The organism is Bradyrhizobium sp. IC4060 (assembly GCF_020193715.1).
GTDB classification, from domain to species: domain Bacteria; phylum Pseudomonadota; class Alphaproteobacteria; order Rhizobiales; family Xanthobacteraceae; genus Bradyrhizobium; species Bradyrhizobium yuanmingense.
Genome location: NZ_JADYVJ010000009.1, coordinates 112,345 through 168,643, shown reverse-complemented (window position 1 = coordinate 168,643; position 56,299 = coordinate 112,345). Strand labels below are relative to the sequence as shown.

General features: G+C 64.3%; 52 protein-coding genes (1 of these 52 cut by a window edge). 38 read left to right on the top strand and 14 right to left on the bottom strand.

Annotated elements, in window-relative coordinates; translation table 11 throughout:
* Together I6F16_RS26310 and I6F16_RS26305 are read left to right on the top strand one after the other, a co-directional pair.
* Positions 1 to 438, top strand: partial view of an aldo/keto reductase gene (locus tag I6F16_RS26310; RefSeq protein ID WP_225174134.1) — the 3' portion only. 678 nt of this gene lie to the left of the window's left edge; only the last 438 of its 1,116 coding nucleotides appear in the window; its start codon lies beyond the left edge, outside the window; its stop codon occupies positions 436 to 438.
* A 72-nt stretch (positions 439 to 510) separates the two neighbouring features.
* On the top strand, positions 511 to 1,212 hold the full coding sequence (locus I6F16_RS26305; protein WP_225114308.1) for a formylglycine-generating enzyme family protein: 702 nt from the start codon (positions 511 to 513) through the stop codon (positions 1,210 to 1,212).
* Positions 1,213 to 1,311: 99 nt separating this feature from the next.
* Here the strand turns inward: I6F16_RS26305 and I6F16_RS26300 are convergent, their stop codons facing one another.
* The 3 genes from I6F16_RS26300 to I6F16_RS26290 form a co-directional block, all read right to left on the bottom strand.
* Positions 1,312 to 2,358, bottom strand: a complete 1,047-nt coding sequence (locus tag I6F16_RS26300; protein ID WP_225114307.1) for a transglycosylase — start codon at positions 2,356 to 2,358, stop codon at positions 1,312 to 1,314.
* A 391-nt stretch (positions 2,359 to 2,749) separates the two neighbouring features.
* Positions 2,750 to 3,709, bottom strand: a complete 960-nt coding sequence (locus I6F16_RS26295) for a glycosyltransferase (RefSeq protein WP_225114306.1) — start codon at positions 3,707 to 3,709, stop codon at positions 2,750 to 2,752.
* A 322-nt stretch (positions 3,710 to 4,031) separates the two neighbouring features.
* Positions 4,032 to 5,027 carry a methyltransferase gene (locus I6F16_RS26290; protein ID WP_057028272.1) on the bottom strand — a complete coding sequence of 332 codons (996 nt, stop codon included), beginning with the start codon at positions 5,025 to 5,027 and terminating at the stop codon, positions 4,032 to 4,034.
* A 1,085-nt stretch (positions 5,028 to 6,112) separates the two neighbouring features.
* Here I6F16_RS26290 and I6F16_RS26285 point away from each other — a divergent pair.
* Positions 6,113 to 6,892, top strand: coding sequence for a hypothetical protein (locus I6F16_RS26285; RefSeq protein ID WP_225115180.1), 780 nt, complete (start codon positions 6,113 to 6,115; stop codon positions 6,890 to 6,892).
* Between the two features lie 481 nt (positions 6,893 to 7,373).
* The gene (locus I6F16_RS26280) at positions 7,374 to 7,703 is read left to right on the top strand and encodes a hypothetical protein (RefSeq protein WP_225174133.1); all 330 of its coding nucleotides are present in this window, start codon (positions 7,374 to 7,376) and stop codon (positions 7,701 to 7,703) included.
* 892 nt (positions 7,704 to 8,595) lie between these two features.
* On the opposite strand, the gene I6F16_RS26275 is transcribed toward I6F16_RS26280, so the two are convergent.
* Positions 8,596 to 8,889, bottom strand: coding sequence for a hypothetical protein (locus tag I6F16_RS26275; protein ID WP_225113414.1), 294 nt, complete (start codon positions 8,887 to 8,889; stop codon positions 8,596 to 8,598).
* Positions 8,890 to 9,634: 745 nt separating this feature from the next.
* Positions 9,635 to 9,967 (bottom strand): DUF3325 family protein, encoded by a 333-nt coding sequence (locus I6F16_RS26270; RefSeq protein WP_225113413.1) that lies wholly within the window; start codon positions 9,965 to 9,967, stop codon positions 9,635 to 9,637.
* Positions 9,968 to 9,981: 14 nt separating this feature from the next.
* Between I6F16_RS26270 and I6F16_RS26265 the strand changes: the two genes are divergently transcribed.
* Complete coding sequence (locus tag I6F16_RS26265) at positions 9,982 to 10,413, top strand: hypothetical protein (RefSeq protein ID WP_225174132.1); 432 nt, start codon at positions 9,982 to 9,984, stop codon at positions 10,411 to 10,413.
* Between the two features lie 101 nt (positions 10,414 to 10,514).
* On the opposite strand, the gene I6F16_RS26260 is transcribed toward I6F16_RS26265, so the two are convergent.
* From I6F16_RS26260 to I6F16_RS26250, 3 genes are all read right to left on the bottom strand, one after another.
* Positions 10,515 to 12,536 carry a YgiQ family radical SAM protein gene (locus I6F16_RS26260; RefSeq protein ID WP_225113411.1) on the bottom strand — a complete coding sequence of 674 codons (2,022 nt, stop codon included), beginning with the start codon at positions 12,534 to 12,536 and terminating at the stop codon, positions 10,515 to 10,517.
* An 84-nt stretch (positions 12,537 to 12,620) separates the two neighbouring features.
* Positions 12,621 to 14,033, bottom strand: a complete 1,413-nt coding sequence (locus I6F16_RS26255) for an amidase (protein ID WP_225113410.1) — start codon at positions 14,031 to 14,033, stop codon at positions 12,621 to 12,623.
* Between the two features lie 2 nt (positions 14,034 to 14,035).
* Positions 14,036 to 15,070 carry a LacI family DNA-binding transcriptional regulator gene (locus I6F16_RS26250; RefSeq protein ID WP_225113409.1) on the bottom strand — a complete coding sequence of 345 codons (1,035 nt, stop codon included), beginning with the start codon at positions 15,068 to 15,070 and terminating at the stop codon, positions 14,036 to 14,038.
* Positions 15,071 to 15,271: 201 nt separating this feature from the next.
* Between I6F16_RS26250 and I6F16_RS26245 the strand changes: the two genes are divergently transcribed.
* From I6F16_RS26245 to I6F16_RS26220, 6 genes are all read left to right on the top strand, one after another.
* Positions 15,272 to 16,213, top strand: coding sequence for an ABC transporter permease (locus I6F16_RS26245; RefSeq protein ID WP_036014490.1), 942 nt, complete (start codon positions 15,272 to 15,274; stop codon positions 16,211 to 16,213).
* A complete protein-coding gene (locus I6F16_RS26240; protein WP_225113408.1) occupies positions 16,213 to 17,121 on the top strand; it encodes an ABC transporter permease in 909 nt (302 codons plus the stop codon). Before I6F16_RS26245 ends, I6F16_RS26240 begins: the two co-directional genes overlap by 1 nt.
* Positions 17,118 to 18,107, top strand: coding sequence for an ABC transporter ATP-binding protein (locus I6F16_RS26235; RefSeq protein WP_225113407.1), 990 nt, complete (start codon positions 17,118 to 17,120; stop codon positions 18,105 to 18,107). The genes I6F16_RS26240 and I6F16_RS26235 overlap by 4 nt, the downstream gene beginning before the upstream one ends.
* Positions 18,104 to 19,132 carry an oligopeptide/dipeptide ABC transporter ATP-binding protein gene (locus tag I6F16_RS26230; protein WP_225113406.1) on the top strand — a complete coding sequence of 343 codons (1,029 nt, stop codon included), beginning with the start codon at positions 18,104 to 18,106 and terminating at the stop codon, positions 19,130 to 19,132. The genes I6F16_RS26235 and I6F16_RS26230 overlap by 4 nt, the downstream gene beginning before the upstream one ends.
* A 25-nt stretch (positions 19,133 to 19,157) precedes the next feature.
* Positions 19,158 to 20,723 carry an ABC transporter substrate-binding protein gene (locus I6F16_RS26225; protein ID WP_225113405.1) on the top strand — a complete coding sequence of 522 codons (1,566 nt, stop codon included), beginning with the start codon at positions 19,158 to 19,160 and terminating at the stop codon, positions 20,721 to 20,723.
* 160 nt (positions 20,724 to 20,883) lie between these two features.
* Positions 20,884 to 21,021, top strand: a complete 138-nt coding sequence (locus I6F16_RS26220; protein ID WP_225174131.1) for a hypothetical protein — start codon at positions 20,884 to 20,886, stop codon at positions 21,019 to 21,021.
* A 6-nt stretch (positions 21,022 to 21,027) separates the two neighbouring features.
* Here I6F16_RS26220 and I6F16_RS26215 read toward each other — a convergent pair whose 3' ends face one another.
* Complete coding sequence (locus I6F16_RS26215) at positions 21,028 to 21,693, bottom strand: GntR family transcriptional regulator (RefSeq protein WP_225113404.1); 666 nt, start codon at positions 21,691 to 21,693, stop codon at positions 21,028 to 21,030.
* 7 nt (positions 21,694 to 21,700) lie between these two features.
* Positions 21,701 to 23,113, bottom strand: coding sequence for an FAD-binding oxidoreductase (locus I6F16_RS26210; RefSeq protein ID WP_225113403.1), 1,413 nt, complete (start codon positions 23,111 to 23,113; stop codon positions 21,701 to 21,703).
* A 165-nt stretch (positions 23,114 to 23,278) separates the two neighbouring features.
* On the opposite strand from I6F16_RS26210, the gene I6F16_RS26205 reads away from it, so the two are divergent.
* The 14 genes from I6F16_RS26205 (at position 23,279) to I6F16_RS26140 (ending at position 41,880) form a co-directional block, all read left to right on the top strand.
* Positions 23,279 to 24,163, top strand: coding sequence for a dihydrodipicolinate synthase family protein (locus tag I6F16_RS26205; protein ID WP_225113402.1), 885 nt, complete (start codon positions 23,279 to 23,281; stop codon positions 24,161 to 24,163).
* Positions 24,164 to 24,356: 193 nt separating this feature from the next.
* On the top strand, positions 24,357 to 26,690 hold the full coding sequence (locus I6F16_RS26200) for a TonB-dependent siderophore receptor (protein ID WP_225113401.1): 2,334 nt from the start codon (positions 24,357 to 24,359) through the stop codon (positions 26,688 to 26,690).
* A gap of 23 nt (positions 26,691 to 26,713) precedes the next feature.
* Complete coding sequence (locus I6F16_RS26195; protein WP_225113400.1) at positions 26,714 to 27,889, top strand: PepSY-associated TM helix domain-containing protein; 1,176 nt, start codon at positions 26,714 to 26,716, stop codon at positions 27,887 to 27,889.
* 76 nt (positions 27,890 to 27,965) lie between these two features.
* A complete protein-coding gene (locus tag I6F16_RS26190; RefSeq protein WP_225113399.1) occupies positions 27,966 to 29,198 on the top strand; it encodes a rhodanese-like domain-containing protein in 1,233 nt (410 codons plus the stop codon).
* 125 nt (positions 29,199 to 29,323) lie between these two features.
* Positions 29,324 to 30,568 carry a phosphoglycerate dehydrogenase gene (serA, locus tag I6F16_RS26185; RefSeq protein WP_036026910.1) on the top strand — a complete coding sequence of 415 codons (1,245 nt, stop codon included), beginning with the start codon at positions 29,324 to 29,326 and terminating at the stop codon, positions 30,566 to 30,568.
* Positions 30,569 to 30,676: 108 nt separating this feature from the next.
* A complete protein-coding gene (locus I6F16_RS26180; protein ID WP_036026863.1) occupies positions 30,677 to 31,696 on the top strand; it encodes a patatin-like phospholipase family protein in 1,020 nt (339 codons plus the stop codon).
* 3 nt (positions 31,697 to 31,699) lie between these two features.
* Positions 31,700 to 33,154 (top strand): SLC13 family permease, encoded by a 1,455-nt coding sequence (locus tag I6F16_RS26175; RefSeq protein ID WP_225113398.1) that lies wholly within the window; start codon positions 31,700 to 31,702, stop codon positions 33,152 to 33,154.
* 92 nt (positions 33,155 to 33,246) lie between these two features.
* A complete protein-coding gene (locus I6F16_RS26170; protein ID WP_225174130.1) occupies positions 33,247 to 34,908 on the top strand; it encodes a tannase/feruloyl esterase family alpha/beta hydrolase in 1,662 nt (553 codons plus the stop codon).
* A gap of 49 nt (positions 34,909 to 34,957) precedes the next feature.
* Entirely contained in the window at positions 34,958 to 35,407 is a 450-nt protein-coding gene (locus tag I6F16_RS26165; protein WP_036026867.1) for a MarR family winged helix-turn-helix transcriptional regulator, read from the top strand.
* Between the two features lie 14 nt (positions 35,408 to 35,421).
* Positions 35,422 to 36,192 carry an enoyl-CoA hydratase gene (locus I6F16_RS26160; RefSeq protein ID WP_225174129.1) on the top strand — a complete coding sequence of 257 codons (771 nt, stop codon included), beginning with the start codon at positions 35,422 to 35,424 and terminating at the stop codon, positions 36,190 to 36,192.
* 110 nt (positions 36,193 to 36,302) lie between these two features.
* Positions 36,303 to 38,384, top strand: coding sequence for a methyl-accepting chemotaxis protein (locus tag I6F16_RS26155; RefSeq protein WP_225174128.1), 2,082 nt, complete (start codon positions 36,303 to 36,305; stop codon positions 38,382 to 38,384).
* Between the two features lie 125 nt (positions 38,385 to 38,509).
* Positions 38,510 to 39,448: a dihydrodipicolinate synthase family protein gene (locus I6F16_RS26150; protein ID WP_225151955.1), complete on the top strand. Its 939-nt coding sequence runs from the start codon at positions 38,510 to 38,512 to the stop codon at positions 39,446 to 39,448.
* A 354-nt stretch (positions 39,449 to 39,802) separates the two neighbouring features.
* Complete coding sequence (locus I6F16_RS26145) at positions 39,803 to 41,203, top strand: selenium-binding family protein (RefSeq protein ID WP_225147304.1); 1,401 nt, start codon at positions 39,803 to 39,805, stop codon at positions 41,201 to 41,203.
* 83 nt (positions 41,204 to 41,286) lie between these two features.
* Positions 41,287 to 41,880, top strand: coding sequence for a hypothetical protein (locus I6F16_RS26140; RefSeq protein ID WP_109145408.1), 594 nt, complete (start codon positions 41,287 to 41,289; stop codon positions 41,878 to 41,880).
* A gap of 3 nt (positions 41,881 to 41,883) precedes the next feature.
* Here the strand turns inward: I6F16_RS26140 and I6F16_RS26135 are convergent, their stop codons facing one another.
* From I6F16_RS26135 to I6F16_RS26125, 3 genes are read right to left on the bottom strand one after another with little or no spacing between them, the layout of a single operon-like run.
* Positions 41,884 to 42,582, bottom strand: coding sequence for a DUF1045 domain-containing protein (locus I6F16_RS26135; RefSeq protein ID WP_109145407.1), 699 nt, complete (start codon positions 42,580 to 42,582; stop codon positions 41,884 to 41,886).
* 18 nt (positions 42,583 to 42,600) lie between these two features.
* Complete coding sequence (locus I6F16_RS26130) at positions 42,601 to 43,794, bottom strand: alpha-D-ribose 1-methylphosphonate 5-triphosphate diphosphatase (protein ID WP_225147305.1); 1,194 nt, start codon at positions 43,792 to 43,794, stop codon at positions 42,601 to 42,603.
* Positions 43,791 to 44,462: a chloramphenicol acetyltransferase gene (locus I6F16_RS26125; RefSeq protein ID WP_225147306.1), complete on the bottom strand. Its 672-nt coding sequence runs from the start codon at positions 44,460 to 44,462 to the stop codon at positions 43,791 to 43,793. Before I6F16_RS26125 ends, I6F16_RS26130 begins: the two co-directional genes overlap by 4 nt.
* 174 nt (positions 44,463 to 44,636) lie before the next feature.
* On the opposite strand from I6F16_RS26125, the gene phnC reads away from it, so the two are divergent.
* From phnC to phnE (I6F16_RS26105), 4 genes are all read left to right on the top strand, one after another.
* Positions 44,637 to 45,452 carry a phosphonate ABC transporter ATP-binding protein gene (gene phnC, locus I6F16_RS26120; protein WP_225144940.1) on the top strand — a complete coding sequence of 272 codons (816 nt, stop codon included), beginning with the start codon at positions 44,637 to 44,639 and terminating at the stop codon, positions 45,450 to 45,452.
* A gap of 75 nt (positions 45,453 to 45,527) precedes the next feature.
* Positions 45,528 to 46,436, top strand: a complete 909-nt coding sequence (gene phnD, locus I6F16_RS26115) for a phosphonate ABC transporter substrate-binding protein (RefSeq protein WP_225147307.1) — start codon at positions 45,528 to 45,530, stop codon at positions 46,434 to 46,436.
* Between the two features lie 67 nt (positions 46,437 to 46,503).
* Positions 46,504 to 47,391 carry a phosphonate ABC transporter, permease protein PhnE gene (gene phnE, locus I6F16_RS26110; protein ID WP_225147383.1) on the top strand — a complete coding sequence of 296 codons (888 nt, stop codon included), beginning with the start codon at positions 46,504 to 46,506 and terminating at the stop codon, positions 47,389 to 47,391.
* On the top strand, positions 47,388 to 48,242 hold the full coding sequence (phnE, locus tag I6F16_RS26105; RefSeq protein WP_225147308.1) for a phosphonate ABC transporter, permease protein PhnE: 855 nt from the start codon (positions 47,388 to 47,390) through the stop codon (positions 48,240 to 48,242). The genes phnE (I6F16_RS26110) and phnE (I6F16_RS26105) overlap by 4 nt, the downstream gene beginning before the upstream one ends.
* Positions 48,243 to 48,377: 135 nt before the next feature.
* Here the strand turns inward: phnE (I6F16_RS26105) and phnF are convergent, their stop codons facing one another.
* Positions 48,378 to 49,109, bottom strand: coding sequence for a phosphonate metabolism transcriptional regulator PhnF (gene phnF / locus I6F16_RS26100; RefSeq protein WP_109145402.1), 732 nt, complete (start codon positions 49,107 to 49,109; stop codon positions 48,378 to 48,380).
* Between the two features lie 118 nt (positions 49,110 to 49,227).
* Here phnF and phnG point away from each other — a divergent pair, with 118 nt between their 5' ends.
* The 9 genes from phnG to I6F16_RS26055 are packed head-to-tail and all read left to right on the top strand — an operon-like array spanning position 49,228 to position 56,211.
* Positions 49,228 to 49,692, top strand: a complete 465-nt coding sequence (phnG, locus tag I6F16_RS26095) for a phosphonate C-P lyase system protein PhnG (protein WP_225113388.1) — start codon at positions 49,228 to 49,230, stop codon at positions 49,690 to 49,692.
* A 4-nt stretch (positions 49,693 to 49,696) separates the two neighbouring features.
* Positions 49,697 to 50,305 carry a phosphonate C-P lyase system protein PhnH gene (phnH, locus tag I6F16_RS26090; protein WP_225151941.1) on the top strand — a complete coding sequence of 203 codons (609 nt, stop codon included), beginning with the start codon at positions 49,697 to 49,699 and terminating at the stop codon, positions 50,303 to 50,305.
* A 4-nt stretch (positions 50,306 to 50,309) separates the two neighbouring features.
* The gene (locus tag I6F16_RS26085) at positions 50,310 to 51,413 is read left to right on the top strand and encodes a carbon-phosphorus lyase complex subunit PhnI (RefSeq protein WP_225113386.1); all 1,104 of its coding nucleotides are present in this window, start codon (positions 50,310 to 50,312) and stop codon (positions 51,411 to 51,413) included.
* The gene (locus tag I6F16_RS26080; RefSeq protein ID WP_225113385.1) at positions 51,410 to 52,306 is read left to right on the top strand and encodes an alpha-D-ribose 1-methylphosphonate 5-phosphate C-P-lyase PhnJ; all 897 of its coding nucleotides are present in this window, start codon (positions 51,410 to 51,412) and stop codon (positions 52,304 to 52,306) included. The genes I6F16_RS26085 and I6F16_RS26080 overlap by 4 nt, the downstream gene beginning before the upstream one ends.
* Positions 52,299 to 53,096, top strand: coding sequence for a phosphonate C-P lyase system protein PhnK (gene phnK, locus I6F16_RS26075; RefSeq protein ID WP_036014398.1), 798 nt, complete (start codon positions 52,299 to 52,301; stop codon positions 53,094 to 53,096). The genes I6F16_RS26080 and phnK overlap by 8 nt, the downstream gene beginning before the upstream one ends.
* Positions 53,097 to 53,118: 22 nt before the next feature.
* Positions 53,119 to 53,817 (top strand): phosphonate C-P lyase system protein PhnL, encoded by a 699-nt coding sequence (gene phnL, locus I6F16_RS26070; RefSeq protein ID WP_225113384.1) that lies wholly within the window; start codon positions 53,119 to 53,121, stop codon positions 53,815 to 53,817.
* 12 nt (positions 53,818 to 53,829) lie between these two features.
* Positions 53,830 to 54,978: an alpha-D-ribose 1-methylphosphonate 5-triphosphate diphosphatase gene (locus I6F16_RS26065; RefSeq protein WP_128264913.1), complete on the top strand. Its 1,149-nt coding sequence runs from the start codon at positions 53,830 to 53,832 to the stop codon at positions 54,976 to 54,978.
* Positions 54,975 to 55,571, top strand: coding sequence for a phosphonate metabolism protein/1,5-bisphosphokinase (PRPP-forming) PhnN (phnN, locus tag I6F16_RS26060; RefSeq protein WP_225113383.1), 597 nt, complete (start codon positions 54,975 to 54,977; stop codon positions 55,569 to 55,571). The genes I6F16_RS26065 and phnN overlap by 4 nt, the downstream gene beginning before the upstream one ends.
* Before the next feature lie 28 nt (positions 55,572 to 55,599).
* Positions 55,600 to 56,211 (top strand): pyridoxamine 5'-phosphate oxidase family protein, encoded by a 612-nt coding sequence (locus I6F16_RS26055; protein WP_036014393.1) that lies wholly within the window; start codon positions 55,600 to 55,602, stop codon positions 56,209 to 56,211.
* The last annotated feature ends 88 nt before the right edge of the window (positions 56,212 to 56,299 follow it).

The following is a 56,299-nucleotide window of genomic DNA, read 5'->3' as shown; positions in this document are numbered from 1 at the left end:
AACTATTCGATCTTCAATCGTCACGCCGAGGAGCGCGTCCTTCGCGCGGCGAGCGACAAGGGCGTCGGCGTGCTCACAAATATGCCGCTGGAAAAAGGCCGCTTGCACAAGATCGTCGAGGGCCGGCCGCTGCCCGATTTTGCCCGCGATATCGCTGCGGAGAACTGGTCGCAGTTCTTCATCAAATGGGTCATGGGCCATCCGGCGGTGACGACCGTTCTTGCCGCGACATCGAACCCGGATCACGCGGCCGAGAATGTCGGCGCGCTGCGCGGTCCTCAGCCGGATCAATCCATGCGGCAGCGGATGGCACGGCATATGGAAAGCATTCCCGGCTTCGCCAATCTCTCGTCGATGCAATGGTATCCTGACAAGCAGAGCATGTACCAGGGCGTCATCCGCCGTTCGCAGGCGGCATTGCGTCAGCGCATGAGTTGATCGATGAATGGCAGGCGCGCAGGGTCGACGCCTGCCCTTCTCACCTAGAAGCAATACAGGAGAAGTTCATACATGAAATGGCGCTCGATTGCTTTGCGATGTGGCTTGATGGCCGTTACCGGCGTTGCATTCGCCGAGCCTGCCCAACGCGAGAATCTGGGCAAGTTTGCCATCGACCGGACCGAGGTCACGATCGGCCAGTTTCGCAATTTCGCTGCTGACAAAGCTCTGAAGACCGCGGCCGAACAGGAAGGAGGCGGACACGAATTCGCGGACGGCTGGATCCGTCGCAGCGGCTGGACATGGGCGACGCCGTTCGGAGAACCAGGCGGCGAAGATGAGCCGGCGGTGCATGTGTCGTGGAACGAAGCTCGTGACTACTGCTTAGCCGTGGGCGGACGCTTGCCGACCCTGGAAGAATGGGAAAGAGCCGCCTATACCGAAACGCGTGCGAATCCTACCGACGATTTCGTAAATGGACGCACCTATCCTTATCCTGTCGGCGACAAACCTGATGGCATGAACACATCCGATAGAGATCGCTGGCCGCGGCATGCAGCCGTGGGTACCACCAAGCGGGGTGTCAACGGTCTGTACGACATGGGTGGCAATGTCTGGGAATGGCTCGCGGATCGGCGGGGCGATGAGGCACTGACGGCCGGCGGGTCGTGGTGGTACGGTGCGGACAAGACAAAAGCGTCAGCCGTACAGTGGAAATCGGCCGACTTTCACGCGGTCTATATCGGGTTTCGTTGCGTTTACACGGCTCAATAGCCCGTTCAGGTGAGGGCCCAACACACCCTGGGTAAAGGCCGACGGCCGGCGAGTTGCGCTAAAGACAAGCAAGCATGCGCGGCGCTGCCGACGACCGACTTATTGGTTTGCCGCCGCCGCAGCAGTCGCCACATATTTCGTGTAGAATTCGGCGACCCGGCCGCGCCACATGCCGACGAACGCTTCTGACGTCACGTTGTCGACCGATTTCCAGGTGCGCTTGAAGGCCGGAAGTGCATTGCCCCAAATCGCGCGTTTGCACCACCGCTCACCCTTCTCCTTGCCTTCGCTGGTGGCGCACATCGATTTCCACGCGGCGCGAGCGGGCCGGCTGATGTGCTCGGCGGCGCCTTCCCAGCCCTGCTGATGAATCAGGTAGAGATCGCTCATGTCCGGCTTACGGTGGGTGATCCACTCGAACAGGACGCCCTCGGTAATGATCTTGTAGGCGGCGGCGACGGCGTTATCCCGCGGACTGCGAATCTGCCCGAAGCCGAACTTCCCGAACTCATAATAGCTGAGCTGAAACAGCCCGATATAGGACCCGGTGCGTTGATTGGGGTTGAAACCGGATTCGATCTTGGCAACCGCCATCATGAAATTGAAATCGAGACCAAACGCGTCGGCAGCGCGCTTGATTTCTTCGGTCGGCGTTCCCAGCGGAATATCCCTAAACGCACGCAAGACGATCTCCGCCGGTTTCTCGGCGGGCGGCAGTTCGGACCAGACGTAGTAGGCCAGATGACGGAAATCCTGCGTCGACGCCGCTTTCGGCGCACCGTTGGACGCATCGCGTTCCGGCGGCAGCGATTGGACGACATCCTGTCCCAACGACGCCAATTTCGGCGCGACGGGTTGATCGACGATCTCGGCTTCGGTGCGTAGCGGCGCCGAACCTGCCGACGTCACCGAGCCCGGCTCTGCTCTTTCTTCCCGAAGCGCTGCCGAAAGTCTGGCGGCTGCCTCTGCGTACATGGCAGGCGTCACCACGCTCGCAGGAGCCGCCATGCTCGCCCCAGCCGGTATGCTCGCTGCCGCTTCCGGCAGAACATCGGGCAACGTCGCGGCCGGTCTGTTACCCGCGGCCAGATAAAGTCCCGCGGATGCGAGAACAGCCACGATGCAGCTGGTCTGCCAGGCCTTCATTGCCCGAAGTCCAATGACGGCTTCTGTAGGAAGGCTGTTCGCATGTTCCTGCGACCTGTGGGTGAGCACTCTTCGTACAATCTTAAGGTTTAAATGTGGTGAACGAGAGCAGGCATTCTGCTTCGCAACCCGATATGTCCCTCTTGGGCCACAAGCGGCTCCTGGCGGAGGACGCTCGTGGGTCGGCCATGAGCGCATATGCTGCCAATGGGATCCGATCTCAGCGGCTTCCGCGCTACACCCCGCAACCGATGCGCCGACAGCCACCGGAACCGTCGGCTACGGGCCAGAAGCGGAAATGATGCGCCAGTGGTTTTTAGCGGGCAGCCTATGCGTCGCAGCGAGCTCGGCTACTCAGCGCCGCTCGTTCCGGAAGATGGATCTGAACAACTCAACTGAAGGCCGCACCAGCTGCCATCCTCGCAATCCGAATCTTCTTGCAGGCAAGAAACCACCAACGACGTGAATGTTGAACGCTTGGGTCAATACTCAACGCAAGTTCGGCAAGGCGTGCTGAGGTGTCTATCGCTCCTTCGTTGAAGGCAATGCTTGCGCGGACGATCGCGTCAAGTGCCAATTGGCGGGTCAACCAGTTCCTGAGATCGTTTGTCAGCAGCGCGGCGCCGCCATTCAGGAAATGTTCGATAGCCGCCTTGCGTTGGAGCAGGTTTAGCTCCGGTGAAGGCTCACTCGACATGTTGACTGAGTGGTATCGATACACGGCCTGGTCCGCACCAATGAATCCGACGTCGCCATGTGCGGCGAGCCGCATCCACATTTCCATGTCGGAGGCGTAGGGCAAGTCTGCTAGATACCCGCCCAGTTTTTTCTGCAGGCTCGTGCGAACCACGCCGGTCGGTGACACCACAATACATTGTGCACGACTAAGAGTGATGAACTCGAGTCCGGACAAGATGCGCGTTCGGAGATCCACTTCCGTTCCATAATAGCTTCTGTAGAATGGATGATCCCCGCGCTGGTCTAGAACAACCGCGCCTCCGAAGGTGAAAGCGACAGAAGGGTGATTGTCCATCAGATCGACCGATCTCGACAGGGCACCGGGCAGCAGGTAGTCGTCCGCCGACAGCAGAAGCATATAGTCGGCGCTCGCCCAGGCAATGCCCTCGTTGGCGGTCGCGATGAGACCTTGATTCCAGATGTGCCTGCGGTAATCGACGCGGGGATCGGAGCACCGTAACTCTTGCGCAACTTCCGCGGTATTGTCAGGTGACGCATCATCGATGATGAGCACGCGCAACTCGGGACCGGATTGCGTCAAAACGCTCTCGACGCACTCTCGCAGGAAGTGCCCATACCTGAAGCAGGGAACAACGACGTCTACGGAGCTCATTTTTTGTCGGATTCCACCGACGATCGAGCCTCGATCCATCTGTTCAAGAAAATACTATTGAAAGCGTTCCGGGCCGGCTGGCACCGGCCAGCTCATCCGCTCCAACGCTGCCGATGGCACATCCCCTCCTTGGCAACACGGAGGCCGCAATGGGTCAATCGCGGCGATCCGGCCCGGCTTAGGTTAGGCCCGGTCTACCTCTGACAGCCGACATATCCTCGGTCGTGGGATGCCGCAGCGATGGGCCAAAGGCTGACATGCAGAGGTTTCGACGATCTAAAGGTTCGTTGCGCATGTATGACCCGATGCTTTTTCGAAGACTTCAGGCTCGGCTTGCCTCAAGAACTGAGATCGCCCGGGCGGTCGAAATGACCCGCTCAAGCCGCAGACCTGCGGCGGCAAGCAAAGCGGCAAATTCGCTCTCGGTTCGCTCGACGCCCCCCGTAACGACAAGCATGTTCGCATCGATTAGCTTGATCGTATTTCGTTCGTTTCCCGGGGGAATAATAGTCTCCGCAATTAACACTCGTCCGTGGGGTTTCATTACCTCTCGGCAATTGCGCAGGATGCGTACCGCTTGCTCGTCATTCCAATCGTGAATGACCTTTTTCATGATATAGACGTCCGCACCGGCTGGAACGGCGTTGAAGAAATTGCCGGCCACGAACGAGGTCTGTGGCGGGAAACTTGCCGCATCAGCCCGCGCTGCCTCAACCCCCGCCGGTAGGTCAAACAATATGCCGGAAAGGTGAGGGTGTCTCTTTAGGATCTCCGAAAGCAGCTGTCCATGGCCGCCGCCGACATCGACAATCTGAGAAAACGCACCAAAATCACACGCCTCTGCTACAGCTTCATTGGCGCCTTGGCTAAGCGCGATCATCGCCTGCTGGAATAGCGAAGCCGCGTCCGGATGGTCCGCCAGCCAATCGAACCTGGGCTTTCCAAATACGGTTTCGAACGTCGGCAAACCCGTTTGCACTGAATGAGTGAGCTGAGCGAAGGCGAGATAGGGCTCCCTGTTCATCATTCGGATCAGGTCGCGGGGACTTGAGGGCGCGTCGGAAAGCAAGGCTGCGCCCAATTCGGTGAGTTGGAAACGGCGGGCCGAGGTTTCGCTAAAGACCCCCTCGGCGGCGAGAAGCCGCATAATCCTATAGAGCGCATCGCAGTGACAATGCGTTTCCTCCGCCAGATCGTCGACGCTCCGCTCTCCGGCGACCAAGCGATCCGCAACGTTGAGATCTGTCGCAACGCGCAAGGCTTGGGAGACCATGAAGCCAAGGCCCAGGTGAATGAGTTGTTGAGAAGGACTATACATAGCTTTCCTTTCAAACAGCCGCCGCCTCACGGCGCCCGTGGTCTCAATATCACGACCTGAAGTGCCGGTAAGGGATGATAATTTAGCCGAGGGTGCAGTGTTTGTCGTTCGATGTAGACATCCCGCTCAGGTCGATGTCCGGTTCGGGTCAATAATCGACTCGGGTAATCCTCTATCGGGCAGAGATCACCTAGGCTGGATCGTCGTCCTGAGTGCGCGGCGGCTTCTTTTTCGCTACGGGCAATGGGCGCCTGATATGTCCAAATCTGGCGTTAGGGTCAGTAAATGTCCCCGGAATCGCTTCTGGTCGCATTCGCCCAATTTGAACCTGATGCAATTCAGTTGCTGACGAAAAGCGCAGGTGCATGTGCATGGTCAGAACTTCTTCTTACCTTTCGGCATCTGGTCTCGCGCTGCGGATGTGTGACTTATGTGGTTGCGTAAGGTGGTTATCCACCTCTCGACCGAGAGCGCTTTGGGTCAAAGCCTAACGAAGTCGACCACCGTGGCGGACGTTCGGTCCGCCTTTGGGAGACCAGGTGGCTCACGACCTCAGGGTCTCGGACCATCGCCTTTCAGCCTACAATGCCATCCCGACAATCCAGGCACGGGCACATGCCCGTCGCCGCAATCGGGCTGGGCTGCGAAAAGAAGAATTTCTGCGACAATCAGTGCCATCAAAGCCAAAGACCATAAGGCACGCACATCCGAATCCCGCTAAATGTTGGATTTGCACAACCTATACGCGATGCCAGATCTCGTAAAGGCTAACCCGCTTCCATTCAAAATGTATCGATCGAATGACGCAGGCATTTCCAAGCGAACTGGAGGCGATGATCACGAAGAGTCGGCTTCGGGGCAATCGCACCATTTTCGGCCCGGACTTGAGATGTCCGCTTGTATCCCGACAGCGGCGGACTAGCAGACATCTTTCAACCGCCGCTTAGGGCCAGTTCCGGACGTCCGCCGCCAATAGGTCCCAAGCAACATTCTATTAATCGTGAGGGTGCGCCTCACGTGCGGTGTGAGCGGTTAGCGCTTAAGTTGTGATCGACATAATCGAGGCGCGATGACTGGGTTCCTCAATGTTGACAATAGAAAACGTAACTACCAAGAGACGGATCGAACGCGGCATCCTAGCGGCTGCAATCGTGTTGGCGAGCTACGGCCTCGATTTCGCCCGCGCGGACGACGTGCCCAATCAGGTCCCGGCAGATTACATGCACTTCTCGCTTGACATGACTCCGATGCGGATCAGCCTTGTCAATGATGTTGTCGGAAAGGCCAATTTTCCGGATCTTATCGTGCCCCGGGCATTTGTGGTTTTCGTCAACAGGGCGCCGCCGAGCAGTAAGGGGCCGCTGCCCTCGCAACTCAGTTCGAATGAAGTCGAACTCGTGTTCGTCGATGGCAGCGGTGAGCCGTGGAGCGTGGCGGTGGCGGAGCGATCACGGCGCGACGGCCTTGACCGCGCGACCGCTGGCCAGCGCATGCGTGCCGAAGAGACTATAGTTCAGATCCATCCGAGCCAGATGCCTACAGCAGCCTATGCGGATGCAACCCGCGCCAACGTGTTGCGATCCGCCCCGAAGCGTCAGAACGATGATTTCGAGGGATTAGCTCATTACAAGGGCGTCGCAAGCTATTCCAACTATATGGGGGAGCCTGCAGACGAATTCTTTTCGGTGCAGTGTGAAGGGAGGCTCCATCCCGTATCTCTATGCAAGTATATGATGTCAATCACCGAGGGCGTGGTCGCACGCGTTAGCTTCGTCGACTTCCGCCTGAACGGGGGCCGCGCCTATGCCAATCGCCGCCTGCGGTTCGTTCGTGAAGTGGTGTGCCGTTATCTGACGCGCTGTTAGCGCGGTCAACGCTACGTCCGCTTTGGGTCAAAGGCTGCCTTGACCGGTCATAACTTTGGCGGGTCAACGCCCGACAGCTGACCTCGCGGCGCCCGAGCTGTGGTCTAACACGGGCCATAAAGCGGAGCTTACGAAACCGCGCGTAAGCCACCGAACGCTTCCCCACAAGCGACGAGATGAATTGCGAACTCGATAGCCTCGCGACTGCGCGCTGATTCCGCAATCGCAAAATTCTCAGAATGCTCTTTTCGTCCCGTTAACCTACTTGGAGCCGGTTGAGGAACGGACCGACAAATCATCGCTTCCTCCTGGACAAGAATCTTGTTGCAGGCGTCCCTTTGCGGGCGCCGGGAATTCATGGAGGCGTGTATGCGAATGAAGCTTTTCTATGCGGCCACGCTCTGCGTTGCATTGTCCGCAGCAGCACCACTCGTGCAAGCTCAGGTGGGCGCGGGTGTTGGCGCCGGTGTTGGAGGTGTCGGTGCAGGTGCTGGTGCGGGAGTGGGTAGCGGTGGCGTCGGCGCCGGTGTTGGTGCCGGGGTTGGCGGCGTTGGCGCGGGTGCCGGCGCCGGAGTGGGCGATGGTGGCGTGGGTGCCGGCGTTGGCGCCGGAGTTGGTGGTGTCGGCGCGGGTGCTGGCGTCGGAGTGGGCAGTGCTGGCGTCGGTGCTGGAGCGGGCGCCGGAGTTGGCGGAATTGGCGCTACGGGGGGCGTGGGTGTCGGCGGAGGCGCGGCGGGAGCTGGCGCAGGTGCGAGTGTTGCAGGAGTTGGTGGGGCAGGTGCGGGAGTTGGTGTCGGTTCTGGCAGCGTAGGTACTGGGGGGATCGGCACCGGCGGGCTTGGCACTGTTGGCATTGGTCCTGGTGCCGCGGGAGCCGTGGGCATTTCAAATAATGGCGTTGCCAATGCAAACAACAGCTCTGGATTGGCAGGCCTCAATCCTGCCAACGTCGGCACAGCCTTCGCGACATTGGAGGTCGCAGAGCAGCAGCGGGTGTTGCGGCGCTGTGCAGCTGTCCTGAAACAGCCGGGTCACTACGACCGAGAAACACGGGCCGTTTGCCGTGTGATAGCCGCTAAATAAGTAAAGATCGTCTTGTCTTTTTCGAGAGCGGAATCGACGGATAGACAAATAGGAAGAAGGCTCGGCAGGAGAACGCCGAGCCTTATCTTCAGGCCGAGCTATCGGTCTCACTGCAAGCTGACTTCGCTCCCAACTCCTTGGAGAACAAGACCCAGTCTCCGCGAGCACGCCAAAGCTTGGTGATAATAAGTCATGCGTCCGCCGGCTCTCGCGCGTCCCCACGCGCGGGGATTTACCAGCGATCCGAAATCGCTCGAGGGCGAGGATCATATGTCCTACCTCAATCAAGGACTGCAGACGGCGGAAAACAGGATCCTGGCCGAGAGTTTCTTTCCGCTCAAGGCCCGGATAGAAGATTCCAGGCCGGGACCTGATGGACAGTAAGGACGACAAGTTCGGGGAATGCCACGCCATTGGCGACCGCTCGCTACCTTCCGCTTCGGGCCGAAACACGAAGAACTGAAGTTCAGCAAATCTCGTCCGCTCTGCCGCAACGAGCGGACCTCCGTGGGCCGACGCGCATCTTCGCCGATGGGCCAAATCCAGACATCGTCAGGACGACGCCAAAGACATGACAGCTAGTCGGGCGCGTTTTTGCCTTGCGTTTGATCCTCGCTACCTCAATCCATCCCGCCAATGACGCCAAGAAAGGAACCGCCGAACATAGACGCAACAAGCATCATCAAATCTGTCGTCGCGGTGGGACCAAGTTCTGGCTCGTGTTGAAAATGATGAAATCCCAGCAACGCCAGCAGACAAAAGCCCGCGCAGATGGTCGGCATAAGCGCCCGCCGCCGTGCTGCGCGCCGCTGGGCCTCAGTAGCCCACTGAGGCTGTGTTAGAGTTCTGGATCGACGAAGCGATAGCGCGGCACTCACGACTACCACGATCAGACAGGCAGTGAGGAAGTACATCAGACACTATCCTTAACCCCAATCGGGACCACCTCGAAGGCCATATGCCGCCAATAGCGTGAATTGATTGCCACAACCCTAAAGCGATAAGGAAAACGTCAGGCGCATCGCAAAGGCTGCTTTAGTAGGCAGCATGACCTTGGTCGGGTCATCTTTTGGGAGCGGAATTCGTCTTAGACAGCCAGCAACACACTGCGGTTGGAATTGCTCCAACCATCCCGATGAGCACCGGATCATTTCTGACTTCGGCCTTCAGGCCCAACAGATAAGCCCATACCAATGAAAGTATAAACCCTGATGTCGCTGTGACTGTGATGCTTACAAAGGCCGGCTTTTGCGACAAATACCAGTCAATGAAAGCCAAAAGCCACGGGGGCACTATTGCAACGAAGTAGGCGATCCCAAGCATTCCATACAGTGTGCGGAACGTCGGAAGTTCGGGTCTCGCAACTATGCTAGGTACCAAGAAAACAAGCAGAGCCAATGGAGGGAAAAGACCCGGAAAGATGAGAAATCGCTTCATGGCGATAACCATAACCCGAAAATCGGTATGTCTTTGTGCAAATACTTAGGAGATTTTCCTGCGTCGCCAAAGCGAGCGGCTAGTTCTGCAATGGGTCAAAAGCTGACGCTAGGCGGGCAGCGCGGCAAGGTCAGCTTTGGACCAGAAGCAGACAAAGTCACGACCATCTATTTGCCGCATCCACGACCGTTTCTGGCCAGCTTGATCACGAAACGAATACCTTCAACGTCGAGTGATGGAGCGGGCGCGAGCATCATTCTGTCGACGTCGCGCCGTGCGGGCAGCCAGTCTTCCCCACCCGATCAGCGCACAAAACACGATGGCGGCAGCCATCGTGGTGTGACCGCTGAACATCACGAGGCCCATGCTCCAGCTCTTTGCGGCCACGAGGATGCCGAGCGACAGCAGCAGCACCCCTGCACCGGCAGCCCGAAGTCCATAGGTCGTCACCCGCGGCAGCGCCTTGCCGAAAATATCGCGCTGCTGGCGGTGCGTGGCGAAGGCCAGCGCAGCAAAGCCCGCCAGACACAGCCCAAGGGCAAGCAGATGGATCATTCTGCCGCACAGCAATGGCGACCGGCACCTGCGGCATGCGCTTCGATTGCACAATGGATCGGTTCCGGGCGGTGCGAACAGCCAGAACAACATGGAGCAGTGCGAGTGCCCAGCACGTCACGTCGATGCCGGCGAACACCCAGTCGCCTTGCGTCAGGCTGTGCCACAGCGGCCGCTGCGTCGTCAGCGCGTTGAGGACGGGCAACAGGGCGCTCGTCGCGAAGCCGGAGAAATTCGGGCGCGGCGCGGTGAGCTCAAGCTATCGATACGGAGCAGCAGGACGGGTTCGTCTCATCCACGTTCCGCGATGGTGGCATCATACGCCTGTTTTGCCCGACGATCAAGCGAATTTCGCAAAAACGGAAATTGACCGTTTCCCCGGGCCGATCATGCCTCGATTTGCGGTCGATGTTCGCGCCGATCTCATCGCGCTCGTAAGCCGTTGATCTTGCTGCCCCCGGCTACTGTGCATGGGGTTGTTTTCGAGCTTTCGTCTTGCCGACGCGAAGACGCCACACCAAACCGTGCCAGATCCGGCTCACGCCCGCTACTTCATCACCCGCAGGCCCTTGGTCGTGAACCGCTGCGTCTTGCCGCCGGGCCGCATTGGCCGCTTGGTGCCGGCGGCCTTGCCGGTGCCGGGCGGCTGATGTGCTGGCACGAGCTGATGCGGCTGCGAGCCGATCAGGTCGCGGCGGCCCATCTCGATCAAGGCTTCGCGCAGCAGCGGCCAATTGTCGGGGTCGTGGTAGCGCAGGAATGCCTTGTGCAGGCGGCGCTGGCGCAGGCCCTTGATCGCCTCGACCTTGTCGCTGCCGCCGTGGCGCACGCCGCGCAAGGGGTTGACGCCCGTGTGGTACATCGCGGTCGCGGTCGCCATCGGCGAGGGCAGGAAGGTCTGCACCTGGTCGGCGCGATAGCGGTTCTTCTTCAGCCACAGCGCGAGGTTCATCATGTCCTCGTCGGTCGTGCCCGGGTGCGCCGCGATGAAATAGGGGATCAGATAATATTTCTTGCCGGCCCGTTCGGCCGCCTCGTCGAACATGCGCTTGAACTTGTTGTAGGCGCCGATGCCCGGCTTCATCATCTTGTCGAGCGGGCCGCGCTCGGTATGTTCGGGGGCGATCTTCAAATAACCGCCGACGTGATGGGTGACGAGCTCCTTGATGTATTCGGGACTCTCGACGGCGAGGTCGTAGCGCACGCCGGAGGCGACCATCACCTTCTTGATGCCCTTGGTCTCGCGCACTTTGCGATAGAGCCGGATCAGGTCGTCATGCGAGGTGTTGAGGTTCGGGCAGATCTCGGGGAAGACGCAGGACGGCCGGCGGCATGCCGCCTCGACCTTCGGGTCCTTGCACGCCATGCGGTACATGTTGGCGGTGGGGCCGCCGATGTCGGAGATGACGCCGGTGAAGCCCGGCGTCTTGTCGCGGATGCGCTCGATCTCGCGCAGGATCGATCCCTCCGAGCGGTTCTGGATGATGCGGCCCTCATGCTCGGTGATCGAGCAGAAGGTGCAGCCGCCGAAGCAGCCGCGCATGATCGTCACGGAGAACTTGATCATCTCCCAGGCGGGAATTCTGGCATCGCCATAGGACGGATGCGGCGCGCGTGCGTAAGGCAGATCGTAGACCGCGTCCATCTCTTCCGTCGTGAGCGGGATCGGCGGCGGGTTGAGCCAGAGATCGCGGTCGCCATGGCGCTGCACCAGCGGCCTTGCATTGCCGGGATTGCTCTCCCGGTGCAGCACGCGCGAGGCGCGCGCATAGGCTTCCTTGTCCTGCTCGACCTGCTCCAGCGCCGGCAGGCGGATCACGGTTGAGCCCTTCTGGCGCGATGCGCCCTCGTCGGCGGACTCGAGATCGTCGGCGTGCAGCTCGGTGTAATCGTCCGGGACCTTGCGGAACAGCGCCACGCCCCTGATGTCGTCGAGCTCGCGCGGCGCTTCGCCGGCCGCGAGCCGGTGCGCCACTTCGACCACGGCACGCTCGGCGTTGCCGTAGAGCAGCAAGTCCGCCTTGGCGTCCGCCAGCACCGAGCGGCGCACCTTGTCGGACCAGTAATCGTAATGCGCGATCCGGCGCAGCGAAGCCTCGATGCCGCCGAGCACGATCGGGGTGTCCTTGAACGCCTCGCGGCAGCGCTGGGCGTAGACGATGGTGCAGCGGTCCGGCCGCTTGCCGCCTTCGCCGCCCGCCGTATAGGCGTCATCGCTGCGGATGCGCCGGTCGGCGGTATAGCGGTTCACCATGGAATCCATGTTGCCGCCGGTGACGCCGAAGAACACTCTTGGCTTGCCGAGCGCCTTGAACGGCTCCGCCGAATGCCAGTCCGGCTGCGCGATGATGCCGACCCGAAACCCTTGCGCCTCCAGCAGCCGGCCGATGATCGCCATGCCGAAGCTCGGATGGTCGACATAGGCATCCCCGGTCACCAGCACGATGTCGCAGGCGTCCCAGCCGAGCGCGTTCATCTCGGCGCGGCTCATGGGGAGGAACGGCGCCGGCTTGCGCGGGCGGGCCTGGGCCATCAGCGGCTTTTCGGCGGTGATCATCTGGGTGTCCATGGCGCCTACGCATAGGGCTCCGAGGCGATGAATTCAACCGACGGGCGCGTGAAAGATCAGGTTCCGCGGGACATCGCCTTTCCCTCAGGATGGCGAGGAAAACGCCTGCTCGATCCGCGCCGCGAAGGAGATCAGGCGCTCCTCGCTGTGCGGTGGGCCGACGACCTGCAAGGAGACCGGCATGCCGGCCCCATCGCGGCCTGCGGGCACCGCCAGCGCAGGGCAGCCGAGGATCGACCAGACATAGGTGATCATGATCCAGTCGATGTAGATCTTCGATGCGGTCCCCTCGATCTCGGCCGGCCACATGATCTCGACCGGAAAGGGCGCGACCTGCACGGTCGGGCAGATCAGGATGTCGATGTCGCCGAAGAAGTCCTGCATGCGGCGATAGATGGCCGCGCGCTGCTCTATCGCGGCCGCGATGTCTGTTGCGGAGAGGCTTTCACCATGGGCGATGTCGCCTGCCACTTCGGGCGTGAAGGCCGCGCGCGATTGCGGCCAAAGTCTGCTCCAGGTGGCAAGATAGGCGAGACCACGTAGCGCGCGGATCACGCGCGGCAGCCCGGCGAGATCAGGGGCGGTCTCGCTCATCCTGCAGCCTGCGGGTTGGAGCCGGTCGATCGCGCCGCGGAAGGCGGAACGAATGTTCCGATCCACCGGCAACAGGCCGAGATCCTCGGACACCGCTATGCGCCCCGCCCATCCGGGTCGTGCGGCGGCGTTGCGGAACGATGCGGGATGCTCGCGCGACAACAGATCGGGCGGATGGAAGCCGGCCATCGCATCCAGCATCAAGGCAAGATCGGGAATCGTCCGCGCCATCGGTCCCTCGACGAAAACTGTGTCGAACGGATCGGAGAGCGGCTTTCTCGGCACGAGGCCCGGTGTGGGCCTCAGCCCCGCAACACCGCAAAATGCGGCCGGCGTGCGCAGGCTGCCGCCGACATCATTGCCATGGGCGAGATAGACCTGATGCGCGGCCAGCGCCGCTGCCGATCCGCCGGAGGAGCCGCCCGCGGTCAGCGCAGGAAAGAACGGATTGCGCGTCGCGCCGAACAGCGCGTTGGTGGTGTTGGCGCCGCCGAGCTCCGACAGATTGCTCTTGCCCACGACGATGGCGCCATTGCGCTGGAGACGATCGATCGCGGGATTCGATACCTCGGGGGCGCCGCGGGCCGTCAGCGCGCTGCCGCCGCTGGTCGGCACGCCTGCGACATCGGTGTTGTCCTTGACCGCGAGCGGAAGCCCGCAGAGCAGGGGCCAGTCCTCACCGGCCGCCTTTTTCTCCATAAGCCGCCGTGCTTCACCCCGTGCGGCCTCGAAGCAGCGAACCGGAATCGCGTTGATTCCCGCATCCGTCGCTTCGATCCTGTCGATCGCGGCATCGACCACGTCGAGCGGCGACAGATGGCCTTTGCGAATCTCGGCAATGGCGTCGACGGCGGACAGCGCAAGAATGCCGGTGGAAGGCGCAAGGCCGGGCGCATCACTCATCTCTATGTCCGGATCGCGGCGGTGGACCCGCGCACCACCAGCGCCGGCTGAAGCTGGATCGATCTCGCCTCTCCCTCGACGCCGGAACGTCCCTCCGAAACTCGCGACAGCAGGGTCGAGACCGTGGTTTGGGCAATCGCCTCGGACGGCTGCGTCACGATGGTCATGCCCGGCCGCACCAGGCCGGCCCACGGAGGCTCGTCAACCGCGATGACGGAGAGGTCGTCGGGAATGGTGAGCCCGCTCTCGGCAATGGCACGAAGCAGTCCGAGCGAAAGATGATTGTTGGTGGCGAAGATCGCGGTCGGTCGCTGCGCATGCCGCAGGAGCCGCATTGCGGCGGCATGGCCGGCGGCCTCGGAGAAATTGTCCTTCTCGATCAGCCGTTCGTCGAGGGTGGTGCCGCGCGAGGCCAGGCCGCTTCTGAGGCCATCGAGGCGGTGGCGCGCGATCTGATGCTCGGGCGATCCCATGATCACGGCGATGCGGCGATGGCCGAGATCGTCGAGATGTTCGGCCGCGAGCCGTCCCAGCGCGACATTGTCGGTCGTGACCGAATCGAGGTCGAGCCCCTCGATGCGTCGGTCCACCAGAATGCCCGGCATCGGCAAGTCCGCCAGCGCGGCCTGGCGTCCGCTCCAGCCGCGCCGGGTCGGGATGACGATGACGCCGTCGGCGCGCTGCGACAGCAGCATGGCAAGATGCCGCTCTTCGCGCCCGGGGTCTTCGGCACTGTTGCAGAGAATGACGGAATAGCCCGCGGCGCTCGACAGCCGCTCGATGCTCTCGACGAGCCTCAGGAAATAGGGATTGGCGAGGTCTGCCACGAGCAGCCCGAGGATGCGCGTAGCGCCGCTGCGCAGGCTGCGGGCGCTGGCATGCGGTGCATAGCCGAGCTTGCGTGCTGCCGCATTGACGCGCGCCTGGAGGAGCTCGCTGACCTTGCCCGACCGGTTGAGCGTCTTCGACACGGTGGCCACGGAGACACCGGCGAGCCGGGCGACCTCGTGGATAGTGGGCAATGGCCCTGCCGGCATCAACCATTCTCCTGTTAAACGTTTTTGTATTGGTTGGATTGACTGGAGGCAAGCCAAAAGAGATGACAAGTGTACAATACCGTTGCGATAGACCAGCTTCCGTGCTTCATTAGAAAAACGTTTAACTAAGACCAGGGAGGCAATGGTGCGTGGGCTGGATGGCGTCCGGCGATCGCCGGTCTGCATTTGCAGGCGCTCGGCATGACCGGCTATGTGGTCGGTCGGCTGTTCGCGGCCATCCCCGTGCTGCTCGCCGTCGCGGTATTCGTCTTTCTGCTGCTCAGCCTCGTGCCGGGTGATCCCGCCGTGCTGATCGCCGGTGACTTCGCCTCGCCGCCACAGGTGGAGGCGGTGCGCCAGGCGCTCGGACTCAATCTGCCGCTGCTGCCGCGTTTCCTCGCATGGGCCGGCCGCATCCTGAGCGGCGATTTCGGCCTGTCGCTGTTCAGCCGCATCCCGGTCTCGCAGCTCGTCGCCCAGCGGATCGAGCCGACGCTGCTTCTCTCTCTCATGACGATCACGATCGCGGTCGTCGTCGCCGTGCCGCTCGGCCTCGTCGCCGCCTATCGTCCGAGGGGGCTCGTCGCGCGCCTGACCATGGCGGGGGCGGTGCTCGGCTTCTCATTGCCGGTCTTCGTCGTCGCTTTCGCGCTTGTCTATACGCTCGCACTCGGCCTGCACTGGTTTCCGGTGCAGGGCTATAAGCCGCTGTCGCAGGGCGTGCTGGCCTGCCTGCATTCGCTCGTGCTGCCCGCGATCTCGCTGAGCTTCCTCTATATCGCCTTGATCGCGAGGGTGACGCGCGCTGCGGTGCTGGAGGTGCTGCGCGAAGATTATGTCCGCACCGCCCATGCCAAGGGGCTCGCGGCCCGCAAAATCATCGTACGGCACGTGCTCAGCAATGCCGCAGTCCCGATCATCACGGTCGTCGGCATCGGATTTGCCGCGCTGCTTGGCGGCGTCGTCGTTACCGAGACCGTGTTTTCCATTCCCGGCCTCGGCCGGCTGACCGCAGACTCCATTCTCCGGCGCGACTATCCGGTGGTGCAAGCCCTGATCCTGCTGTTCGCCTTCGTCTATGTCGTCGTCAATCTCGTGGTCGACATTCTCTACGCTGTCGTCGATCCGCGGATCCGGTACTGATGCAGGACGAGCCGATGGCGATGACCCACGCAGCTGAAGGGCTCGATGCGCCGGACATCGGTGTCAACCGGTTTGCGCGGATCGCGAGCCTGCCGGTTCGCCAGCCCATACTGGCTCTGAGTTGCGTTCTGCTGCTCGCCTTTGGCGTGACGGCCGTCGTGAGCCCGTGGATCACCGCGGATCCCGCTGCGCTGGATCCGCTGAACCGGCTTCAACCGCCGTCGCCGGCGGAGCCCTTCGGCACCGATCAAGTCGGACGTTCCGTGTTTGCCCGCGCGCTGGTGGGAACGCGGGTTTCGCTGTCGGTCGGCATTGCCGTTGCGGTTCTCACCACGCTGGTCGGCGTGTGCATCGGTGTCATCGCCGGTTATTTCCGCAGCGTCGACAAGATCGTAATGCGCGCGATGGATGCGGTGATGGCGATCCCCGCGATCCTGCTCGCGATCGCACTCGTGGCGCTGATTGGCGCTTCGCCCATCGTGATCGTCACGGCGATCAGCCTCCCGGAAATTCCCCGCATGGCGCGCGTGGTGCGCGCCAGCGTTCTCAGTTTGCGCGAACGCGTCTATGTCGAGGCCGCCATCACTTGTGGCGGCCGCACGACGAACATCCTGCGGCGTCACATCCTGCCCGGCGCTGCCGGGCCGATCATGGTGCAGTCGACCTACGTCTTTGCCTCCGCGATGATCCTGGAATCGATCCTGTCGTTTCTCGGTGCGGGCACGCCGCCCGACGTGCCGAGCTGGGGCAACATGATGTCGGAGGGCCGGCAATTCCTGCAGATCGCGCCGTGGATCCTCGGCTTCCCAGCCTTGATGCTGGCGATGACGGTGCTCGCCGCCAACCTGCTCGGCGATGCGCTTCGCGACCTGCTCGATCCGAGCTTTGCGGGAGGCGAGATGCGATGAGTACGCCGCTGCTCTCCGTCGAGAACCTCTCCATCACGCTCAACACGCGGGGCGCCCCGGTGCCGCTCGTCCGCAACGTCTCGTTTGCGATCGATCCGGGTGAAACGCTGTGCCTCGTCGGCGAGAGCGGCTGCGGCAAGAGCCTGACCGCGCTCTCCATCATCGGCCTGCTCAACCGAAGCGTCATGCAGGTCGCTTCCGGTCGCATCCTCTTCGAGGGGCGCGATCTCGTCACGCTCGGGGCCGAGGAACTGCGCAAGCTCCGGGGCGACCGTCTCGCCATGGTGTTTCAGGAGCCGATGACGTCGCTCAATCCGCTGCTGCGGGTCGGCGAGCAGATCGCGGAGGTGATCGTCGAGCATCGTGGCGTGTCAGAGGCGGACGCGCGGCGGCAGGCGGTCGGATTGCTCGATCTCGTCCGCATTCCGGATGCGCGGCGGCGGGCCTCCGAATTTCCGCACCAGCTTTCCGGTGGCATGCGGCAGCGCGTGATGATCGCGATGGCGCTCGCCCTGCGCCCTGCATTGCTGATCGCCGACGAGCCGACCACCGCGCTCGACGTCACCATCCAGGCCCAGGTCTTGACCCTGATCGACGATCTGCGTCGCGAGTTCGGCACGTCCGTGCTCCTGATCACGCACGATCTCGGGGTGGTCGCGGAAATGGCCGACCGGGTCGTCGTGCTCTACGCCGGCAGCGTCGTCGAGCAGGCCGGCGTCAACGGCATCTTCGATGCCGCGGCCCATCCCTATACGCGCGGCCTGCTTGGGGCGATCGGCCAGCTCAACAGCGGCACCCGCGATCGTCTCGCCGAGATTCCCGGCAGCGTGCCGAGCCCGGTCTCGCTCGGCACGGGCTGCGCCTTTCGCCAGCGCTGCGGCGCGGCGATGCCGGTGTGTCACTCGGAGTCGCCGTTGTTGTCGGGCGCTGACGAGCACCTGACGGCATGCTGGCTGGGCAAGGCCGGCGCGATGGTGCCGGCATGAGCGCCGTCCTCGAGGTCTCAGGTCTGACCCAGATCTTCACCTCACGGCAGGGGCCGTTCGGATTGTTCGGCCGGCGCGATCTTCGCGCCGTCGACGACGTCAGCTTCGTCGTCGCGCGCGGACGTACCTTCTGCCTCGTTGGTGAAAGCGGCTGCGGCAAGACCACGATCGGCCGCATGGTCGTGCGCCTGTTGCGGCCGACGGCCGGCTCGGTCCACATCAATGGCGAGGACTTCGGCAATCTCTCCGGCGAGACGCTGCGCAGGAAGCGCCAGCAGGTGCAGATGGTGTTCCAGGATCCCTTCGCCTGCCTCAACTCGCGCATGACTGCGGCGGAGATCGTCGAAGAGCCCTTGCAGAATTTCGGCATCGGCGATGCGGTGTCGCGACGGCGGAAGGTCGCGCGTCTGTTCGACCAGGTCGGACTGCCCCAACATTTTCGCGCACGTCTGCCGCATCATCTGTCGGGCGGACAGCGGCAGCGCCTCGGCATCGCGCGGGCGCTCGCCGCGGATCCCGCGCTGATCGTCGCGGACGAGGCGGTCGCGGCGCTGGACGTGTCGATCCGCTCCCAGATCCTGAATCTCCTGAAGGATGTCCAGCGCGAGATCGGGATCTCCTATCTGTTCATCTCGCATGATCTCGCCGTGGTGCGCTATCTCGCGGACGACGTGGCGGTGATGTATCTCGGCGCCATCGTCGAGCAGGGGCCGGCGAAAGCCGTGTTCGCTGCACCGGTGCATCCGTATACGCGGGCGTTGATCGATTCCGTCCCTGCGGTCCACCCGCGCAACCGGCGCCGCCGCGCGGCTCTCGAAGGCGAGGTGCCGAGTGCCGCTTCGCTGCCGTCCGGATGCCGCTTTCGCACGCGCTGTCCGTTCGCGACGGACATTTGCGTGCAAGCGGCGCCGGCGATGACTGAAGTCACGCCCGGCCATGCCGTCGCCTGTCATCACGCAGGATCGCTGCCACGCTTCGACGCGCCGGGTCCGGGCCGGGCCGTAGCCCCCGACGCAGTTGCCTAGAAACAGAAAACGGGAGGAGTATCAAATGAGATCGCCGAACGGAATATTTGCGGTCATGATGGCGGCAGGTTGGCTTGGTGCAATATCGCCTGCCGTTGCGGAGACGGTGCTCAAGATCCGCCCCTTCGGCGATCTCAAGCAGATCGATCCCGTGATCACGTCCGACTATATGGTTCGTAACCACGGCTATATGGTGTACGACACGCTGTTCTCGCTGGATGAGAAGCTCGTCGCGCAGCCGCAGATGCTGGAGTCCTTTGCGGTCGGCAGCGATCAACTCACCTACACCTTCACGCTGCGCGGCGGCCTGACCTTCAGCAACGGCCAGCCGGTCACCGCGGAGGATGCGGTCGTATCGCTGAAGCGCTGGTGGCAGCGCGATGGCCTTGGCCAACAGCTTGCCTCCGTCAGCGACAGCCTGACGGTCAAGGACGAAAAAACCTTCGAGCTGAAGCTCAAACGTCCTTGGGGGCTGGTGATCGAGGCGCTCTCCAAGCCGAGCTCCAACGTGCCCTTCATCATGCCGAAGGGGATCGCTGCGACGCCGGCGGACACCGCCATCACGGATGCGACCGGCTCGGGTCCCTTCATCATGAAGAAGGACGAGTGGGTTCCGGGCTCCAAGGTCGTTTACGTCAAGAGCCCGTCCTACAAGTCGCGCGCGGAGCCGGCGAGCGGGCTTGCCGGCGGCAAGCTCGCCAAGGTCGACCGGGTCGAATGGCATTACATCCCGGATGCGCAGACCGCGCTCAATGCACTCCAGGCCGGCGAGATCGACATTTTCGAGGAGGTGCCGCCGGACTTCCTGCCGACGCTTGCCGGCAATCCCGACATCAAGACGATGCCGCAGGACACGCTCGGCATGCAGATGGTGTTCCGCATGAACATTTCGGTCCCGCCGTTCAACAATCCAAAGGTCCGGCAGGCGATCAGCTACATGATCGACCAGGACAAGTTCGCGCGAGCCTATGTCAGCGACCCCAAGCTCTACAAGAGCTGCCCGAGCTTCTACATGTGCTCGTCACCCTATTTCACGGCCGCCGGCTGGACCAAGCCCGATATCGAAAAAGCCAAGAAGCTGATTGCCGAGAGCGGTTATGACGGTACGCCGGTCGTGGTGCTGCATGCGACCGAAAGCGGGCCCACGAATACGTTCAGCCTCGTTGCCGAGCAGTTGATGCGTCAGATCGGCCTCAAGGTCGAACCTCAGGCGATGGACTGGGGCACGCTGGTTGGACGGCGCGCGTCCAAGGAAACCGTCGACAAGGGCGGCTGGTCACTGTTCATGTCGGGACCGACGGGCGCCGACATGTTCGAGCCGGTCGGCCACCTTGGGCTGCGCGCAAACTGCGACAAGGCCTGGTTCGGCTGGCCTTGCGACGAGCAGATCGAAAAGCTGCGCAACGAATTCGCGTTGGCGACAGATCCCGAGCAGAAAAAGAAGATCGCAGCCGACCTCCAGCTCCGCGCCGTCGACTATGTGCCGTATTGGCCGGCTGCACAGCTCTATCTGGTGCGGGCGGTACGCAGCAACGTTGACGGCATCGTAAAGGGGGCGGTCCCGGTCTACTGGAATATCACCAAGAAGTAGTGCGATCCGGCACGGCGCCGGAGGAACCAATCGCTCCCAGCAACATTCAGATTGAGGGTTCGACGCGGGCCCGGGTTGCGCGCGCCTCCATCGTCTCGGCGTCCGTGACGTCGCCTCTGGCGATGGGGGAATCGTGGGTACGGTCATAGAGAACTTGCTGATGCGGAAGCAGAAGCTGGTGGAACAGCTCGAACAGGCGCCATCGGTGGAGGATCGCGAGCGAATCGAGCACCAGCTCGAGCAGATCAACACCGCGCTGGATTTTCTGGACAGGCCGGGATCGAAGGAGGAGCGGTAGACGCGCTCAATCCACCTTCAGCGCCGTGGCATAGACCATTCCCGAATTCGTGATGTGCGTCGTCATCAGGCCTTCGAAGGCGGCGAACTCGCCGCGCGCGAACAGATCGAGCAGCTTGCGGTGCTCGTCGAAGGACGTGCGGGTGCGCACGTCGATCGGCGAGGTCAGATTGGTGCGCAGCGCGGCGACGCGGCCGGAGACGAGCTGATAGGATTCGGCGAGATAGCGGTTGCCGCAATGGGCGAACAGCGCCTCGTGAAAAGCGGTGTCGGCGCGGCCATAGGCGATGTTGTCCTTTGCCCCGACGGCCGGCTCCATCGCCGCGATCGCCGCGCTCATGGACGCAATCGCGCCGTCGCGGTCATTGCGGAAGGCGAGCTCGGCGGCCTTGGGCTCGAGCGCAATGCGGAAGGTGCAGAGCGCATGGATGTCGTCCGCACTCGGCGTGAAGACGAAGCTGCCGACCTGGGGTCGGATCACCACGAGTCCCTGCGCCTGCAGCTGGCCCATGGCCTCGCGCACCGGTGTGCGGCTGACGCCGAAGGAATTGGCCACCATCTCCTCGGAGATGGCAGCGCCTAACGCGAACTCGCCGTCGATGATGGCCTGGCGCAGCCGCAGCATCACCCGCTGCGACAGCGATTTCGGCGTATCGAGCTTGAGCGATCGCATGGTGCGTTCAGATCACCTTGCCGGGATTGAGCAGGTGATCGGGGTCGAGCGCGGCTTTCAGCGTGCGCATCAGCGCGATCTCGGCCTCGCCCCTCGCATGGCCCAGCCATTGCTTCTTCAACGTGCCGATGCCGTGCTCGGCGGAGACGCTGCCGCCGAGCTCGCGGACCAGACCGTAGATGATCGCGTCCATCGCCTCCTTCGGCTGCTGCGCGACGGAAAGGCCGGTGACCCAGGCGACGAGATGCAGATTGCCGTCGCCGATATGGCCGTAGTAGACACTCTCGCAACCCTTGATGCCCGAAGCGAGCGCGGCCTTGCAGCGCGTGACGAACTCGTCCATGCGTGCCACGGCAAGGCCGATGTCGTAGGAGATGTGCGGCCCCAGCACCTGGCCGAACTCGGCGCAGATGTCGCGCACGCGCCAGAAGGCCTGCGTCTGCGCCAGCGATTGCGCCACCGCGGCATCCGCCAGCAGCCCGCGCTCCATCAGCTCCTCGAGCCAGCTCTCAAAGCGCGGCGCATCGATGCTCTCGTCGGTGCCCTGCGCTTCCACCAGCACGTAGAGACCGCGGCCTGGGGCGACCGGGGGCTTCACGCCGGCGCGCGCCGTGATCACCTCCCAATAATCCGGCCACATCACCTCGAAGGCGGACAGCAGCGGGCCGAGCCCTGAGCGTGCGGCATCGAGCAGCGCGATCACCGCGGCATAATCCTTCAGCGCGCAGAGCGCGGCCATGGTCGAGCGCGGCTTCGGGAACAGTTTTAGCACCACGCGGGTGATGATGCCGAGCGTGCCTTCCGAGCCGATGAACAGATGCTTCAGATCGTAACCGGCATTGTTCTTCATCAGCTTGTTGAGGCTGGTGATGATGGTGCCGTCCGGCAGCACCACTTCGAGACCAAGCACCAGCTCGCGCGTCATGCCGTAGCGGATCACGCGGTTGCCGCCGGCATTGGTCGAGAGATTGCCGCCGATCGCGCAGGAGCCGCGCGAGCCGAGATCGAGCGGAAAGAAGAAGCCGGCTTCGTCCGCCGCCTTCTGGATCGTCTCCAGCGGCGTGCCGGCCTTCACCGTCATCGTCATCGAGGCGCGATCGATCTCCTCGATGCCGGTCATGCGCTCCAGCGAGATCGCGACCCAGCCAGCTTCAGGCGAAGCGCCGCGGCACAGGCCGGTCAGTCCGCCCTGCGGCACGAACGGCAGATGCGCCTGCCGGCAGGTCGCAATCGCGTCGGCAACGCCCTGCGCATCGACGGGGCGGATCACGGCGCGCGGCGTTTGCGGCAGGCTCGCGCTCCAGTCGTTGCAATTGCGCGCCGGCACATCGGTGCCAACAAGCACCGCCGCCGCGCCGAGCCTGTCGCGCAACGCGCCGAGCAATTGGTCGGGGCGTCCGGCGGGGGTCACCATGTCCATGCGAGACCTCCTCAAGATCTGGCCGCGCACATGGCGCGGAGGATTTGCATGAACGTTGTATGTAAGGTACAAGAGCAAAAGTAAAGTGAAAACAAGGTCTCGGCAAGCGTGAAAGATCGTTGGAGATCAGCGGCTTAGCCGGGGGCGGCAGCAAAGGGTGGTGTGATGACCGAGGCAATTTGCGGGTTCTGGGTGGCGTCGGCGACGCCGCTGGCGACGGACGGCAGTGTGGACGCCGCCAAGCTCGCCTCTCACGCCAAGCACCTCTTCGGCAAGGGCGTCGACGGCGTCGTGCTGTTCGGCACCACCGGCGAGGGGACCTCATTCAACGCCGCCGAACGGATTGCGACGATCGAAGCGATGCTCAAGGCCGGGGTCGCGGCGGAGCGCATCGGAATCGGCGGCGGCTTTCCGGCCATCACCGACAGCATTGCGCTGACGCGCGCCGTGCTCGGCCTCGGCCTGCGCCACGTGTTGCTGCTGCCGCCCTATTTCGATCGGAGTGTCACGCATGAAGGCATCGAGGACGCCTTTGCCGCCATCATCGACGGTGTTGCCGACGATCGCCTGCGCGCCTCGCTCTACCACATTCCGCAAGTCTCGGGCGTTGCGATCCCGACGACAGTCGCCGCAAGCCTGCGCAAGCGCTACGGCCAAGTGGTTGCCGGTCTGAAGGACTCCAGCGGCGACTTCAAGCAGTTCCAGGCATTCCGTGCCGCCGCGCCCGAGCTCGCCATCACCGTCGGCAACGAACCCGATATCACTCGCGCGATCGCCGCCGGCGGCGCCGGCACCATCTGCGGCATGGCCAACATTGCGCCGGAGCTGGTCAAGGCGATGGTTGACGGCAAGAACGTCGAAGCGCGCATGCAGGCGGCGGTCGACGTCGTGCTGAAGACGCCCTCCCTTGTCGCAACGCTGAAGGCGATCCTTGCGGCGCAGACCGGCGATGCAGGTTGGTTGCGCGTGCGTCCGCCGCTCCGCGCTTTGTCGGACGGCAGTGCGTTCAAGCGGAAGCTCGACGAGTTGATCGCTCCCGCCATCGCGTGATCGGTGAAATCTCGGGCCACGATTTCGCGTGCAGCGTGTCATGCGCGGTGCACCGGCAATTCATGATTGCTGTTCAGCATCCGCCTCCTCTTAGAACAATTCAACACTAGAGCGATTCAAGCCCGGCTACGGTTCTCCTTGATCGCGGCGGCTGTTACAGGCGCACACTTCAATGCTCCTGACTTGAAGTGGAATGAAAGTGCGTGCCTTCGTGGATGGCCAACGTGACAACGGCCATCGAACCCGTGCCGGCAAGAGCCGTGCAGGTCTTCTCATGGGAGCAGCGGTGCTGCTCATCGAATATCCCTCCATCACGACGAGCGCACAGGCGCAATCGGCTCTGCCGCCGGTGACGGTGGAGGCGCCGGCGCCACGACCGAAGCCGGCACGTGCATCGGAGCAGTCGTCACGCCGCGCGCAAACGGCGGCGCGCCGCCAGCCCAGCCGCAATCCCGCACCCGCGGCGCCTACGCTGTCGGAGCGCGCCGCTGCCGTAGCCGCCGCACAGCAAGCCGCAAAGCTCGGCTACCGCGCGATGCCGAGCGCGACCACGCTGCGCAGCGGCGCCTCGCCGCTCGACACCTCGCAGGCCGTCAACGTCGTGCCTGCGCAGGTGCTGAAGGACCAGCTCCCGCGCAACATCGACGACGCGCTGAGCAACGTCTCCGGCGTCACCCAGACCAACACGCTCGCCGGCAGCCAGGACGCGGTGATCCGCCGTGGCTTCGGCGACAACCGCGACGGCTCGATCATGCGCAACGGCATGCCGCTGGTGCAGGGCCGCAGTCTCAATCCTGCGGTCGAAAGCGTCGAGGTGCTGAAAGGTCCGGCTTCGCTGCTCTACGGCATCATGGATCCCGGCGGCATCGTCAACACCATCAGCAAGCGGCCCGAGCTCTATCAGCACGGCTCGGTCACGCTGCTCGGCTCGGCCTTCAGTGCCTCCAAGACCGGTGCCGACGGCCTGCTCGACGTCACCGGTCCGATCGGCGACCAGGGGCTCGCCTATCGTTTCATCGGCTACGGCGTCAGCGAGGATTATTGGCGGAATTTCGGTCGTCACCGCGAGATGCTGGTTGCGCCCTCGCTCGCGTGGTACGGCCAGGACACCACGGTGCAGCTGAACTACGAGCACCGCGAGTTCATCTATCCGTTCGACCGCGGCACCGCGTTCAATCCGGTGACGAAGGCGCCGCTGGCCGTGCCCGCTACGCGCCGGCTGGATGAGCCTTTCAACAACACCTGGGGCACGTCCGATCTGATCCAGGCTTCGGTCGAGCACCGCTTCAACCAGGATTGGAAGCTCTACGCAGGCTACAGCTACAACACCGAAACCTTCAGCGCCAACCAGCTCCGCATCACCGGCATCAATTTCACGACCGGCGTCGAGACGCGCAGCAACGACGGCACGGGAAGCTCGCTGAGCAATGTCAGCTATGGGACATCCTATGTCTCGGGCGGCTTCTGGCTCGGCGACATGCGCAACGAGGTGCTATTCGGCGGCGACGGTCAGTATCGCACGATCTATCGCGACGTCTTGATCCGGCAGACAACTCCCGCCTTCAACGTCTACGATCCTGTCTATGGGCTGATCGGGCCTGGAACCAGGGTGTCGAACCCCGACAGCGCCCAGACCGACAAGCTTGGCCAGTGGTCGCTGTTCTTCCAGGACACGCTGCATCTGACGGAGCGGTTCGCACTGGTCGGTGGTGTGCGCTATATGGACTACGATCAGATCGCCGGACGCGGAAAGCCGTTCAACACCAACACAAACGTGTCGCAAGACAAGGTGCTCCCGCTTGGCGGCGCGATTTTCAAGCTGACCGATCAGATCTCGCTTTATGCGAGCTACACCGAATCGCTGAAGCCGAATTCGACGATTGCGCCGATCGGCGTGGTGATCGACTCCAGGGTCGCGCCCGAGGAGGGTGTGTCGTACGAGACCGGCGTGAAGTTCGACATCAACCAGCGCATCTCCGGAACCGTCGCATTCTACGACCTCGACAAGAAGAATGTGCAAACGACGAAGACGAACAGCGCGGGCGTGGTGGAGCTTCACACCGTCGGCCGCGCTCATTCGCGCGGCCTCGAAATCGACGTCACCGGCAGGCTCACCGACGATTGGGCGTTGATTGGGAGCTATGGCTATACCGACGCCCGCGTGACGGCCTCCGAGGATCTGACGTTGCTCGGCAAGAAGCTGCAAAACGTCGCCTTGAACACCGCTTCGCTCTATCTGGTCTACGACTTCGGCACCGCCTTGCCCGGCCAGTTCCGTCTCGGCGGCGGGGCGCGCTATGTCGGCGATCGTCCCGGCGATTCGATCAACAGCTTCTTCCTGCCGTCCTATGTCGTCGCAGACCTCTTTGCGACTTACGAGACGAAACACGAGCAGTTTCCGGTGGTGTACCAGGTGAACGTCAAGAACCTGTTCGACACGGTCTACTATCCCTCAGCCGTGAATAATTTAAACGTCGCTATCGGCGACGCGCGCCGGGTGTCTCTCTCGGCGACGGTGAAGTTCTAGCCATGGCCACGCGGCCCGGGCACATGATCAAAACTGTCCTGCTCCAGGTCCATTCCATCGCAGGCCTGGTGCTCGCGCTGCTGCTAGCCTTGATCGCGCTGACCGGCGCGATCATGAGTTTCGAGGACGAGATCGTCGATCATCTCAACGCCGGCATCATGCACGTCGTGCCGCGCGAGATGCCGGCGCTGATGCCGGACGAACTGGTCGCGCGGCTGGGGGCGGGGCAAAATTTCGGTCAGGTCTCGGCCGTCATGTTGTCGAGCGATCCGATCGCGGCCGTGCGGGTCCGCTTCGCGCGCGACGAGCAGGGCGAGCGGCCGAATTCGCTCTATGTCGACCCCTATGATGCGCGCGTGCTGGGTGCGCCGCGCGGCGAGGCGTTCTTCGCGACGGTTCGGAAGCTGCATCGCTGGCTGCTGATCCCTGGCGATGCCAAGGGCTGGGGACGCCAGATCACCGGTGTGGCCGCGCTCGGCCTGATCGTCATGCTGGTCTCGGGCCTCGTGCTGCGCTGGCCCCGCCGCGTGCGCAGCGTGAAGATGTGGCTCAAGCCCAATCTCGGTCTCGGCGGACGCGGGCTGCATCGCTCGCTGCATGCGGTGATCGGCACCTGGGTTCTTCCGGTCTATCTGGTGATGACGCTCACGGGCCTGTGGTATTCGTTCGACTGGTACAAGGACGGCGTCGTCTGGCTGCTGTCGCGTCCAGAAGTCTCTGCCGCGAAGATGCAGCCAAGAATGTCCGCAAAGGCGCCGCGTGCGGCGGCCCGTTCCGAGCCGGCCCAGCCGATCGGGTTCGACCTGGCGTGGACGACGTTCCGGCGTGAGGAGGGCGACCGCTTCGCCAGGGCTCTGCTGACGCTGCCGCCGGGGCCTGGCACGGCGATACGGATCCGGTCGTGGGGGAAGGATTCGACGCTGGACACCACGCGCGATGAATTCCGCATCGATGCCGTCACCGGTCAGGTCGCCTCCACGGAACGTTACGCCGACAAGACGTTCGGCGAGAAGATCATCGCCAACATGCTCGATATCCATCGCGGCGCGGTCCTGGGCTGGCCCGGCAAGCTCGCCTTCATGATTGCCGCGGCCCTGATGCCGCTGTTCTCGGTCACCGGCATTTTGCTCTATCTGTCGCGCCGCAAGCTGCGGCGCCCGGCGCAGCCGCCGCTTGGGCGGCTCGTTCCGGGCGAGTGAGTTGCAGCCGAAGAGGCTAGCCAACACCTCGACAATCGTTCAAAAGCCCGTGGCACGTCCTTGTCAGGTTTTCGTCATGAAGCTTCCGACCGTCACCCCCGCCGATATCCGCCGCGCCCTGCTCCTGCGCGAAGAGATCGCGCTGCTCGATCTCAGATACGAGGCTGCCTTTGCCACCGGCCATCCGCTGTTCGCCGCCAACATGGCCGCCGACCGGATCGCGATCGAGGCCGAGGTGCGGCTGCCGCGCAAGGACGTTGCGATCGTGCTTTATGATGACGGCGAGGGGCTGGTTGCGACCGGCGCCGAGCGTCTGGCTGCACTCGGCTATAGCAATGTCAGCGCACTCGAGGGCGGGCTGAAGGCGTGGCGCGATGCGGGCTTCGAGATTTTCGAGGACGTCAATTCCTATTCCAAGGCTTTCGGCGAGCTGGTCGAGTCGCGTCGCCACACGCCCTCGCTGAGTGCCGATGAGGTGGCAAAGCTGATCGCCGACAAGGCCAACATCGCCATCCTTGACGTCCGCCGCTTCGACGAATATGCGACCATGAACATCCCGGGCTCGGTCAGCGTGCCCGGCGCGGAGCTGGTGCTGCGGGCAGGCCAGGCCGCGCCCGATCCTGAAACCACCATCATCGTCAATTGCGCCGGCCGCACCCGCTCCATCATCGGCACGCAATCGCTGATCAATGCCGGCGTGCCCAACAAGGTGCGGGCGCTGCGCAACGGCACCATCGGCTGGACCCTGGCGCGGCACGGGCTCAATCACGGCGCCGACAGGCGCGGCGCGATCGGCCCGTTCGAGGGCGGTCCAGCCAATGCCCGCGACGTCGCCTATCGCGCCGGTGTCCGCCATATCGGAGCGAACGAGATGGCGGCGCTGGTCGCAGAAACCCATCGCACGCTGTATCGCTTCGACGTGCGCGGTGCCGAGGACTATGCGGCCGGGCATCTTCCCGGCTTCCGCCATTATCCCGGCGGCCAGCTCGTGCAGGAAACCGATATGGCCGCGCCCGTGCGCGGCGCACGCATCGTCCTGACCGACGACAAAAGCGTCCGCGCCGACATGACGGCGTCGTGGCTGGCGCAGATGGGCTGGGAAGTCTATGTGCTCGAGGGCGGCTATGACGGCGCGCTCAAGGTCGGCCCGCCGCCCGCCTTGCCGAAGCCCGACCCGGCCCACCGCTATCGCCGGCCCTATGAAGGCACCGATGTGGCCGAATCCGCGATGCAGGCCTATCTCGATTGGGAATACGGCCTCGTCGAGCAGCTCCGCCGCGACGGCACGCACGGGTTCTATGTGATTTGACCGAGCTCTGGGATGCCAAGCGCATCCTCAGCTCCGGCCGTCTTCTCCCCGTATCCGTTCCCTATTGTGCTGCGCACCGCCCGCGGTCTATGTGCGAAGGCAAAGCTGCCATCTACGGAGATGCCATGTCCGCCCCAGGCCAAAGCCCTGAGCGAAGCGCCAAGGCGCTGCTGCTCGAAGGCGTCAATGATAGCGCTGTCGACCTTTTTAGGGGCGCGGGCTTCACCAATGTCGAGCGGCTGACCAAGGCGCTGGACGGCGCGGATCTGCGGCGCGCGCTCGAAGGCGTGTCGCTGCTCGGCATCCGTTCGCGCACGCAGATCACCAATGAGGTGCTGGGGGCGGCCGGCCAGCTTCTCGCGGTCGGCTGCTTCAGCGTCGGCACCAACCAGGTCGATCTTTCGGCGGCGCGTAAGCGCGGTATTCCCGTCTTCAACGCCCCGTTCTCCAACACGCGCAGCGTCGCCGAGCTCGTCATCGGCGAGATCGTGATGCTGCTGCGGCGGATCTTTCCGCGTTCGGTGTCGGCCCATGCGGGGGGCTGGGACAAGTCGGCGGCGGGCAGCCGCGAGGTGCGCGGCCGCACGCTCGGCATCGTCGGCTACGGCAATATCGGCTCGCAGCTTTCCACCTTGGCCGAAGCCATGGGCATGCGCGTGATCTATTTCGACCGCACCGACAAGCTTCGCCACGGCAACACCGAGCCGGTCGAGAAGCTGGAAGATCTGCTGGCGCAGAGCGACGTCGTCAGCCTGCACGTGCCGGAGACCCCGGAGACTGCGGGCATGATCGGCGAGAGGGAGCTGCGGGCGATGAAGCCGGGCTCGTTTCTGATCAACAACAGCCGCGGCACCGTGGTCGATCTCGATGCGCTGGCGCGTGCCTTGCGCGACGGTCATCTGGCCGGTGCGGCCGTCGACGTCTTTCCCGTCGAGCCTTCGTCGAATGCCGATCGTTTCAATAGTCCCATTCAGGGCATCGAGAACGTCATCCTCACCCCCCATATCGGTGGGTCGACTGAGGAGGCGCAGGAGCGCATCGGCGGCGAGGTCGCGCGAAAACTGGTCGACTATTTCATTACCGGCTCGACGATGGGCGCGGTCAACTTCCCGGAGGTGCAGCTGCATCTTCGTCCCTCCGGTGCACGCTTCAGCCATGTCCATCGCAACGTGCCCGGCATGTTGCGGCGGCTGAACGAGGTCTTCCTTCAGCGCGACATCAACATCGCCGCGCAATATCTGGAGACCGCCGGCGACCTCGGCTACGTCGTGCTCGACGCCGATCTCGGCGGTCAGGATTCCGGCGAGCTGCTGCGGCAGATCCGCGGCCTCGAGGGAACGGTCGGGGCGCGGCTGGTATTTGAGCACTAAACCGCCCACGTTCCGGTTGCATCTTGCGGCCGGTGCTCCCACACTGCGGTCGAATTCGACGTGTTCCAGTCACGTCGAATTTGAGCTTCAGTTGCGTGAGTGTCCGCCATGGAACGGGACGCCGTACTGATTGATCTCGCGCTGCAGGGCGGCGGTTCGCATGGCGCCTTCTCCTGGGGTGTGCTCGACCGTCTTCTGGAAGAGAAATGGCTGGAGATCGCCGCGATCTCCGGAACCTCCGCAGGCGCGATGAATGCGGCGGTCCTGGCGGACGGGTGGACGGCCGGCGGCGCCGAGGGGGCGCGTGAGGCGCTTGACCGATACTGGCGTCGTATCTCGAAGGCCGCGGCCTTCAGCCCGCTACAGCGCTCTCCGCTCGACCGCTTGATGGGGCGCTGGACCCTCGATACGTCGCCGTTCTACATCCTCACCGATTTGATGTCGCGTGTGCTCTCGCCCTACGACCTCAATCCTACCGGTTACAATCCGCTGCGCGCGGTGCTGGCCGAGAGCATCGATTTCGAACGGCTCGTGCGCTCGCCGATCCAGCTATTCATCACCGCGACCCGGGTACGCACCGGGCGCGGACGTATCTTCCGCAACGCGGAGATCACGGCCGACGTGCTGCTGGCATCGGCCTGTCTTCCAACCATGTTCCGCGCGATCGAGATCGACGGCGAGCCCTATTGGGACGGCGGCTATGCTGGCAACCCGACCATCACGCCGCTGGTCCGCGAAAGCGACGCGCATGACACCATTCTCGTCCAGATCAATCCGACCGAGCGGCCGGAGCAACCGCGGACGGCTGCGGAGATTCTCAACCGTCTCAACGAAATCTCCTTCAACTCGCCGCTGATGAAGGAGCTGCGCATGATCGCGCTGCTGCGCCAGGCGGCCGATCCGGGCAGCGGCGAGGGCGCGCGCTGGGCGAAGATGCGCACGCACCGGATCAAGAGCGACATGCTGGCGAAGTTCGGGGCCTCCTCGAAGCTCAACGCGGAGTGGGAGTTCGTCTCGATGCTGCGCGCCGAGGGACGCATGGCCGCGGACAACTTCCTCGCCGAGCACGGCGCGGAGATCGGCCGCCGCTCGACCGCCGATCTCGATGTCCTGCTGTCGGAGTGCTGAGGCATGGGTCTCCTCGGCCTCCTCGTCGGACTCGGTCTGCTCGTCCTATTCGCCTTCCGCGGTTGGAGCGTCCTGCTGCTCGCGCCGTTCGCCGCACTCATTGCTGCGTTGTTCGGCGGTGAGCCGCTGCTCGCGAACCTGACCCAGGTGTTCATGGTGAACGCGGCGGGATTTCTGGCGCAGTTCTTTCCGATCTTTCTGCTTGGTGCCGTCTTCGGCAAGTTGATGGACGACAGTGGCGCGGTGACGTCGGTCGCCGGCTTCATGGCGGAGCGCCTCGGCGAACGCCGCGTGATCCTGGCGGTCGTGCTCGCCGGCGCGCTGGTCACCTATGGTGGTGTCAGCCTGTTCGTTGCGTTCTTCGTCATCGTTCCAATGGCCCGCTCGCTGTTTCGTGCCGCTTCGATTCCGCGTCGTCTGATCCCGGCCGCGATCGTGCTGGGAACGTCGACCTTCACCATGTCGGCCCTACCTGGCACGCCGTCGATCCAGAATGCGATTCCGATGCCGTTCTTCGGCACGACGCCGTTTGCCGCGCCGGGCCTCGGCATCGTCGGCTCGCTCATCATGCTCGGCGCGGGATTGTGGTGGCTGCATCGCGCCGAAGCTGCGGCGCGCCGCGCCGGGGAAGGCTATGGCGACGACGCCGAGGGCGCGATCGAGCAGGCCGCTGCTGACGAGCTCGTGCGCGAGCGCGCGACGACTGCCCGCGAGTTCGATCCGGCGGAGCTACAGCACGGTCATCGCAGCGAGCGGCCGTCGCCCGTGCTGAACGCCATGGCGCCGCTCGTCGTTGTCGTGACCGTCAACCTGTTGATGTCGCTGGTGGTGCTGCCGCGGCTCGATGTCAGCTATCTCGCCGAGCCGCGCTTTGGCGACACGACGCTTGCGGCGGTCGCAGGCGTGTGGTCGGTCGCGGTGGCGCTGGCTGCCGCCATCGTCACGACCATCGCGCTGAACTGGGCGCGCCTGCCGGTGCTGCGCCGGACCATGGACGCCGGGGCCAATGCGTCGGTCCTGCCTGCGTTCAGCGTCGCCAGCCTCGTCGGCTTCGGCGCCGTCGTGGCCTCGCTGCCGGCGTTCACGATCGTGCGCGACTGGGTGCTGGCGATCGAAGGGGGACCGCTGGTCTCGCTCGCCGTCGCGACCAACATCCTGGCCGCGCTGACCGGGTCGGCGTCGGGCGGCCTGACCATCGCCCTCGATGCTCTCGGCCCGACCTATGTCGAACTTGCCGCGCGCCACGGCATCGACCTTGCGCTGATGCATCGCGTGGCGGTGATCGGCGCGGGAACGCTGGACATCCTGCCGCATAACGGTGCGGTGGTCAGCCTGCTCGCGATCTGCGGCCTGACCCATCGCGACAGCTATTTCGATATCGTCATGGTCGGTATCGTGACCTCGCTCCTGGCGCTGCTGGCGGTGATCGCCCTGGGCACTGCGCTGGGCTCGTTCTGACGGAAAGCCGGCGTCAGCGATTGACGGACGGGCGAAGGTTGCATTGAATGCGGCCAAGTGCCGAACGCAACAGGACAAGCCGGGTGGAAACGATGAAGCGCAACAGAGCGAAGCTGTGTGCATGGCTGGTGGGCACTGCGGCCGCAATGAGCGCGAGTGGTGCCTCAGCGGCAACGCTGGCCGAAGACGCCGAGACCGTCTGCAAAGGCCTCGTCGGCGGCGCTGACGCCGTGAAGATCGATTCCGCGACCCTGCAGGCGCCGTCGCAATTGGCCGTGGCCGAGCGCGGGCCGACGCCATCGGCACGCATCACGCCGGCCAATCCGCGCTTCTGCAAGGTGCTCGGCCATATCGATCCCACCGATCCCAAGGCGCCCCCGATCAGATTCCAGGTCAACCTCCCCGTCGAATGGAACGGGCGCTCGCTGCAATATGGCGGCGGCGGCTTCAACGGTGTGCTGATCACGGGCCTTGCCCTGCCGCCGGCCTATCCCTTCGACAGGCCCTCGCCGCTGGCGCGCGGCTTCGTCACCTACGGCACCGACTCTGGCCACGAGACCAAGCAGGGCGAGCCGCCGCAGGTCTTTGCGCTGAACGACGAGGCCTTCGAGAATTTCGCCCATCGGGCGTACAAGAAGGTGCGCGACGCCGCGGTCGGGCTGATGCAGCGCGCCTACGGCAGGAAGCCGGAGAAGCTGTACTTCATGGGCTCGTCGGAGGGCGGCCGCGAAGGCCTCACCATGGCGCAGCGCTATCCCGACGATTTCGACGGCATCTTCGCCCGTGTGCCCGTGATCAACTGGGTCGGGCTGCAGCATGCCGGCACGCGCTCGGGTCTCGTCACCATGGGCGAGGGCTGGATCAACCCGGCGCAGGTCAAGCTCGTAGGCGAGGCCGTGCGCGCGGCTTGCGACAAGGCCGACGGCTCCGACGATGCGCTGGTGCAGGATCCCGTCGGCTGCAAGGCGGCGTTCAAGGTCGAGACGCTGCGCTGCGCGGCCGGGCAGAGCGGCGACCAGTGTCTCACCGATGCACAGATCAAGGCGGTGAACACGCTGCACGCCAACTACAAATTCCCCTTCGCGCTCGCCAATGGTCTCGACGATTATCCGGGCTGGGGCGTCTCCGGCGAGGACATCCCCGCGGTCGGGCCGACCGGCGGCTGGGTCTCCTGGTGGCTCGGCACCGCGCCGCCGGCGCAGCCGCCCGCGCCGAACAACGGCATCGCCTGGATCTACGGCGCCGGCGGCATCCAATATGTCTTCGCGCGCGATCCGAAGCTCGACGTCACCACCTACAAGGTGGAAGAGCACAAGGCGCGGCTGCTCGAGGTGTCCAGCCTGATGGATTCCACCGATCCCGATCTCAGTCGGTTCCGGGCGCGGGGCGGCCGGCTGATCGTGCTCGAGCACATGGCCGACTACGCCCAGAGCCCCTATGCCGGCATCCGCTACTTCGAGAGCGTCGAGCGCAAGATGGGCAAGGCCGAGACCGCGGAGTTCGCGCGCCTCTACACCGCGCCCGGCGTCGACCATGTCGGCTCCGGCGCGCCCGCCAATGTCGATATGCTGAGCGTTCTGGTCGACTGGGTCGAGAATGGCAAAGCGCCCGGCGACTTAGAGGTCAGGGAGCAGAAGGTCGAGGCGCCGTCGTTTGCCGCGACGCGCTCGCTGCCGCTGTGCCGCTGGCCGGCCTGGCCGCACTACAAGAGCGGCCCGGTGACGGAAGCGGCGAGCTTCACCTGCGCGCCGTAACCAAGAGGGCCCGTTTGACAACGCGCCTGCGTTTCGCTATCTATTTCGCATGCGAAATAACGGCGCCGGCGCGCAGCACCATCGGCTGATCTACTTGCTGAGTGTCGCCCAGCGCCGGCTGCAGCGCTGGATGGCGGCGCGGCCCGAGAGCGCGGTGACGCCGGCGCAGGCGGGGTTGCTGTTCATTCTCGGCAAGCAGGATGGCGCGCTGATGGGCGAGGCTGGGGCGGCGCTCGACATGGGACCGGCCGGCATTTCGGGTCTCGTCGACCGGACGGTGGCTGCGAAGCTGGTCGAGCGGCGGGCCGATCGCGAGGACGGCCGCGCCTTTCGCATCTGGTTGACGCCGAAGGGGCGCACCGCGCTGGCGCAGGCCAAGACCAGCGCGGCGGAGGTCAATGCGGCGCTGACGGAAGGTTTCACGGCCGCGGAAATCGACATCGTCGCACGCTGGCTGACGAGCATTCAGGACAAGTTTCCAAGACGTTCAGACGAATAACACGGAGCAGACCAATGACCGAGCAGGTCCGGATCGAGAATAGCGGCGGAATCCTCACCCTCACGCTGGCACGTCCCGACAAGAAGAACGCGCTGACGGATGCGATGTACGGCAAGCTCGCCGATGCGATCGAATCCGCCGAGTTCGACCCATCCGCCCGCGTGATCCTGATCCGCGGCGAGGGCGACATGTTCACCGCCGGCAACGACGTCGGCGAGTTCGCGGCCGTCGCGGCCGGCAAGTCCGAAGGCAGCCGCAACGTGGTGCGCTTCATCCAGTCGCTGGCGCGTTGCACCCGGCCGCTGGTCGCGGCCGTGCAGGGCCGTGCCGTCGGCGTCGGCACCACGATGCTGCTGCATTGCGACCTCGTCGTGCTCGCCGACAACGCGCAATTGTCGACGCCGTTCGTCAGCCTCGCGCTGGTGCCTGAAGCCGCCTCCAGCCTGTTGATGCCGGCGCGCATCGGCTATGCCCGCGCCTACGAGATGTTCGCGCTTGGCGAAACCGTGCCGGCGAGGTCGGCGCTGGAATGGGGACTCGCCAACCGTGTGGTGCCGCTCGATAGGCTCGATGCCGAAGCGCTTGCGCTGGCGCAGCGTCTCGCCCGCCAGCCGGCCGGGGCTCTCATCGCGACCAAGCGGCTGATGCGCAACGGCGAGGCGCTGGTCGCGCAGATGCAGGCCGAAGGCGAGCAGTTCGCGCAGCGCCTGCGCACCGCCGAAGCGCGCGAGGCGTTTACGGCGTTTGCGGAGCGCCGCCCGCCGGACTTCACCAGAATAGGATAGGATTCCGAATGCGTGCAGGTTGGATCGTTTCGATTCAACTCAAACCTTAACGAAACATTGGCACGTGGCGGTGCAAGGTGGCCTCCCCGGAGAGTTAGGCCCCTCAACCCATGTCCATTTTTAAGAATTCGGTAAGCACGCTCCTCCTGGTCCTGATGACGCTGCTGGCGGCCGGCGCGCTGACCAGCACGGCCATCCAGATGGTCGGGGCTTTCGGCCGCTATAGCGACAGTCTGGAGACCGAGCGGCTCGCGAATGCCGACAAGTCGATCTTCCATGGCGTGGTTGCCCTGCGCAGCAATCGTGGCGATGCCCAGAGCGCCCTGCTCGGCGAGGACGACCCGCGCGCCAAGCTCGGCATTGCCGAGAAGGCGGAACAGGCCGGCTTTGACGCCATCAGCGCGGCGCTCTCTACCGTAGAATTCGCCCGCCGCGACGAGCTCGCCAGCACTCTGAAGCAGCGCTGGAGCGAGGCCGCGCCAAAATTCCAGTTGTTCTACGACGAGGCCAAGCTGCCGCGCGCCGAGCGCAAGCTGGAGCGGACCGCGCCCTGGTACGATGCAGTCACCAAGGTGATCGAGACCGCCAATCTCGCGTCCACCGCGGTGTCGAACCGCGCCTGGATGAACGATCCTTACATCGCCCGCATGATCCAGGCCCGCCGCCTCGCCTGGCAGGTGCGCGACCGCTACGGCATCCAGTGCTCGACCCTGCGGCCGAACGTCAACGCCAGCAAGCCGCTCGACGATGCCCAGAAGCAGACCGTGGCCGGATGGAACGGCGTCGTCACCGCCGGCTGGACCGGCATGGAGGAGCTGCTGGCTGCGCCTGACGTGCCGGCCGACCTCGTCAACACGGCCAAGGAGGCGAGGGCCAAGACTGACGGCGCCCTCAAGCAGATCGGCGAGATCACCAAGGGCTTCGACGGCAGCGGCCGGCCCGCGATGCCCGCCGCGGAATGGAACACGTTGTGCCAGGCTCCGTTCGCGTCGATCGTCGCGGTCGCGAGCAAGGCGCTCGACCTGTCGATCGCGCACGCGGAGGCGGTTCAGGCGAAAGCCCTCACCAATCTCATCGTGCAATCCTTCGGCTTCCTGCTCGCACTGGCCGTGACTGTCGCGGGCGTGTTTGTGGTGCGCAACCGGCTGATGCGCCCGGTGCGCGCCATCCTCGACGCCATCGCGCGCATCAGCGCCCGCGACTATGCGACGCCGGTGCCGCAATCGCGGCATCCCGACGAGTTCGGCACCATGGCGGCTGCGCTCGAAAGCCTGCGCGAGAGCGCGGCGACCGCGGAGCGGCTGGGTAAGGAACGCGAATCGCAGCAGGCGCTGCAGCTCGCCCGCTCCGGCACCGTCGATGCCGCCTGCCGCACCTTCGACGAGACGGTGCAGGCCGTCATCCAGAGCGTCGCAGCCTCGACGCGGGACCTCGATGCCACCGCAAGCGGCGTGCGCTCGCTGGTCACGGAATCGAGCAGCCAGACCGCGGCGGTGTCCTCGGCAGCCGAGCAGGCCACCAATAATCTCGAGACCATCGCCGCCGCGACCGAGGAGCTCTCCGCATCCGTGGGCGAGATCTCCGCGCAGGTGCAGTCGAGCGCCCGCGAGGCCCGCGAGGCCGTGGCCCAGGCCGAGCAGACCAATGCGACGGTCGAGATCCTCGATCAGACGGCGAGCCGCATCGGCGAGGTCGTGAAGATGATCAACGCGATCGCGGCCCAGACCAATCTGCTGGCATTGAACGCCACCATCGAAGCCGCGCGCGCCGGCGAGGCCGGCCGCGGCTTCGCGGTGGTTGCAGGCGAGGTCAAGAGCCTTGCGGCGCAGACCGCGACGGCGACGGAAGAGATCTCGCGCCAGGTCGAGGAGATCCAAGGCGCGACCGGCCAGGCGGTCGCCGCGATCCGGTTGATCGGCGGCGCCATCGGCGGCATCGACGAGAAGATGACGGCGATTGCCGCCGCGGTCGAACAGCAGCGCGCGGCCACGACGGAGATCTCGCGCAACTTCCAGCAGGCGGCCCAGGGCACCCGCGAGGTCACCGATACCATCGGCAGCGTCGCCAGGCTCAACCAGGAGACCGGCAATGCCGGGACGGTGCTGTCGGAGTCCGTCAAGAAGATGTCGGCGGACGCCGATCGTCTCCGCGTCGCGGTCGAGGGTTTCCTGGGCGCCGTGAAGAGCGCCTGATTTTCGTACTCTTTCCACCTGATGTCGCGCGGGCATTGCCGCAGCTCGGCACTGCGGGTACATCTGTGCCGCCTCGCTCCCGCGGGCGCGGCGACAGACGCAAGACATCAGGGATGGAGAGTTCGATGCCGGTCACCCCACACAAGGCCCAACGCCCCTATCGCGGCGTGTTCCCGGTCGCGCCCACCATCTTCGACGAGCGCGGCGAGCTCGACCTCGAGGGTCAGCGCCGCTGCATCGATTTCATGATCGATGCCGGCTCGCACGGCATTTGCATCCTCGCCAATTTCTCCGAGCAGTTCGTGCTCACCGATGCCGAGCGCGACGCGGTGATGCATGCGGTGCTGGACCATGTGGCCGGCCGGGTTCCCGTGATCGTCACCACCACCCATTTCAGCTCGGCCGTATGCGCCGCGCGCAGCAAGCAGGCCGAGGCGGCCGGCGCCGCCATGGTGATGGTGATGCCGCCCTATCACGGCGCGACCTTCCGCGTCCCCGAGAAAGGCATCGTCGAATTCTTCAAGGTGCTCTCCGGCGCGATCAACATCCCGATCATGATCCAGGACGCGCCGGTTGCCGGCACGCCGCTGTCGGTCGAGTTGCTCGCGCGGCTGTCGCGCGAGTTTTCCAACATCCGCTATTTCAAGATCGAGGTGCCGGGCGCGGCCTCGAAGCTCCGCAGCCTGATCGAGGCGGGCGGCAAGGACATCGAGGGCCCCTGGGACGGCGAGGAGGCGATCACGCTGCTCGCCGATCTCGACGCCGGCGCCACCGGCGCCATGACCGGCGGCGGCTATCCCGACGGCATCCGCCAGATCATCGATCCCTATTTCGCGGGCGATCGCGAAAAGGCGAAGGCCGCCTACGAGCGCTGGCTGCCGCTGATCAACTACGAGAACCGCCAATGCGGCCTGATCGCCTGCAAGGTGATGATGCAGGCCGGCGGCGTGATCAAGTCGGAGGCGGTGCGCCATCCGCTGCAGCCGCTGCATCCGGCGACGCGCGCCGGGCTATTGGAGCTCGCCAAGGAGCGCGACGCGTTGGCGCTCAGGTGGGGGAAGTAATTCTCTCCCCCGTCATTGCGTGAAGCTGTCGTAGGGTGGGCAAAGCGAAGCGTGCCCACCAACTTGCGCGCCCGCGGGAAGAGCGGTGGGCACGGCGCTTTGCGCCTTTGCCCACCCTACGAAGGCTGCGAGGAGCGACTTGTGCGCCCTCGCTCGAAATGAACGAGGGATGCCCATTTCGCCTGAAGGCGTCGAATTAGCGCGTGCCGGGCCGTTCCCCATAGCCCCGCGATGGCATAATGTACGCGCGCCAACCGGCCCTGCGGAGATTCTCAGGACATCGCGCAACAGCTCTTCTTTTGCCACTATCCCGAGCCAGGTTGGTGCAAACCGACAGAACAGGGAGGCAGTGCCATGACGATGAGGCCGGATCCCACCTTTCACGCATCGCCCAAGCTTGCGATGGAAGCGCCTGCGGAGAATTTTGCTTACACCTTGCTGCTCAGTCCGGATTTCTCAAAGCCGGATGCTCTCGCGGTCATCGACGTCAAGCCGGGATCGCCGACCTATAGCCAGATCGTCCACACCGTAACGATGCCCAACAAGGGTGATGAGTTTCACCATTTCGGCTGGAATGCTTGCTCCTCCGCCCTGTCGCCGCTCGCCGGACACGCCTTCATCGAGCGGCGCTATCTCATCATCCCGGGGCTGCGCTCGTCGCGGATCTACGTCATCGATACCAAGCCCGATCCGACGCAGGCCAAGATCCACAAGATCATCGAGCCTGAGGAGGTCTTCAAGAAGACCGGCTACTCGCGGCCGCACACGATCCATTGCGGGCCGGACGGCATTTACGTGAGCACGCTGGGCGGCGGCGGCAAGGACGGCACCAATGGACCTCCGGGCGTCTTCATCATGGATTGCGAGACGTTCGAAGTTCTTGGACGATGGGAGATCGACCGTGGCCCGCAGACGCTGCATTATGATTTCTGGTGGAATCTGCCGCGCGATTACATGGTGACGAGCGAATGGGCGTTACCGCCGCAGTTCGAGAACGGGATCGTCCCGGAAGATCTGCTTGCGAACAAATATGGCCATCGTCTCCACTTCTGGGACCTTCGCGCGCGTCGCAACGTCCAGACCATCGACCTCGGCGCCAATCATCAGATGGCGCTGGAGGTGCGCCCCGCGCACGATCCGGTTCGCGAGTACGGCTTCGTTGGCGTCGTGGTCGACACCACCAACCTCGAAGCGTCGATCTGGACCTGGTGGCGCGAGGACGGAAGATTCCATGCCGAGAAGACGGCGACGATCCCTCCCGAACCCGCGCCCAAGGAGAAGCTGCCGCCGCTGCTGCAGGGATTTGGCGCCGTGCCGCCGCTGGTGACGGACATCGACCTGTCGATGGACGACCGGTTTCTCTATGTCTCGTGCTGGGGCACGGGTGAGATGCGCCAGTACGACGTCAGCGATCCCAGAAAGCCGAAGCTTGCGGGCTCAGTCCACATCGGCGGCATCGCGCGCCGCACGCCCCATCCGAACGGCAAGCCCTTTGCGGCGGGTCCGCAGATGGTCGAGATCAGCCGCGACGGCCGGCGCGTGTACTGGACCAATTCGCTTTATTCCACCTGGGACGACCAGTTCTATCCCGACGGGGTTCCGGGCGTGGAAGTCATGGCCAATGTCGGTCGCAACGGCGGCCTCGAGCTCGACAAGGACTATTTCGTGAGCTTCCCCGACGGATATCGTGCGCACCAGATCAGGCTCGAGGGCGGCGACTGTTCGACGGACTCATTTTGCTACCCGTCGGTCTAGATGGCACGCAGGCGAGCCCGGCCCTTGGCTGGCTGTGGCTCGCGCTTGTTGCGAGCGGTCTCTACCACGGGGTCAATCCGGGAATGGGATGGCCGCTCGCCGTTTCGGCCGGGCTCATGGACAAGAGCCCCCTCGCGCTCTTCCGTGCATTGTGGGCTCTGGCGGCCGGGCACCTCCTGGCAACACTTCTCGTGCTGCTGCCGTTCGCCTTCCTGCTCGTACTGGCCGAATGGCAGCGTCCAATCCAGATCGTCGCGAGTCTTCTCGTCATCGGCTTTGGCGTCTACCGGCTGATCGACCGGCGTCATCCGCGCGCGCTGGCACGAATTCCGCCGACGCAATTGGTGCTCTGGTCATTTGCCGTCGCCATCGCTCACGGCGCTGCCCTGATGCTCGTGCCGATCTATCTCGGGCTCTGCCAGGCCTTCGAGCTCGATGCCGGCCATCAGGCGGCGGGCGCGCTGATGACGGCAAATCTCGGGATGGCGGTGCTGGTGTCGCTGGTGCACGTTGCCGCCATGGTCGGCGCCGGCGGATGTCTGGCGTGGCTGGTCTACCGCCATCTGGGACTGAGGTTCGTCTCGCGAAGCTGGTTCAACCTGGATGCAGTCTGGGCGATCAGCCTCGTTCTGGTTGGCGCGGTGGCGCTCGCTTTCAATCTTGCGACCTCGCGCTGAGGTCTACCGCACCAAAGCCCACTCGCCGATGATGCGAAACCGCGCCTTGGCATCATCCTGCTTGAACAGGGCAATGCGATCGATCGCGAGCGTCTCGATCCCCAGCGCCGCAAACCGTGTTCGCAGCATCTGAAGGATCGGCCCGCGCCGCTCCGCATCCAGCCGCCCCGTCAGCGTCATGTGGAAGCGGAATTCTTCCATCACGTAAGGATAGCCCCAGCGGTCGAGATAATCGCGCTGCCGCTCGCTGAGCTTCTCCGGCTTGCGCCGAGCGCGATCTTCCGCCGTCAGCGCGGCGCGAAACGGGTCGAACTCGCGAACGCAATCAGCGGCAAGTTGCTGGAGCGTTTCCATCGGCTCGGCCGGAATAACGGCAATGAAGCCGCTGATGGCATCGACCACTGGTCGGATCGCCGGGATCGGACGTGTCCTGCCCGCGAAGGCCGCGCAGGCGGCCAGCAGCTCGGCTTCGGTATTGCCAGGCGCCAGCGCCATCGGCGCCTTCAGCGTGGCGTGAAAGCCGTATTTGCGAGGATCGGCGCTGACCTCGCGCCAGTCGGGCGCGGCGTGCAGCGCCTGCTCTGGAAACGAAATCTCGCCGCCGCTGTAGGCGTCATAGCCGAGCAGCTCGGCGCCGAAGCGGGAGAGGGCGCTGTCGCGGCCTGCGGCATAATAGATCGCGTAGCGGGGGAAACCTGTCATTGCCTCAGCATAACCAATTTACGCCGCGACGACAGTCTCGCGCGGGGCCGCCACTGCGGTGAGCAGCCGCGTCGCGTCGGTGAGATGCACGAGCCTGCCGCCTGAGATCACCGCGATCAGCCGCGGCCGCAGCTTCACGTTGTCGTCGACGAGGAGAATGTCAGCGCGGCGTCCCTCCGCGAGCAGGCCGCGATCGGTGAGGCCGGTCGCGCGCGCCGGGCCGGCGGAGACCAGATCCCAGGCCTGAGCCAGAGGCACCACGCCATCGGCGGCCAGGCGGAACGCGGCGAGCAGCTGCGCGGGATAATAATAGTCAGACGCCAGCACCGAGCAGAGCCCCTTGGCGATCATGTCGGAGGCCCTGGTCCAGCCGGTGTGGCTGCCGCCGCGCACGACGTTCGGCGCGCCGTAGACGATGGCATCGCCGTGGCTGGCCGCTGCGCGCGCCGTCTCCTCGTTGATCGGAAACTCCGCGATCAAGGCGCCGAGCTCGCGAAAGTCCCGGCGCATCGCCGGGCTCGAATCGTCGTGCGAGAGCATCCGCACCTCGGCGGTGCGGGCCGCGGCGGCCAGGCGTGACACCGAGGTGGGCACCTCGTCGGCGCGCGAGACCACGCGCTCGACCAGCCGGTCGAATTCGTCGCTCGACAGACCGGTGCGCTCCACCATGCGGTTGCGCTTGCGTGGGTTGGAGATGTCGGCAACGACGCCGTCCATATGATCGTTAAAGGCGAACAGGTCGACGCGGCCCTCGCTGAGCCACTGTGCGATCTCCGCTTCGGCATCGAGATTGAAGGTCTCGTGCCGCAGGTGGAAGCGGGTGTCGGCGGCGAATTGAGGACGCTGCCGCTCGATCGCCTCCATCAGACCGCGCGCATTGTCGGCGCTGCGCAGGCCCGGCTCCCACGAGCAGGTTGTGGCGTGAAACACGGTAGTGATGCCGTTGCTGATCGCCTGGCGGTCGCTGTCGGCGAGCGCGACGTCGATCGGAAAGTCGACGCCGGCGCGCGGCATCATCTGGCGCTCGAAGGCATCGCCATGCAGATCAACGATGCCGGGCAGCACCAGCAGGTCACGGGCATCCAGCGCCAGCCGCGCCCGGCCGCGAGAGGCGTCGACCTCTGCAATGTCTGTTCCGGAGACGAGAAGGGAGGTTTCGACGAGCTCGGCGCCGATCAGGGCCCGGCCGCCTTCGATGAATATGTCTGTCACGCGACCGCGCTTCGTTTGCTGGCAGGAGAATTGGCGAGTGAGCTCGCTTTTGCTTCGTATGACGAGAGGAAATCTTCAATCCCGAGCTTGCGGAAATTGGGCAGCGCCTCGCGCAACTTGTCGTGATCCCAGTCCCACCAAGCAAGCCTTGCGAGCCGTCCGGCGATCTCCTCCGAGAATCGCCGCCGCACGATGCGGGCCGGATTGCCGGCGACGATGCTGTAGGCCGGCACGTCCTTGGTGACGATCGCGCCGGCGGCGATCACCGCGCCGGTGCCGATGTTGCGGCCCGGCAGCACGATCGCGCCATGGCCGATCCAGACGTCATGGCCGATATGAACGTGATGCCGGCGGCGCCAGTCGAAGAACTCGAGATCGTCGCTCTCACCTTCGAAATAGGCGCTGGATCGGTAAGTGAAATGCGCCTGAGTGGCGCGATGCATCGGATGGTTGCCGGGATTGATGCGGGTCATCGCCGCGATCGAGCAGAACTTTCCGATGGTGGCGTAGGTGATCTGCGCATCGTTCACGACATAGGAATAATCGCCCATCGCGACTTCATGCAGGATCGTGCGCGCGCCGACTTCGGTGTAGGCGCCAAGCCTGGTCTCATGCAGCTTGGCCGAGGGATCGACGGTCGGCTGAACCGAAAGAGCTTTGGCGGCCATGTTGCATCCGAAGTGCGAGGGCGGGCGTCTTTCTTCGAGCGGCCGGATGACGGTGTCGTGACAATGAGATGACAGGGGATGACGTGCGTAGGATGGCCGCACTGCAGCAGCCTTGTCACACAAGTGTTAACCACGGGCGTTAGCGGTTGGCTCCAGCTACTCTGGAGCCCCTCGATGCTGGTGGTTGAAGGCCTGACGTGTCGCTTCGGCGCGAAGGCCGCTGTGGACGATGCTTCGTTTCAAGTTTCCCCTGGCGGCTTCGTCGGGGTGATCGGGCGATCCGGCGCCGGCAAGTCGACATTGCTGCGGTCCATCAACCGCCTCATCGAGCCCTCCGAAGGCCGCATCCTGTTCGAAGGCGTCGACGTCACCGCGCTGCGCGGCAAGGAGCTGCGGCAGTGGCGTGCGCGGTCGGCGATGATTTTTCAGCAGTTCAACCTCGTCGGCCGGCTCGACGTCCTCACCAATGTGCTGATGGGGCGGCTGTCGACGGTGCCGACATGGCGGTCGCTGCTGCAGCTTTGGCCCGAAGAAGACAAGGCCATCGCGATGTCGGCGCTCGAGCAGTTCGACATGGCTGCCATCGCGGCCCAGCGCGCCGACCAGCTCTCGGGCGGTCAGCAGCAGCGCGTGGCGATCGCGCGGGCGCTGGTTCAGCAGCCCGACATTATCCTTGCCGACGAGCCGATCGCCTCGCTCGATCCCCGCAACACCAAGATCGTGATGGATGCGCTTCTGCGCATCAACAAGCATTTCGGTATCACCGTGCTCTGCAACCTGCATTCGCTCGATCTCGCCCGCAGCTATTGCGACCGCCTGATCGGGATGGCCGCGGGGCGGGTGGTGTTCGACGGCGCGCCGGCGGCCTTGACCGATCATATCGCGCGCGAGCTGTACGATCTCGAGGCGAATGAAGTCATGGATGTTGCGCCCGCGGATGCATCGGTCGGCACGGCAGTTCCTGCCCTCCGCACGGTTGCCGTGGCCTGATCGCTGCTTCTTTAAATCGAGCCTGGTCGTAGAGCCGGAACTCGACAGTTTCATAACCTTGAAATGGGAGACGTCATGATAGACCGTCGTACGATCGTTGCCGCTGCGGCGGCCCTGGCATTTTCAGTTTCAGCCGCTGCGGCGCAGGACTGGAAGGCAAAATATCCTGAGTTGATCTTCGCAAAAGTCCCCGACGAGAATGCCTCCGGCACCACCAACCGCTGGACGCCTCTGACGGAGTACCTGTCCCGCGAGCTTGGAACCAAGGTCACGCTGCGCATCGCCAACGACTACGCCGCGGTGATCGAAGGTCAGCGTGCAGGAAACATTCACATTGCGATGTACGGCCCGGCGTCCTACGCGCGTGCCTACATCATTGGCGCGAAGGTCGAACCGTTCGCGATCGAGGTGAACGGCGACGGCACCAAAGGCTATTACTCGGTTCTCTATGTCAAAAGCGATTCGAGCTACAAGGACATTAAGGACCTGCAAGGCAAGAACCTCTGCCTCGTCGATCCCAATTCGACTTCCGGCAACAACGTGCCGCGTTTCGCGATGAACAAGATGGGCATCGACCCGGAAAAGTTCTTCGCCAAGGTGGTCTATTCGGGGAGCCATGAAAACGCGGTGATCGGGCTTTCCCAGGGCACCTGCGACGCGGCGTTCAACTGGTGGAACGACGAGAAGGAATCGAACCTGCTCCGGATGGAACGGAAGGGCATGGCGAAGGCCGCTGATTTCAAGATCATCATGAAGTCCGAGCAGATCGTGAACTCGCCGATGGCCTATCTCAGCAGCCTGCCTGACGACCTCAAGGCGGCGATCAAGAAAGCAGTGCTGGAAATTGCGGTGAAGGACAAGGCGGCTTTCGACAAGATTTACGAGGGGAAGCAATTGCCCTACGTCGAGGTCGGCCACAAGGCGTATGACGCCGTGATCGAACTGACCAAGTTTGTCGACAGCATTCGCAAGCAGAAATCCTGAGGGAAACGAAGGGTTGGACAAGTCGGGCAGATCGCAAGATCTGCCCGTCGGCTCTCGCGAACATCCCATGCGAACAGCAGTTCCCGAATTTCCGGAAGCCAGGCTGCGTGAGCTTGGCGATCGCTATGCGGCCGCAATTGCCGCCAAGCGCCGCCGCGTATGGCTCGGTGCCGCCGTCCTGATCGCCGTTGCCATTGCCGCGGGCTGGATGGGCGAGGTCAGTCTCGGGAATTTTGTCGAGAACTTCTGGCGCTTCCCGGCCTATTTCGTCAGCATCGCACCCAAATTTTCGTTCGCGACCGCATGGAGCGATTTGGCGGACTGGCTGTGGGGATTGCCGCGCTGGGCACGGCTTCTCGGGGATACGTTGCTGATCGCCTATATGGGCACCCTCTCGGGTGCGCTGTGCGGTTTCGCACTTTGCTTCCTCGCCTCGGCCAATCTCGTGAAATCAGGAACGACTGTTTTCGTCACCCGGCGCGTTCTGGAGTTTTTCAGGACCGTGCCGGAGATCGTGTTTGCCCTGATCTTCGTGCTGGCCTTTGGTCTCGGGCCGCTGCCGGGCGTTCTGGCGATTGCAATCCATACCGCCGGAGCGTTGGGCAAGCAATTCGCCGAGGTTGTCGAGAACATCGACAGCAAGCCGGTCGAAGGGGTGGCGGCAAGCGGGGGCAGCTGGGTTCAGGTCGTTCGGTTCGGCGCGTTGCCTCAGGTCCTCTCGAACTTCGTGAGCTATGCCTTGCTCAGGTTCGAGATCAACGTGCGGGGCGCCGCCGTGATGGGCTTCGTCGGCGCCGGCGGGATCGGTCAGGATCTGATCGAGGCGGTTCGCAAGTTCTACTTCACCGACGTCAGCGCCATCCTGCTGCTCATCGTCCTTACCGTCATGTTGATCGACTTCCTGACGGAACGGTTGCGACACCGCCTGCTCGGGCTGGAGGGAAGCACCCGATGAGCTCCTTCAGTTTTGAAAACCGGGCCGGCATTGCCGAACGGTATCCCGACGTCTTCCGGACCGATTGGTGGCAGCGGGGAAGGATCGCAATACTCGTCGGCGGGGCGGTCGGGCTGTTCCTGTTCGGGATCGTCCAGCTCGATATTCCCTTTAATCGGCTCTCCCAGGGCATGGTCAGGCTGGGCGAATTCGTCCAGCTCATGTTGCCGCCCAACCCGGGTTCTTGGGCGGAGGTCCTGAAATATCTGTATGCGCTCGGAGAGACGGTGTCGATCGCGTTTCTCGGCACGCTGGGTGGCGCGCTGCTCGCGCTGCCGGTATCCCTGCTGGCGGCGCGCAACGTGGTTGCAAACCGGATCATCCGCCTATTGACCCGTCGTGGCCTCGATACCATCCGTGGAGTCGATACCTTGATCTGGGCACTGATCTGGGTCGGCGTCGTGGGGCTGGGGCCGTTTGCCGGCATCCTGGCCGTGATCTGCAGCGATTTCGGAACGTTCGGCAAGCTGTTCTCGGAAGCGATCGAGGTCGCCGACAAGAACCCCGCGGAAGGCGTTCGGTCATCGGGCGGCAGCCATCTCCACAGCGTCCGGTTCGGATTGCTGCCGCAGGTATTCCCGGTCTTGCTGAGCCAGGTGCTCTACTATTTCGAGTCGAACACGCGATCGGCGACGATCATCGGAATCGTTGGCGCTGGCGGCATTGGCCTTCAGCTTGCCGAACAGATCCGGGTGCTGGAATGGCAGAAGGTATCGTTTCTGATCCTCCTAATCCTGATAACGGTATCGTCGATCGACTGGATTTCCGGCAAGCTGCGCTTCGCGATCATCGGCAAGCGGACGGTCGCCTAACGTCGTGCTGCAGTCTTATCGTTCCGATTGGATCGGAACGGAGCTCTGATTCTAGTTTTGACGCGTTTTCTCGACGCAAATCGTTTCCACCCCGGATCAAGTCCGAGGGCAGGCTTCGCTGGAAAACGCTCTGATCTAAGCGTTCTCCACCAAAAACTCCACCCGCTCTGCCGCAAAGCGCGAGTGCTTCGTCACCAGCGGCTTGCCCGTGAGATCGTGGTCGGTGGCGTCGACCACCAGGATCGGCCGTCCCAGCGCCAGGTCGAGCCGTGCGGCGTCGCTCGCGTCGACAATCCCCGCGGTGATTCTCGTTGCGCCACGGCGATAATCGCGGACGCCGAAATGCTCCAGCAGCTTCGTCATCGAGCGCGTTGCCGCGAACACGGCGCCTGCATCCGGGAACAGGTCAGCCGAGAGCCAGGTGGTGGAAACACAGATCGGGGTGCGGTCGGCGAGGCGAATCGCCTCGATCCGCACCAGCGGCGCGCCGGTCTTCAATCCCAGCTCTCGTGCGAGCTCGCGCGTCGCAACGTCATCGGTCGCCTCGATCAGCCGGCCATGCGGTTCGCGGCCATCGGCGCCGACGATCTCGGAGAAGCGCGTGCGCGAGCGCAAGGGATAAGCGAGCTTTTGCGCCTCGACATAGGTTCCGCTGCCGCGCTCGGCGCGCACCAGGCCGCGCTCGGCGAGGGCTGCCAACGCGCGCCGCACGGTGTGGCGGTTGACGCGATAGGTTTCGGCGATCTCCATCTCGCCCGGCAATTTGTCGCCGGCCGCAAAGCGGCCGTCGGCGATGCCGCGCTCGATGCCATCGGCCACGAGGCGCCATAGCGCGACGCCCGAGGAGGCTGTGTCCTGCATGCTCATGTCGCGGGAAACCTACTCCAGAAATCACAGCATTGTCACGAAACAGTCATGGCGCGTCCGTATGAAGTTGTCTATTATTATAGACAACTTCGGTGCGGCAAGTTCTGTAGAAGGTTCGATGGACCAGGTGACCCAGCACAACGACCAGCAAGCCCAGCGCAAGGCCGCAATGGCGGTGCTGGCGCACGCGGAGGCGGGCGAGATCGCCGCTCGCCTCCGCAACTTGGCCCTCCCGGACCATCAGGATCTGCGCACGCCCGAGAACGGCCTCGTCATGCTGCGCGGCCGAGTCGGCGGCGACGGCGCGCCGTTCAACCTCGGCGAAGCGACGGTGTCGCGCGCCGCGGTGCGGCTTGCGAGCGGCGAGGTCGGGTTCGGCTACACGCTCGGCCGCGACGGTGAGAAGGCGCGTCTGATCGCGCTGTGCGATGCGCTGGTGCAGTCCCGCGATTTCGGCGGAGCGGTGGAGCGCGACGTTATCGCGCCGTTGCGCGAGCAGCTTATGGTCAGGCGCAAGCAGGCGGCGGCAGCGGCCGCCGCAACGAAGGTTGATTTCTACACCATGGTGCGCGGTGAGGGGTGAGATCATGACCACGATTGCGGAACTGCCGCCGGGTTTCGCCGACAAGGTGCTGTCGGCGCAATCGACATTTCGCTCGGTCATGGACGCCATGGCGCGGCCGGGCTCGGTCCAGCGCATCGTGCCGATGGCGGGGGCGCCAGGGCCGATGATGCGAGGCACCGCCGCGATCGCGCTGACGCTGTTCGACCACGACACGCCGCTCTGGCTCGACGCACGGATGGCGGAAAGCGCGGACGTGACGAAGTGGCTGAAGTTCCACACCGGAGCGCCGGTTGTGCAGGATTCGTCGGTTGCTTCGTTCGCGCTCATCAGTGACGGCGGCGCCTTGCCTTCGTTCGAATCCTTCGCGCTCGGCACCAGCGAGTATCCGGACCGGTCGACCACGGTCATCATCCAGGTCGACAGCCTCGCCTCCGGGCGCAGCTTCGAGCTGCGCGGCCCCGGCATCGACGGGGTCGCCACGCTGCAAGCGTCGATCAAGCCGTTCGACCTGTTCGAGCGCCTGAATATGAACGAAGCGCTGTTTCCGCGCGGCATCGATGTGGTGCTGGTCGCCGATGACGCCGTGGTCGCGATCCCCCGCACCACGCGCGTCGTGAGCAAGGGAAGCTAGAAGCATGTATGTCGCAGTCAAAGGCGGCGAACGCGCCATCGAGAACGCCCATCGCCTGCTCGCGCATAAGCGGCGCGGCGACCAGAGCGTTGCGGAAATCACGCTCGACCAGATCTCGGAGCAGCTCGGCCTGGCCGTCGATCGCGTCATGAGCGAAGGCTCGCTCTATGACCGCGAGCTCGCGTCGCTTGCGATCAAGCAGGCGCGCGGCGATTTGATCGAGGCGATCTTCCTAGTTCGCGCCTTCCGCGCCACGCTGCCGCGCTTCGGTGCCAGCGAGCCGGTCGACACCGGCATCATGCGGGTGCAGCGGCGGGTGTCGGCGACCTTCAAGGACATTCCCGGCGGCCAGATCCTGGGGCCGACCTTCGACTACACGCACCGCCTGCTCGATCCATCGCTCGCCCAAGGTTTTGTGCCGGAGAGGCCGGCTGCGGCCGAAGCCTCCACCGCGCCGACGCCGCGCGTGACAGACATTCTCGGGCGCGACGGGCTGATCGAATCATCGCCGGAAGCCGAGGACGGCGCCAGCGTCGGCGATCTCACCCGCGAGCCGCTGAATTTCCCCGCGGACCGTGATTTGCGCCTGCAAAACCTCGCGCGCGGTGACGAAGGCTTTCTGCTCGCGATGGGCTATTCCACCCAGCGCGGCTACGGCCGCAACCATCCCTTCGTCGGCGAGATCCGCTTCGGCGAGGTCGAGGTCGAATTCGTCGCGGAAGACGTCGGCTTCGCCGTGCCGCTCGGTGCGATCGAGCTCACCGAGTGCCAGATGGTCAACCAGTTCAAGGGCTCGGCGACCGAGGCGCCGTGCTTCACCCGCGGCTATGGCCTCGCCTTCGGCCAGAGCGAACGCAAGACCATGTCGATGGCGCTGGTCGACCGCGCATTGCGCGCCCGTGAGCTCGGCGAGGAGGCGCTCGCACCGGCGCAGGACGAGGAGTTCGTGATGTCGCATTCGGACAACGTCCAGGCGACCGGCTTCGTCGAGCACCTGAAGCTGCCGCACTATGTCGACTTCCAGTCCGAGCTCGGCCTGCTCCGAAAGCTGCGTCAGGAGTTCGCCGATGCCAATACGCCCGATGCCATGAAGGAGGCCGCGGAATGAACGCGCCCGCCTACAATTTCGCCTATCTCGACGAGCAGACCAAGCGGATGATCCGCCGCGCGATCCTGAAAGCGATCGCCATCCCCGGCTATCAGGTGCCGTTCGCCAGCCGGGAAATGCCGATGCCCTATGGCTGGGGCACCGGCGGCGTGCAGGTCACGGCCGCGATCCTGGGGCCGCAGGACGTGCTGAAGGTGATCGACCAGGGCTCCGACGACACCACCAACGCGATCTCGATCCGCAAATTCTTCGCCAAGACCGCGGGCGTTGCGACCACGACGGCGACGGACGAGGCAACCGTGATCCAGACCCGTCACCGCATCCCCGAGACGGCGCTGAACGAGAACCAGGTGCTGGTCTATCAGGTGCCGATCCCCGAGCCGTTGCGCTTCCTCGAGCCGCGCGAGACCGAGACGCGGCGCATGCACGCGCTCGCCGAATACGGCCTGATGCATGTGAAGCTCTACGAGGACATCGCACGCTTCGGCCACATCGCCACGGCCTATGCCTACCCGGTGAAGGTCAACGCGCGCTATGTGATGGACCCGTCGCCGACGCCGAAATTCGACAATCCCAAGATGGACAATTCCCCGGCGCTGCAATTGTTCGGCGCCGGCCGCGAGAAGCGCATCTACGCCATCCCGCCCTACACCCAGGTGGTGTCGCTCGATTTCGAGGATCACCCGTTCGAGCCCTACCGCTTCAACGCGCCCTGCGCGCTCTGTGGCGCGGAGAATTCCTATCTCGACGAGATCGTGACCGACGACAGGGGCGGGCGCATGTTCGTGTGCTCGGATACCGATTATTGCGAGGGCCGCCAGGCCGCCGGCCATCACGGCAGCCTCAGTGCCGCGCCGTACAAGGATAAGGCGCAGGAGGCCGCGAATGGCTGATCAGAATCTGGTCGAGAACGACGAGCCGCTGCTGGTCGCAAAATCCCTCAGCAAGTCGTTCGGCCGCATCAATGCCTGTCGCGACGTGTCGTTCTCGCTCTATCCCGGCGAGGTGCTGGCGATCGTCGGCGAATCCGGCTCGGGCAAGTCGACGCTGCTGCAAATGCTGTCGGGCCAGCTCGCGCCGAGTGCAGGCCATGTGTCCTATCGGATGCGTGATGGCGTCACCCGCGATCTCACGACGCTCGGCGAGGCCGAGCGCCGCTTCCTGTTCCGCACCGATTGGGGCTTTGTGCATCAAGACCCCGCGCAGGGCCTGCGCATGGCGGTCTCTGCCGGCGCCAATGTCGGCGAGCGGCTGATGGCGGTGGGGTGGAATCACTACGGCCGCATCCGTGAGACCGCGTCGGATTGGCTGACGCGCGTCGAGATCGACGTCGCGCGCATCGACGATGCGCCGCGCACCTATTCCGGCGGCATGCGCCAGCGCCTCCAGATCGCCCGCAACCTCGTTACCGAGCCGCGGCTCGTGTTCATGGACGAGCCGACCGGCGGCCTTGACGTATCGGTGCAGGCGCGCCTGCTCGATCTCTTGCGCAGCCTCGTCGCCGAGCTGAACCTCGCCGTCATCATCGTCACCCACGATCTCGCGGTGGCGCGCCTCTTGTCGCACCGCGTGATGGTGATGAAAGGCGGCCGCGTCATCGAGACCGGTCTCACGGACCAGGTGCTCGACGACCCGCGCGAGCCCTATACCCAGCTCCTCGTCTCCTCGATCCTGCCGCCATGAACTTTACGATATGAGCTTTCCAATGACCGCCATGATCGAAATCACTGACGCCGGCAAGACCTTTACGATGCACCTGCAGGGCGGCATCGAGCTGCCTGTCGTGCGTGGCGTGACCTTCCAGGTCAATCCAGGCGAGTGCGTCGTGCTGTCGGGGCCGTCGGGCGCCGGCAAGTCGTCCATCCTGAAGATGATCTTCGGCAATTATCGCTGCGATAGCGGCTGCATCGGCATCCGCCATCGCGGCAAAGTGGTCGATCTTGCCACCGCCGAGCCACGCCAGGTGCTCAACATCCGCCGCTCCACCATCGGCTATGTCAGCCAGTTCCTGCGCGCGGTGCCGCGCGTCGCCACCATCGACGTCGTCGCGGAGCCGCTGATCGCGAATGGCATGAGCCGGGCAGACGCACAGGCGCGCGCCGGCGAGCTGCTGCATCGTCTCAACATCCCCGAACGGCTCTGGCAGCTTCCCCCCGCGACCTTCTCCGGCGGCGAGCAGCAGCGCGTGAACATCGCCCGTGGCTTCATCTCCGACCTGCCGATCCTTCTGCTGGACGAGCCGACCGCCTCGCTCGATGCGGCCAATCGCGCCGTGGTGGTCGAGCTGGTCGCTGAAAAGAAACGTCAGGGCGTCGCCATGGTTGCCATTGTCCATGACGACGAAATCCGTCATTTGATTGCAGACCGCATCGTCGACGTCACCGGCTTTGCCGCCGCGGCCTGAAGGAATGGGGAAATGAAGAAGGAATCCGTGATCGCCAACGCCAGGATCGTGCTGGCTGACCGGGTGATCGAACAGGGCTGGCTCGCGCTTGCCGACGGCCGCATTGCGGAGATCGGCGAGGGGACTGCGCCCGCGGGTGCCGAGGATGCCGGCGGCGATCTGATCATGCCCGGCCTGATCGAACTCCACACCGACCATCTCGAGGCGCATTACGTACCGCGGCCAAAAGTGTTCTGGAATCCTGTCGCCGCCGTCATCTCCTATGACGGCCAGCTCGCGACCTCGGGCATCACCACCGTGTTCGATTCGCTCCGGGTCTGGCGCGAGGACGGCGCCGAGGAGGTCGATGGCCGCGCCGGCGTGCTCGCCGCCGCGATCACCACCGCGCGCGAGGCCAACCTGCTGCGCGCCGATCACTTCCTGCATCTGCGCTGCGAGATCCCGATGCCAAGCGTGGTCGAGGAGGCCAAGGAGCTGATCGACCGTCCCGACGTCAAGCTGATGTCGCTGATGGACCACACGCCGGGCCAGCGCCAGTTTCGCGACGAGGTCAAGCTGCGCGACTATTATCGCGGCAAGGGCGGCGGCAAGACCGATGCCGAGCTCGACGAGCTGTTCGCAAAGCGGTTCGAATATCAAAGGCTCTATGCCGCGGCCAACATGCGCGAGATCGTGGCGCTGGCGCATGAGTACAACATTCCGCTGGCGAGCCACGACGACACCACCGAGGAGAACGTCGCGGACGCCGTGCGCGACCGCGTCTCCGTCGCGGAATTCCCGACCACGCTTGAGGCCGCGCGCGGCCTGCACCAGGCCGGCATCGACATCCTGATGGGCGCGCCGAACGTGGTGCGCGGCGGCTCGCACTCCGGCAACATCGCCGCGGTCGATCTCGCCCGCGAGGGCCTGCTCGACATCCTGTCGTCGGACTACATCCCGTCGAGCCTTTTGATGGCCGCGTTGCAATTGCCCGAGCATGTGCCCGCGATCAGCCTTCCGGCCGCGGTCCGCACCGTGACGAAAGCGCCCGCCGAAGCGGTCGGCCTCACCGACCGCGGCGAGGTCGCGACCGGCAAGCGCGCCGATCTGATCCGCGTCCATGTCGCAGGCCACGTTCCCGTGGTCCGCAGCGTCTGGCGCGAAGGACACCGCGTCGCATGAGCGAGATGGCGGCCACGGGCGAAGGCGAGACGGGTGCGATCGGCCCCGGCCGGCTCGTGCTCGTGGTCGGCCCCAGCGGCGCCGGCAAGGATACCTTGCTGCGGCTGGCCCAGGCGGCTTGCAGCGACGATCCCGACATCGTCTTCCCGCGCCGCATCGTGACGCGTGCGTCCTCGGCCGATGAAGACAATATCGCGGTCAGTCCCGACGAATTCCGCCGCGCGAGCGAGCACGGCGACTTTGCCGTGCACTGGGAGGCGCATGGGCATTCCTATGCACTGCCGCTCGAGATCAACGACGACGTCCGCGCGGGCCGCACCATCGTTGCCAACGTCTCACGCACCGTGATCGCTGCCTTGCGCCGCGCCTATGCCAACGTCGTGGTGGTCGCGATCACGGCGCCGCCGGACGTATTGGCGCAGCGGCTTGCCGCGCGCGCCCGGAAAAGCGATGGCAACATCGCCGAGCGGCTGTCGCGCAGCGTCGATGACGCCTCGGCACACGCCGATGTCACCATCCTCAATGCCGGCAGCGCCGACTATCACAGCCGCCAGCTCGTGCGCGTGATCAGGAATCAAGGCTGGCAAGATTAGTTGCGGGCAATAACACGGAGAGAGTGGAATGACGGTGATTGAAACGGTCGAGCAGCTGGAGGCCATCTACGGCGTCACGAACGATGCCTCGACCGTCAAAGTTGCCGACCACGTCACCCCGCTCTACCGCATCTTCATCGAGAAGGCGCCGTTCGCCGCGCTCGCCACCATCGGGCCCGAAGGCATCGACTGCTCGCCGCGCGGCGATCTGCCCGGCTTTGTCCGCATCCACGACCCCAAGACGCTGATGCTGCCCGACCGCCGCGGCAACAACCGAGTCGATTCCTTGCGCAATATCGTGCGCGACCCGCGCGTGTCGCTGATGTTCCTGATTCCCGGCTCGGGCAATGCGGTGCGGGCGAACGGCCGCGCGCATCTGTCGATCGATCCGGAGCTGCTGGCCTCGTTCAAGGTCGAGGGCAAGGCGCCGCGCAGCGTCATGGTGATGAACGTTGACGAAATCTACTTCCAGTGCGCCCGCGCCATCGTTCGCTCCGACCTCTGGAATCCCGACAAGCGCGTCGATCCGAAGACGCTGCCGACACCGGGGCAGATTCTTGCGGAGATGAGCGACAACAAAGTCGGCGGCGCGGAATACGACCGCATCTGGCCCGAGCGCGCCGCCGCGACGATGTGGTGAGTGAGCCGTCTCTTTCCACGATCGACGGAATCGTAGGGTGGGCAAAGGCGCATTTGCGCCGTGCCCACGACCTGCCCAACGCGGCGAA

Coding starts and splice junctions, on each gene's coding strand:
- I6F16_RS26055 (WP_036014393.1), top strand. CDS start 55,600: ATGACGGTGATTGAAACGGTCGAGCAGCTGGAGGCCATCTACGGCGTC.
- I6F16_RS26260 (WP_225113411.1), bottom strand. CDS start 12,536: ATGGACACCCAGATGATCACCGCCGAAAAGCCGCTGATGGCCCAGGCC.
- I6F16_RS26245 (WP_036014490.1), top strand. CDS start 15,272: ATGACCGGCTATGTGGTCGGTCGGCTGTTCGCGGCCATCCCCGTGCTG.
- I6F16_RS26150 (WP_225151955.1), top strand. CDS start 38,510: ATGCCGGTCACCCCACACAAGGCCCAACGCCCCTATCGCGGCGTGTTC.
- serA (WP_036026910.1), top strand. CDS start 29,324: ATGTCCGCCCCAGGCCAAAGCCCTGAGCGAAGCGCCAAGGCGCTGCTG.
- phnL (WP_225113384.1), top strand. CDS start 53,119: ATGACCGCCATGATCGAAATCACTGACGCCGGCAAGACCTTTACGATG.
- phnH (WP_225151941.1), top strand. CDS start 49,697: ATGACCACGATTGCGGAACTGCCGCCGGGTTTCGCCGACAAGGTGCTG.
- I6F16_RS26235 (WP_225113407.1), top strand. CDS start 17,118: ATGAGTACGCCGCTGCTCTCCGTCGAGAACCTCTCCATCACGCTCAAC.
- I6F16_RS26295 (WP_225114306.1), bottom strand. CDS start 3,709: ATGAGCTCCGTAGACGTCGTTGTTCCCTGCTTCAGGTATGGGCACTTC.
- I6F16_RS26210 (WP_225113403.1), bottom strand. CDS start 23,113: ATGGACATGGTGACCCCCGCCGGACGCCCCGACCAATTGCTCGGCGCG.
- I6F16_RS26190 (WP_225113399.1), top strand. CDS start 27,966: ATGAAGCTTCCGACCGTCACCCCCGCCGATATCCGCCGCGCCCTGCTC.
- I6F16_RS26145 (WP_225147304.1), top strand. CDS start 39,803: ATGACGATGAGGCCGGATCCCACCTTTCACGCATCGCCCAAGCTTGCG.
- I6F16_RS26195 (WP_225113400.1), top strand. CDS start 26,714: ATGATCAAAACTGTCCTGCTCCAGGTCCATTCCATCGCAGGCCTGGTG.
- I6F16_RS26165 (WP_036026867.1), top strand. CDS start 34,958: ATGCGAAATAACGGCGCCGGCGCGCAGCACCATCGGCTGATCTACTTG.
- I6F16_RS26135 (WP_109145407.1), bottom strand. CDS start 42,582: ATGACAGGTTTCCCCCGCTACGCGATCTATTATGCCGCAGGCCGCGAC.
- I6F16_RS26220 (WP_225174131.1), top strand. CDS start 20,884: ATGCGGAAGCAGAAGCTGGTGGAACAGCTCGAACAGGCGCCATCGGTG.
- I6F16_RS26180 (WP_036026863.1), top strand. CDS start 30,677: ATGGAACGGGACGCCGTACTGATTGATCTCGCGCTGCAGGGCGGCGGT.
- I6F16_RS26155 (WP_225174128.1), top strand. CDS start 36,303: ATGTCCATTTTTAAGAATTCGGTAAGCACGCTCCTCCTGGTCCTGATG.
- I6F16_RS26205 (WP_225113402.1), top strand. CDS start 23,279: ATGACCGAGGCAATTTGCGGGTTCTGGGTGGCGTCGGCGACGCCGCTG.
- I6F16_RS26255 (WP_225113410.1), bottom strand. CDS start 14,033: ATGAGTGATGCGCCCGGCCTTGCGCCTTCCACCGGCATTCTTGCGCTG.
- I6F16_RS26085 (WP_225113386.1), top strand. CDS start 50,310: ATGTATGTCGCAGTCAAAGGCGGCGAACGCGCCATCGAGAACGCCCAT.
- I6F16_RS26200 (WP_225113401.1), top strand. CDS start 24,357: ATGAAAGTGCGTGCCTTCGTGGATGGCCAACGTGACAACGGCCATCGA.
- I6F16_RS26285 (WP_225115180.1), top strand. CDS start 6,113: ATGTTGACAATAGAAAACGTAACTACCAAGAGACGGATCGAACGCGGC.
- phnK (WP_036014398.1), top strand. CDS start 52,299: ATGGCTGATCAGAATCTGGTCGAGAACGACGAGCCGCTGCTGGTCGCA.
- phnG (WP_225113388.1), top strand. CDS start 49,228: ATGGACCAGGTGACCCAGCACAACGACCAGCAAGCCCAGCGCAAGGCC.
- phnE (WP_225147308.1), top strand. CDS start 47,388: ATGAGCTCCTTCAGTTTTGAAAACCGGGCCGGCATTGCCGAACGGTAT.
- I6F16_RS26080 (WP_225113385.1), top strand. CDS start 51,410: ATGAACGCGCCCGCCTACAATTTCGCCTATCTCGACGAGCAGACCAAG.
- I6F16_RS26300 (WP_225114307.1), bottom strand. CDS start 2,358: ATGAAGGCCTGGCAGACCAGCTGCATCGTGGCTGTTCTCGCATCCGCG.
- phnC (WP_225144940.1), top strand. CDS start 44,637: ATGCTGGTGGTTGAAGGCCTGACGTGTCGCTTCGGCGCGAAGGCCGCT.
- I6F16_RS26270 (WP_225113413.1), bottom strand. CDS start 9,967: ATGATCCATCTGCTTGCCCTTGGGCTGTGTCTGGCGGGCTTTGCTGCG.
- I6F16_RS26125 (WP_225147306.1), bottom strand. CDS start 44,462: ATGGCCGCCAAAGCTCTTTCGGTTCAGCCGACCGTCGATCCCTCGGCC.
- phnD (WP_225147307.1), top strand. CDS start 45,528: ATGATAGACCGTCGTACGATCGTTGCCGCTGCGGCGGCCCTGGCATTT.
- I6F16_RS26305 (WP_225114308.1), top strand. CDS start 511: ATGAAATGGCGCTCGATTGCTTTGCGATGTGGCTTGATGGCCGTTACC.
- I6F16_RS26170 (WP_225174130.1), top strand. CDS start 33,247: ATGAAGCGCAACAGAGCGAAGCTGTGTGCATGGCTGGTGGGCACTGCG.
- phnF (WP_109145402.1), bottom strand. CDS start 49,109: ATGAGCATGCAGGACACAGCCTCCTCGGGCGTCGCGCTATGGCGCCTC.
- I6F16_RS26175 (WP_225113398.1), top strand. CDS start 31,700: ATGGGTCTCCTCGGCCTCCTCGTCGGACTCGGTCTGCTCGTCCTATTC.
- I6F16_RS26225 (WP_225113405.1), top strand. CDS start 19,158: ATGAGATCGCCGAACGGAATATTTGCGGTCATGATGGCGGCAGGTTGG.
- I6F16_RS26240 (WP_225113408.1), top strand. CDS start 16,213: ATGCAGGACGAGCCGATGGCGATGACCCACGCAGCTGAAGGGCTCGAT.
- phnE (WP_225147383.1), top strand. CDS start 46,504: ATGCGAACAGCAGTTCCCGAATTTCCGGAAGCCAGGCTGCGTGAGCTT.
- phnN (WP_225113383.1), top strand. CDS start 54,975: ATGAGCGAGATGGCGGCCACGGGCGAAGGCGAGACGGGTGCGATCGGC.
- I6F16_RS26160 (WP_225174129.1), top strand. CDS start 35,422: ATGACCGAGCAGGTCCGGATCGAGAATAGCGGCGGAATCCTCACCCTC.
- I6F16_RS26215 (WP_225113404.1), bottom strand. CDS start 21,693: ATGCGATCGCTCAAGCTCGATACGCCGAAATCGCTGTCGCAGCGGGTG.
- I6F16_RS26230 (WP_225113406.1), top strand. CDS start 18,104: ATGAGCGCCGTCCTCGAGGTCTCAGGTCTGACCCAGATCTTCACCTCA.
- I6F16_RS26140 (WP_109145408.1), top strand. CDS start 41,287: ATGGGATGGCCGCTCGCCGTTTCGGCCGGGCTCATGGACAAGAGCCCC.
- I6F16_RS26275 (WP_225113414.1), bottom strand. CDS start 8,889: ATGTACTTCCTCACTGCCTGTCTGATCGTGGTAGTCGTGAGTGCCGCG.
- I6F16_RS26290 (WP_057028272.1), bottom strand. CDS start 5,027: ATGTATAGTCCTTCTCAACAACTCATTCACCTGGGCCTTGGCTTCATG.
- I6F16_RS26265 (WP_225174132.1), top strand. CDS start 9,982: ATGGCGACCGGCACCTGCGGCATGCGCTTCGATTGCACAATGGATCGG.
- I6F16_RS26250 (WP_225113409.1), bottom strand. CDS start 15,070: ATGCCGGCAGGGCCATTGCCCACTATCCACGAGGTCGCCCGGCTCGCC.
- I6F16_RS26065 (WP_128264913.1), top strand. CDS start 53,830: ATGAAGAAGGAATCCGTGATCGCCAACGCCAGGATCGTGCTGGCTGAC.